Here is a 56,888-nt window from a genome sequence, read left to right on the forward strand (position 1 = left end):
ATCGCTTTTACCGGTACGCGCTTTAATGATGTTTTTCAGTGCGTCACGATCGGCGGCCTGCAGGGTATCTGAGTGACGATCCATCACGCCTTTTACCCAGTTGGTCAGATCGGTATCTGCCGTCTGCGGATGGTTCGCGGTGTTGTTAGCCTGGTTTTCCGCATTCTGCGCTTCGTTATTTGCATCCTGCTTTAAGTTCTCTGGCTGTAATTCCGGCTTACCCGTCTGACGTAAAGTGGTCTCCAGTTCGTTCTGCAGGCTGTCTAAATTAATATTATTTTCCTGCAGCTTTTCTTTTGCCATTTGGGTCACTGAAGGCGCAGCGGCGGAAATACCGTTACCCAACGCCTGGAAGCCTGAACCCAGAATATTCATCGCGCCACCTAATACACTGGTCGCCAGCGCAATAGCCAGGTAAATAGTGAAAATTGTGCTAAGGCCAAACATCAGTAAACCGTGCAGTGCACCTTCACGCTGTGCCAGTCGACCGGCAACATAACTCCCTGCCGCCATCGCAACCAGCATTTCAATGGCCGTCCAGACCAGCGCGCCAGTTCCAAGGCCGTCCAGCGGGTTCTGTTCTTTCATCGGATCAATGGTGGTCGCACCAATGGCTGTGCCCAGCAGCGTCAGAATGATATGAACGATTAATGCACAAATAACACCGGCAAACACCGCGCTCCATGAAATACGTTTCAGCGGTAGTCCTGCAGGCCCGGTCGCCAGCGTTTCGGTGTAGCCATTATTAATACGGGTATCAGCCATGAAATATACTCCTCGCAATAAAAAGCTGTTCTGATCTTTTATCATCCCGACGGCGGAATGCCGTTTTGGTAATAACAGCGTAGACAGGGAATAGTCATTTCTCCACTAAACTACCCAGAGAAAAAAATAAAGAGATGAATTCAGAGATAATTAGCGAGGTAAGGATAACAGCGGGAATTTAATTCCCGCTGCGTTTTCAGTCAGAAAGGTCGAATTCCGCCGCCCGGCGTCAGCTGCGCTGACTGCCATAATGCGATGCCCGCCACGATCAAAATCATGCTACCGGTTAAGGCCAGCGCCGGGATGAGTAATCGCGCCATGCCTGCGGCGTTGCGTGGCTGTGCCAGCCGCTGCGCCACAGAGCGTGCCTGCTGCACCAGCAGGCCAATTGCCGAGATGGTCAGGGCGGTGCCCAGCGCCATTACCGCAGCGGAAAGAATGCCCCAGCCATACACGCCAATCACTTTGGCAAACAGCAGCATCATGATCGCGCCGGAACAGGGACGTAATCCCATCGACACGACCACCAGAAACTGCGTTTTCGCGCTGATATGGCCGCTCATCTGCTGCGGCGTCGGAAGGTGCGCGTGTCCGCATCCGCACTGTTCATCATGCTGATGGTGAGGCTGGAAGGCGCGAAATATCGGGGCTGGCCGTGGACGGAATGCCAGCCACAGCGAACGCAACGCCCGGTAACCAATCATCACACCCAATCCGATCACCAGCAGATAACTGCCCTTTTCCAGCCAGAAACTGCTGAGATGCAGCTGGCGCGACGAGGTGTTCAGCACCACCAGCATGACCGTGACCAGCGCAATCGCTACCGAGCCCTGCAGCAGTGAGGCGAGCAGCGTCAGCCTGATACTGGTTTTAACGCGGCTCGGATGGGTCGCCAGAAAAGTGGCGATCACTACTTTGCCGTGGCCGGGTCCAAGCGCGTGCAGCACGCCATAAAGCAAACTGAATATGACCAGCGAGAGGCCCGCCTGATGGGGCTGATCCGCCACCTGTTGCAAGAGCTGGGTCATCTGCCGGTGCAGATCTTTCTGCCACAACACGCTTTGCAGCAGAATCTGCGACCAGTAAAACCAGACCAGTAATCCGCCGCCGATGAGAAGCCCCGCCAGCAGCCACAGAGGCCAGAGCCGGGAAGCCCGAAGGGGGGTGGCGATTACTGACATGTCAGTACCACCGTCTGCGCGAACTGGCGACCTAAATCCATCTCTTCTGCAGGCGCATCGGCTTTATCCAGTGACAGCGCATACTGCTTCAGAGAGTCGCTGGGCTTTGGCGTGTTGAGCGTAAATTTGCAGCGTGCCTGCAGCCCCGGCGGCAGGGTTAACGCGCCGGGATTGTCATAGAACATATCGACGAAGTAAGTAGGATCGAAGGTCAGGATCTCAAAGCGCTGGCCGGTCAGCTTCGGGGGTTCCGCCAGCGGCAGAACAAATTCCAGCACCGCTTTGTGGCCGCTACGCGACAGATTGTATTCCGTTGGCAGATTCAAAAACTTTACCCGCTGTTGGTTGTGCCAGATTTCGGAAAAGTAGTGCTGACCCAGGACATTCGCCATCACCCCCGCCGCCAGTTTTTTCCATACCACGCTGCCCGGCTTCGCCTCGCCCGCGTCATAAAGCAGATCGGCGGAGGTTATCTCATCCATGGTCCAGATCATCTTCAATCCGGTAAAGGTGTCGCCCTGCGCCACCAGTTCGGTTTTCATGTCGATGAAGCTGTGAGGATGTGCCAGCAGCGCCGGACTTAGGACCATCAGTAAGGCAAAGAGTGCGCGTTTCATAATGTTATAAAGTAACGTTCCTGATGAAAAGAATCTATAAGTAACAAAATTTTGTGACCCGCCTTAAACCTCCGGCAAATAAACCGCGTAAACCGCGCAGGCGCTGACCGGGTTGACTACGCTTAGCTCAAAATAGCCTGCTGGAAATCTGATTGATGAGTTCTGCTACCCCTTTGGCACCACTCTTCACCCGTTCACAGCGTCAGTGCCATCTTTTGTTGTTGCTGTTTCTGCCTGCACCCGCGCTTACGCTTGAAAAAATCTGCCAGCTGAATGGCGTCGATCCTGCCGTTGCCCGACAGGATATCGCGGATGTGGGCCTTGAGATACAGCGATATCACCAGCTGGAATTGCATCAGATGGTGGATGGCAGCTTTCGTCTTCATGGAACAGAGTTGGATCGTCGCCTTTGTTTGCTGCACAACCTGCGACGCAGTTTGCGTTTATCGCAGGACTTTGTCTGCGAGCATTTTGCCGCGCCTCTGCGTCAGCGCCTGAAGGCGATCAAAATTGAGAAAGCGCTGTGGGATGAGACCAATTTACAGGCACTGATTCAGCACTGCAGCCTGTGTCTGAAACGTGATTTCAGCGACCGTGACCGGCTTTTTCTGCAGATATTCATGAAGTATGGATTGTGCCAGCGTCAGCCGGTGCTGTTCAGTGAAGCGCAGTCTCTGTGGCTGCAGCAGAAGCCTGAGCGGCAGGCCGCCGGGGATGTGATTCATCACTGGCGCAAGCGCTGCCATCTTGCTCCGCACGTCAGTGAAACCGACTTCTGGACACTGCTCTTCAGCCAGATCCATACACCGGTTGTGGACGCTATCGCACATCCTGCCGGGCAGCAGCTGATGAATGCGACTCAGCAACTGATCAATGACTTTGAAGCCTGTGCCGGTGTCACTTTTGCTGACCGCGACGAACTGCTGCGCCAGCTCTATCCGCATCTGGCACAGGCGCTCGATCGCACGCACTTTAATATCGGTATCGACAATAGCGTCGCACTGGATGTCAGCCGGCTCTACCCTCGTCTGCTGCGTACCACTCAGCAGGCCCTGACGGCCTTTGAGCAGCATTACCAGGTAACCTTTACGCCGGAAGAGGTGAGTTTAATCACCATTATTTTTGGTGCCTGGCTGATGCAGGAGAGTGCGTTGCAGGAGAAGCAGGTCCTGATACTGACCGGCGGCGACGCCGATCTGGAGCAGAATGTGGAGCAGCAGATCCGTGAGATCACGCTGCTGCCCATCAATATTTCCTACCTGGATGTGAAGCTGTTTCAGAAGGAGGGTGCGCCCCGGGACACAGACATTATCATCTCGCCCTACCCGACTTCGCTGCCTCTGTTCTCTCCGCCGCTGGTACATGCAGAGCTGCCGCTGACGTTACACCATCAGCAGCGCATTCGTTATTTACTGGAGTCGTAGCCGGGACGCAGAAACAGCGCAGGCAGTGCGACCAGCGCCATCACCCAGAAGAGATGCCCCTGCAGATGCGCGAACAGCACGCCGCAGATCATGGTCATGACCGCAATCCCACCGCCCATTGCCAGCGCGGAATAGAGCGACTGCAGCCGGATCACTTCCGCCCCCTGCCGCGCCGCGATAAAGCGCATCGCTGCCAGATGACAGACGGTGAAACTGCCACAGTGGAGAATTTGCGCCACAATCAGCAGCGGCAGCGCGGTGCTGGCACCCAGCAGGCTCCAGCGGATTAACGCGCAGATGCCTGAAAGCAGCAGCAGGTCACGCGCACGCCAGCGGCGGAACAGGCGGTTGCTCAGGGCAAACACAATAATCTCCGCTACCACGCCCAGCGACCAGAGGTAGCCCACCGTCGAGGCGGAATAGCCGCTCTCCTGCCACCAGATAGCACTGAAGCCGTAATAGGCCGCGTGCGCGCCCTGCAGTAGCGTGACGCAGAGCATAAATCGCCATACTGCATTTTCACGCAGTAACGATCGCCATTCCTGCCAGCCGCCGCCCGCAGCCCCCTGCCGCTCATGACCCTGTGGCTGGGTGGCGGGTTTCAGCATCATGCCAGCAAGCATGGCGATGACACCGACGGAAAGCAGCAGCAGAATGGCCTGTGAGGAATAAGCGCTTACCAGCATGCCGGTTAACGCCGAGCTGATCACAAAGGCCAGCGAGCCCCACAATCTCACCGGTCCGTATGCCAGCCCAATCTGCTGCGTCCAGGTTGCCGCCAGGGCATCGCTGAGGGGCACCAGCGGCGAGAAAAAGAGATTAAAGCCGATCATCACGGTCAGCAGCCACATCCACTGCTCACCCACCCAGAAACCGGCTGCAAACAGAGAGGTCATCAGCGCCAGCAGACGTAGCGCCGTAATTAACCGGCCAGGATTTTTAACCTGTGAGGCGATAAGCAGACTACCGACGAAGCGTGCGACCATACCACAGCCGAGCAGCAGGCCAATCTTTTCAGCATCCAGGCCGGTGCCTTTCAGCCACACCCCCCAGAATGGCAGATAGATGCCGTAACAGAAGAAGTAAGTGAAGTAGCCCAGTCCGAGCCATCTGGCGGAGCCGATTGCCATATTCCCTCCAGCAGGTGTGCTGCCGCGCAGCATGAGTGGGCGCTACTCTGGCAGAGCGCCGCGGGACAGGCAATAAAAAAGGATGGCAGAAGCCATCCTTTTTAGTCTGTATCACAACAGGTTAACGATTAAGCGTAAACCGGCAGACGGCTGCAGATTTCCAGCACTTTGTTTTTGGTGCGCTCAATGGTCGCTTCGTCATTGATGTTATCCAGCACATCGGCGATCCAGCCCGCCAGCTCACGCACGTCTGCTTCTTTGAAGCCACGACGCGTAACCGCTGGCGTACCGATACGGATACCGGACGTCACAAACGGGCTTTTCGGATCGTTCGGCACGCTGTTCTTGTTAACCGTGATGTTGGCACGGCCCAGCGCCGCATCCGCTTCTTTACCGGTCAGGTTTTTGCTCACCAGATCGATAAGGAACAGATGGTTATGGGTGCCACCAGAAACGATGTCATAGCCACGCTCAATCAGTACTTCTACCATCGCTTTGGCATTTTTGGCCACCTGCTGCTGGTAGGTTTTGAACTCTGGCTCCATCGCCTCTTTAAAGGCAACCGCTTTGCCCGCGATAACGTGCATCAGTGGACCGCCCTGACCGCCAGGGAAGACAGCAGAGTTCAGTTTCTTATAGAAATCTTCATCGCCGTTTTTCGCCAGAATGATGCCACCACGCGGACCTGCCAGCGTTTTGTGGGTGGTGGAGGTTACGATGTGCGCATGCGGAATCGGGCTTGGATAGACTTCTGCGGCAACCAGACCGGCAACGTGTGCCATATCCACAAACAGCCAGGCTCCCACGCTATCCGCGATTTCGCGCATTTTCGCCCAGTCACAGACGCCGGAATAGGCGGAGAAGCCGCCGACGATCATTTTTGGCTGATGGGTTTTCGCCAGTTCAGCCAGTTCGTCGTAGTCGATTTTACCGGTCTCATCGATACCGTAAGCCACCACGTTATAGAGTTTGCCTGAAAGGTTAACCGGTGAACCATGAGTCAGGTGTCCACCGTGCGCCAGGTTCATCCCGAGGATGGTATCGCCCGGCTGCAGCAGCGCGGTGTAAACCGCAAAGTTAGCCTGTGAACCTGAGTGTGGCTGCACGTTAGCGTAATCGGCACCAAACAGCGCTTTTGCGCGGTCAATCGCCAGCTGCTCAACGATATCAACGTACTCGCAGCCGCCGTAGTAGCGTTTGCCCGGATAGCCTTCAGCGTATTTATTGGTGAGCTGAGAACCCTGCGCCTGCATAACACGCGGGCTGGTGTAGTTTTCAGAAGCAATCAGTTCAATGTGCTCTTCCTGACGCACTGTCTCCTGCTCCATCGCCTGCCACAACTCGGCATCGTAATCGGCAATGTTCATATCACGCTTTAACATCCGGATCTCCTGACTCAGCTAACTTTCTGACGGTATTTACCCCCCTTCAGGGGCGAAGGCCCACAGTGTAAACCGTTTTAACAGGTGAAGGTAGGGTGAACCGCCTCTTTTTACGCAAACGATTGGCTGGCTACTGGCACGGCATTTTTACACCTTTTTCCCCGGCTCAGCCGCCACAATTTTTCTCTCCGATATGGCCGTGAGTTTCTGTGATGCACTAAAAAGTTGCCACTCTGGCAACCAGAAAGTTCATCGCGTTATTTACACAGCAGACGAAGCGGCTATAAGATGCATTTAAAATACATCTTTAAATGAGAGGCCATTTTTATGCTTGATGCACACACCATCGCCACCGTTAAATCGACGCTGCCTGCCATTGCAGCCTGCGGTCCAAAGCTCACCGCACATTTCTATGACCGGATGCTGTCGCACCACCCGGAACTTAAAAACGTCTTCAATATGAACAACCAGCGCAATGGCGATCAGCGGGAAGCGCTGTTCAACGCCATCTGCGCCTATGGCGCGAATCTGGAGAATCTGGCCGTGCTGCTGCCTGCCGTGGAAAAGATTGCCCAGAAACATACCAGCCTGAATATTCAGCCTGCGCAGTACGCCATCGTGGGTGAAAACCTGCTGGCAACCATCAAAGCGCTGCTGGATCCAGGCGAAGAGGCGCTGGCGGCATGGGGCCGGGCCTACGGCGTTCTGGCGGATGTCTTTATCAATCGGGAAGAGGAAATTTATCAGGCAACAGAGCAGCAAACCGGTGGCTGGCGCGGCACGCGTGCGTTTCGCATCAGCGCGATTGAACAGCAGAGCGATGTGATTAAAAGCTTTACCTTTACGCCGGTGGATGGCGGCCCGATAGCAGCGTTTAAGCCGGGTCAGTATCTGACAGTTCACCTGCAGCCCGCCAGTTTCGACCATCACCAGATTCGTCAGTACTCGCTGACGCATCTCAGCAACGGCAAAGATTATCGCATTGCGGTGAAGCGTGAAGCGCAGGGCACCGTCTCCGGCTGGCTGCATCAGAATGGCAGGGTGGGTGATACGCTAATGCTCGCCGCACCGCACGGCGACTTTTTCCTTGAGGTCGATCCTGTCACGCCGGTGGCGCTGATTTCTGCTGGCGTAGGTCAGACGCCGATGCTGGCGATGCTGCATGCACTGGCAGCAAGCCAGCACCGCGCGCCGGTCAGCTGGCTGCACGCTGCAGAGAATGGCAAACAGCATGCCTTTGGGCGTGAAGTTTGTGACACGGGCAGGCAGCTCGCCGATTTTGTCAGTCAGGTCTGGTATCGCGATCCCGCCGCTGACGATGCCGGTCGCTATGACGCGCAGGGTCTGATGGATATCAGCGTCATGTCCGCACGTCTTGCCTCATCCGCAACCCACTTCTGCCTGTGTGGCCCCCTGCCCTTTATGCAGCATGTGGTCGCGCAACTGCGTGATGCTGGCGTGGCTGACGCACGCATTCATTACGAACTTTTTGGCCCGCACAAAGGGATGTAATTGCGTCATCTGTGGGCGCAGATGACGGGCCGCTCTGAATCTGACAGCAGCTCAACGCGAAGGAAACAGGGTCAGAAGAGGAAAGTGTCCCGCGCCACGACGGCGCGGGACGGAGGAATTATGGATGGCGGGTGTTGCGTCTTTCCAATCTGACCCTGTTCCCTGAGCAGGCCGGATCTCACACCGGTTTCCGGCATAAAAAAAGCCCGCAGCGCGGGCTTTTTATGCGGATGACGCGCTGATAAAAAGAGTATCAGATCGCTTCTTCATCCTCTTCGCCCGTACGGATGCGCACCACACGCGCCACGTCGAAGACAAAGATCTTACCGTCACCGATTTTGCCGGTCTGTGCCGTACGCATAATGGTCTCAACGCAGGTATCAACGATATCGTCGCCGACGACCATTTCGATTTTGACCTTAGGCAGAAAGTCGACCATATACTCTGCGCCGCGGTACAGCTCGGTGTGCCCTTTCTGGCGACCGAAGCCCTTCACTTCACTCACGGTCATCCCGGTGATGCCCACTTCCGCTAAGGCTTCACGAACATCATCGAGTTTGAATGGTTTGATAATTGCATCAATCTTTTTCATGTCAGACCCTTTTTCACTCCCTCTGTGGTCAGAGGATTTATTCAGTATAAATGTTGCTGGCGCTGTCGGGCGGTAATATCCGGGTTTCTTCAGGTTGCCGCAAGTGCTGTCAGATCATGCCGACCGCACCCCTGTTGCTTCGGGCCTGAGCAGTCAGCCTGCCGGTCTTACTTCGCAGCCCCCGCTACTCTTTAAAATCACTGGCGTCCAGTTCATGACGAGACAGCAGCTTATAGAACTCCGTGCGGTTGCGCCCGGCCAGACGTGCGGCGTTGGTCACGTTGCCTTTGGTCATCTGTAACAGCTTACGCAGATAGTTCAGTTCAAACTGGTTGCGCGCCTCCGCAAAGGTCGGCAACGCGCTGTTTTCACCGCTTAACGCCTGCTCCACCAGCGCATCGCTGATGACCGGCGATGAACTCAGCGCCACGCACTGCTCAATCACGTTAACCAGCTGACGCACATTGCCCGGCCAGCTGGCGGCCATCAGACGCTTCATCGCATCGACGGAAAAGCTGCGAATCTGCGGTTTGTGCCGTTCTGCCGCCTGGCGCAGCAGATGATTGGCAAGGAGCGGGATATCTTCGGTGCGCTGATGCAGCGCCGGAATTTTCAGGTTAACCACATTCAGACGATAGAAGAGATCCTCGCGGAATTCCTTTTTCTCCATCGCTTTTGGCAGGTCGCGATGGGTCGCTGAAATGATGCGCACGTCGATCTCAATATCATGATCGCTGCCCAGCGGCCTGACCTTTCGCTCCTGCAGCACCCGCAATAATTTCACCTGCAGCGGTTGCGGCATATCGCCAATCTCGTCCAGGAACAGCGTTCCGCCGCCTGCGGTTTTAAACAAACCGTCGCGGGCACTCACTGCGCCGGTAAAGGCCCCTTTAGCATGCCCGAACAGCTCGGATTCCAGCAGCTGCTCCGGCAGTGCGCCGCAGTTAATGGCAACAAACGGCTTGCCGTTGCGCGGGCTGGCGGCGTGAATCGCCTGTGCCAGCATCTCTTTACCGGTGCCGCTCTGACCGTTAATCAGCACGCTGACGTCCGACTGCGCCACCATGTGCGCCTGCTCAAGCAGCCGTAACATCACCGGACTGCGGGTAACGATCGCTTCGCGCCAGCGGTCATCGCTGACCGGTGCCTGCTGTGCCAGCGCCTCATCGATCGCTTTGTAGAGCGCATCCTTATCTACCGGTTTAGTCAGAAAGCTGAACACGCCCTGCTGCGTGGCAGAAACCGCGTCCGGAATGGAGCCGTGCGCCGTGAGGATAATCACCGGCAGACCCGTGTGGCGTTTCTGAATTTCGCCAAACAGCGCCAGACCGTCCATCTCATCCATTCGCAGATCGCTGATCACCAGCTCGATTTTTTCTTTCTGCAACAGACGCAACGCTTCCGGTCCGCTCGCTGCGGTGGTGACCTGATACCCTTCGCTGCGAAGACGCATGCCCAGCAGCTTCAGCAGGCTGGGATCGTCATCCACCAGCAGCAGTTTTGCCGCTTGTCTGACCATTATTGCTCCTCATCCTGCGGCAGCGCCGTGCCGTGTCCGTTGTCAGAAACATCCGGGGCTTTGCGTGATGAAAGCTGGCGCTCAATGTCTGTCAGCCGCTCCAGCTTATGCTGCGTGTCGCTGAGCTGCTGCTGCTGTTTCACCATTTGCTGGCGTATCGCCTCCAGTTGCGTATCGCTGCTCTGCTGCAGATGAGCATAACGGGTGCGCGCTTCACTGAGGTCGAGCTGTGCGGTCTGATTGCTGCGCCACAGCTGAATCAGCGGGCGCACAGACTGCGGGAAGTCGCTGCTGTAGCGATCAAGCGTTTCCACATAGCGACGACGCTCAACAGGCGTGACGTTGCCGTTGGACATCAGAACGCCCTGTTTAAAGGCGCGCGACCAGTTCTCAGCTGGCCAGCGATGAGCTTCGGCCCGGGCCTCAGCAGGCGAAAGACGCTCAGCACAGTCGATGGCCCGCATCCAGTAAAGGGTATTGCCCAGCGCCGCACTGTTTTCTATCGGCCACAGGTCATTGCAGCGGGTCGCCAGGTAATCCGCAATTCTGTCCTCGGGTTCCGCCACCTGATGGCCTGACGGCAGCGCGGAGGTGGCCGGGGAGGTCGTACATCCGCTGAGGAGCAGCGTAGTCAGCGTGCTCAGCAGCAAAGTCGGTAAATATTTCATCGGTCAGACTTTCCCGGCTGTGGTGTTCAGTTCAATTCGAAAACAGACGTCAGCCTGCTCACAGGAGACCAGCGTCAGGTCGCCGTGCATCCGGCGCAGGCAATCTTTGGCAATACTCAGCCCCAGCCCGCTGCCTTTCACCGGCCCTTTACGCTGCTGGCTGCCCTGGAAAAACGGTTCGAAAATCATGGACTGCTCTTCCGGCGGGATAGGCGTTCCGCTATTCGCCACCTCAATCCAGACCCGATCGTCCTGCTGCTCGCTGCGAAGCCAGATGGTACCGGATTCGCTGCCGTAGTTCACGGCGTTCGAATAGAGGTTATCGATCACCCGCATCAGTAGCATCGGTTCCGCAAGGCAGTGGCTGATCTTAAGGTCGACGACCGTCTGCATCAGTTTGGCGCGTGCTGAAAGCGCATGGGCATTAACGACGCCCTCGACAATCTCCGCCACGCTGACCGGCACCAGCGCGATTGGGCCATCCGCCAGTTTCCGATTGTAATCAAGCAGCTGTTCAATCAGCCGCTGAAGATGACGGCTGCTGCTGTCGAGTATGGTAACCACCTCTTTTTGATCGGCATTCAGCGACCCAGCAACCTCGTCTGCCAGCAGGTCGGTGCCTTCGCGCAGGCTGGCCAGCGGCGTTTTCAGTTCGTGAGAGAGATGGCGCAGAAATTCATGACGCTGCGACTCCAGCCACGCGAGCCGCTCGCTGAGCCAGACGATGCGCTGTCCCAGCGAGCGTAACTCACGCGGACCGCGAAATGTCACACTGTTACCCAGGGCACGCCCTTCGCCAAGCCGGTTGATCATCCGTTCAATGCGCTTAACCGGACCGATAATCATGCCGGTAAACAGCGTCATCAGTGCCAGGCTGATGATAAACAGAATTAATGCCTGCCAGCCGAAAAACTGGCCGCGATCGGCGATTTCGCGCTGAAGCTGTAAACCGCGCGAAAACACCACCTCACGCGTGTCCTGCACCATCTGCGCGTTAGTCGCAGAAAAGCGATCCAGTGCCTCTGCGGCAACCGGCACCGGATTACCATTGTCACATTTCAATGGCGTCAGCAGCGGCAGCGTCGCCTGTAAGGTCTGGAATACGGGCAGTTCGGGAAGACTGGCGCTGTGTGAGCTCAGCATCTGGCTGTAGCGGGTATGCTGAGTCTGATAGAGACGCGCCAGCGAGGCATCATCCAGCACGCAGTACTGGCGATAGCTACGCTCCAGCTCAACCGCCGTTCGCGCCATCGCCTCACTTCTGCGCACATCGGTAAACGTATTGCGGTTGGTGTCCGCAGCCTGTTCGCTTAACGCAGAGAGACTTTCCCATGCCTGCCAGGCCAGTACCAGCAAGGGCAGCAGCACCAGCACAAACGCCATCAGCACCAGCTGACGCAGAGAACGGGGGAATAAACGCCATTTTTTCACGCAGCCGCTTCCTTAAGATTCGCTGTCTGGATGCTAACGGACTCTGTCTGCGGAAGGAAGGGGAAGAAAAGAAAACGGCAGGCTCACTGGCCTGCCGCTGACACGACGCGTGATGCATCGCGTAAAAATGGGTGGAGCCTTACTCAACGTTACGTCCGGTGTTTGATAACGCAAGCGATTATCGGTCAGGTGGACGGCAGGCTCCGTTTGGTGCGTCATTCGGGCTTTATGAGCTCTTATCCGCTAAGCGGGGCAATCATAAACAGGTGAATGAGCAGCTGCGTGATTATAGCAAGTTCCATGCCAGAAAATAAATCATTATATTTTTCAGCAGATTGAACAGACCGGCCCGCTGACTGGCGCGAAAAATCTGACAAAAACCAGGGCAGAGTGTCTCCGCAAGGCGACAATAAATTCATCCTGATGCGCAGACATTTAAAATCAATGAGATAAATGTCGCCATACAGCGACAGTGCCACAGACCGGTTGTCGTCGTTTGCCAACAGCGGCGCAAAAAAGAACAGGAGGCACGCTGGCCTCCTGTTCATTTCAGTGGATTACATTAACCCAGCTGTCTGCGCGCATTGCGGAAAATACGCATCCACGGGCTGTCTTCACCCCACTCAGCCGGATGCCAGGAGTTGCTCACGGTGCGGAACACGCGCTCCGGGTGCGGCATCATGATGGTGACACGACCACTTTCGTTGGTCACGGCGGTGATGCCGTTAGGTGAACCATTCGGGTTAGCCGGATAGGTTTCTGTGACCTTGCCAAAGTTATCGACAAAGCGCAGTGCCACCAGCCCTTTCGACTCCAGCGCCGCCAGGTGTGTCGCATCACGGACTTCCACAAAGCCTTCACCGTGCGAAACGGCGATAGGCATATGCGAACCGGCCATCCCGTCCAGCAGCAGTGACGGACTGGCGGCGACTTCGACCAGGCTGAAGCGCGCTTCAAAGCGCTCAGACTGGTTACGCACAAAGCGCGGCCAGAGATCGCTGCCCGGAATCAGTTCACGCAGATTGGACATCATCTGGCAACCGTTGCAGACGCCCAGCGCCAGGGTTTGCGGACGATGGAAGAAGGTTTCGAACTCGTCACGCACGCGCGGGTTGAACAGAATCGATTTCGCCCAGCCCTCACCGGCACCCAGCACATCGCCATAAGAGAAGCCGCCACAGGCGACCAGCGCCTGGAACTCGTCCAGACCACGACGTCCGGCCAGCAGATCGCTCATGTGAACATCAATCGCGGTGAAGCCAGCCCGATCAAAGGCGGCGGCCATTTCCACGTGCGAGTTAACGCCCTGCTCACGCAGCACCGCAACCCTTGGACGTGCGCCAGTGGCGATCATCGGGGCTGCGACATCTTCCTGCGGGTTAAAGGTCAGGTGTACATTCAGGCCAGGATCGCCGTCGTTCTTCTTCGCTTCATGTTCCTGATCGGCACACGCCGGGTTGTCGCGCAGACGCTGCATCTGCCAGGTCGTTTCCGCCCACCAGGTACGCAGCGTGTTGCGACTTTCGCTATAAACCGCACTCTCACCGGCACGGATGACAAAGCGATCGCCCGGCTGCGCACTGCCCAGCAGATGCGTCGAAGCGGCCAGGCCGTGATCGGCCAGGATCTGCTCAACCACGGCGCGATCGGCGGCGTTAATCTGGATCACTGCACCCAGCTCTTCGGTAAACAGGGCGGCCAGTGCATCATCGCCCAGCGTGGCGATGTCAACGTCGATACCGCAGTGACCGGCAAAGGCCATCTCAGCCAGCGTCACCAGCAGACCGCCGTCGGAGCGGTCGTGGTAGGCCAGCAGTTTCTGCTCAGCCACCAGCGCCTGAATCGCATTGAAGAAGCCCGCCAGCTGGGTGGCATCACGCACGTCGGCAGGTTTGTCGCCAAGCTGACGGTAAACCTGCGACAGCGCGGTTGCGCCCAGCGTATTTGCGCCGTTGCCCAGGTCGATCAGCAGCAGCAGGTTATCCAGATCCGCCTGCAGCTGTGGCGTGACCGTGCGACGCACATCTTCGACGCGGGCAAATGCGGTAATCACCAGCGACAGCGGTGAGGTCATCTCGCGCTGTTCGGTGCCTTCCTGCCAGCGGGTTTTCATCGACATCGAGTCTTTGCCGACCGGGATGGTAATCCCCAGCGCCGGGCACAGCTCCTCACCGACCGCTTTCACCGCCGCATATAAACCGGCATCTTCACCCGGATGACCGGCTGCGGACATCCAGTTTGCGGAGAGCTTCACACGCTTCAGCGAACCAATCTGCGTTGCCGCCAGGTTGGTCAGTGCCTCACCCACGGCCAGACGACCGGACGCCGCGAAGTCCAGCAGCGCAACCGGTGAACGTTCGCCCAGGGCAAAGGCTTCGCCGTGGTAGCTGTCAAGGCTGGCGGTGGTCACCGCACAGTTGGCTACCGGGATCTGCCACGGTCCTACCATCTGATCGCGCGCCACCATACCGGTCACGCTGCGGTCACCGATGGTAATCAGGAAGGTTTTTTCCGCCACGGCAGGCAGATGCAGGACGCGATTCACTGCATCGACCAGCGTAATGCCATCACGCTGCAGTTCAGTGCCCTGCACCTGCTGCGTAACCACATCCCGCGTCATCTTCGGCGTTTTGCCCAGCAGCACGTCAAGCGGCATGTCGATAGGCTTGTTAGCGAAATGGCTGTCTTCCAGGCTCAGATGCAGCTCTTCGGTCGCTTCACCAATTACCGCAAACGGTGCGCGTTCGCGCTGGCAGATCGCCTCAAACTGCGCCAGTTGATCGGGGGCGACGGCCATCACATAACGTTCCTGTGATTCGTTGCACCAGACCTCCAGCGGGCTCATGCCAGGCTCATCACTTAAGATGTCACGCAGGTTGAACCGGCCGCCACGACCGCCGTCGCTGACCAGCTCTGGCATCGCATTAGAAAGGCCACCTGCGCCCACGTCGTGGATAAACAGAATCGGGTTCTCATCCCCCAGTTGCCAGCAGCGGTCGATTACTTCCTGGCAACGGCGTTCCATCTCCGGGTTGTCACGCTGAACGGAGGCGAAGTCGAGATCGGCATCAGACTGACCCGAGGCCATTGAGGATGCCGCACCGCCGCCCAGGCCGATGTTCATGGCCGGTCCACCCAGCACCACCAGCTTAGCACCCACGGTAATTTCGCCTTTCTGTACGTGATCGGCCCGGATGTTACCGATGCCGCCCGCCAGCATAATCGGCTTGTGATAGCCGCGCAGTTCGGTGCCGTTGTGGCTGGTGACCTGCTCTTCATAGGTACGGAAGTAGCCATTCAGTGCCGGACGACCAAATTCATTGTTAAACGCCGCGCCGCCCAGTGGACCGTCGGTCATGATCTCCAGCGCGCTGACGATGCGTGCCGGTTTGCCGAAATCTTCTTCCCACGGCTGTTCAAAGCCAGGGATACGCAGGTTAGAGACGGAGAAACCGACCAGGCCCGCTTTTGGCTTGGAGCCGCGTCCGGTTGCGCCTTCATCACGGATTTCACCACCGGAACCGGTGGCCGCACCTGGCCACGGTGAGATGGCCGTTGGGTGGTTGTGGGTTTCCACCTTCATCAGGATGTGCGCGGCTTCCTGGTGCCAGCGGTATTCGCTCTCGCCGGCATCGGCAAAGAAGCGACCCACTTCTGATCCTTCCATTACAGCGGCGTTATCTTTGTAAGCAGACAGCACGAAGTCCGGCGTCTGCTCCATGGTGTTTTTGATCATCTTAAACAGCGATTTTGGCTGTTTCTCGCCGTCGATAATCCAGTCGGCGTTGAAGATCTTGTGACGACAGTGCTCAGAGTTCGCCTGCGCAAACATATAGAGCTCAATGTCGTTAGGATTGCGGCCCAGCGCGGTAAATGCCGCCACCAGGTAGTCGATTTCATCGTCCGCCAGTGCCAGACCCAGCGCGGTATTTGCCTGAACCAGTGCCTGACGGCCCTCACCCAGCAGATCGACACTCTTCACCGGCTGCGGCGTGTGGTGCGCAAACAGCTGCTCAGCCTGCGCCAGATCGCTGAATACCGTTTCCATCATCCGATCGTGCAGCAGCGTGCCCAGCGTTTGCCACTGTGCTTCCGTCAGCTGCGGAGCCTGCACATAAAAGGCCAGACCGCGTTCCAGGCGACGTACCTGCGGCAGACCGCAGTTGTGGGCTATGTCAGTGGCTTTGGATGACCAGGGTGAAATTGTGCCGGGACGTGGCGTTACCAGCAGCAGACGACCCTGTGGGGCATGTTCAGCGAGAGAGGGACCATACTTCAGCAGGCGTTGCAGGCGGCTCTGTTCGTCAGTGGTTAAGGGCGTACTGACATCAGCAAAATGGATGTACTCAGCGTAAATATCACTCACCGGCAGATGAGCGTCCTGAAAGCGGGTCAGCAGTTTGTTTACACGAAATGCCGACAGGGCGGGCGAACCACGCAGAATTTCCATTAATAAGTCTCTCGTCAGGGCGCCGGGCGACGCTTGATTGGGCGCAACAGGGAAAACGGGGCGTATTATAGAGAAAGCGACCTCGCGACGAAACCGTTTGCGCACAATTTTTGGCGACCCGGATTTGCCTGAATTTTGCGCAAAAGCTGCTATAAAAGTTGCTCAGTGTGATTTTGTTGCGCAAAATGCCCCTCGCTCTGGGAGTTCAAAGAAGATAAATACTGCCTTTAAAAGACAGAGGCCTTAGAGCCAGCGAGAGATAACTATTTGAAACGCCTAAAATTTAATTATCTGTTTATCGGTCTGGTTGCCGTGCTGTTAGCGTTAGCGCTGTGGCCATCCATTCCCTGGTATGGGGGTGGGCAGGACAGGATTTCACAGATTAAATCACGGGGAGTGCTGCGGGTCAGTACCATCAGCTCTCCCCTGACTTACTACACAGTTAACCAGTTACCGGCCGGTATGGATTATGAGCTGGCAAAACGCTTCGCCGATTATCTGGGCGTCAAACTTAAGGTGACGGTTCGTCCTAACCTGAGCGATCTGTTTGATGACCTGGATGAGGGCAAAGCCGATTTGCTGGCCGCTGGCCTGAACTACAACAATGAACGCCTGACGCGCTATCGGACCGGGCCAGGCTACTACAACGTTTCGCAGCAGCTGGTCTATCGCGTGGATAAGCCGCGCCCTAAAAACCTCGGTGACTTAAAGGGGCGGCTGACGGTTGCGTCAGGATCGGCCTATCTGTCAACGCTGAAGAACGCACGTTCAAATCAGTTCCCCGATCTGGACTGGGCGATCTCCACTGATCAAAGTCCTAAAGCCCTGCTGGAAGCGGTGGCCGACGGCAAGCTCGACTACACCATTGGTGACTCGGTGACCATCGCCCTGTTGCAGCGCATCTATCCGCAGCTGGCGGTGGCGTTCGATGTTACTGATGAAGAGCCGGTAACCTGGTATGTGCGACACAGCGGTGACGACAGCCTGAATGCGGCGATGCTCGACTTCTTTAATGGTATGGGTGAAGAAGGGGCGATGGCGCGGCTGGAGGAGAAGTATCTCGGTCACGTCGGCACCTTTGATTATGTGGATACCCGCACTTTCCTGCGCGCCATCGACAGTACGCTGCCCGACATCAGGCCGCTGTTTGAGAAGTACGCCACCAGCATTGACTGGCGGCTGCTGGCGGCCATCTCCTATCAGGAGTCGCACTGGAATCCGCAGGCTACCTCCCCGACCGGCGTGCGCGGCATGATGATGCTGACGCGTAACACCGCTGAAAGCCTGGATGTGGGCGACCGCACCGATCCCGAACAAAGCATTCGCGGCGGCAGTCAGTATCTGCAGGATATGATGGCGAAGGTACCGCAGACCATCCCGGAAGATGAGCGCATCTGGTTTGCGCTGGCGGCTTATAACATGGGTTATGCCCATATGCTCGACGTGCGTAAGCTGACGGCACGCCAGGGCGGTAATCCTGACAGCTGGGCGGATGTGAAGCTGCGTCTGCCGATGCTGAGCCAGAAACGCTATTACGCCCAGACGACCTACGGCTATGCGCGCGGACATGAGGCTTATAATTACGTGGAGAACATCCGCAAGTATCAGATAAGCCTGGTAGGCTATCTGCAGGAGCAGGAGAAGCGCCTGGCACGTCAGGCGGCGGAAGCAGCAGCCGGGGCGGAACTGGCCAAAGGCTATCCGGTGGTCGAACCGAAGATCGCCATGAACTAACCCTGGCGTTGCGCCTGACGCAGCGCTTTTTTCTGCTCGCGACGCAGACGGAAGAAGTCGCTCAGCATGGCGGCACACTCTTCAGCCAGCACGCCGCTGTGCAGTTCAACCTGATGATTCATGCCTGGATGGCCCAGCACATCCAGCAGCGATCCCGCCGCCCCACTCTTACTGTCATGCGCACCATAGACCAGCCGGGTAATGCGGCTGTGAACCATAGCACCGGCACACATCACGCACGGCTCCAGCGTGACGTAGAGCGTGGTATCCAGCAGGCGGTAATTTTCCAGCACTTTGCCGCCCTGCCGCAGAGCCATGATCTCGGCGTGCGCCGTCGGGTCATGCTGGCCAATGGGCCGGTTCCAGCCTTCACCAATCACCCGGTCACCCTGAACCAGCACCGCACCCACCGGCACTTCGTCCTGCTCCCAGGCACGGCGCGCCAGGCTAAGCGCATGGCGCATCCAGTATTCGTCTTGTTGTTTCACGCTGACCACTCCGGGCGACTGAAAAGCGGCGCATTATAGCGATCTCTGTGAGCGTGTCGACGCTTATTCCAGCTGTTGCAGTTCACCCGCCGGGGTCACACGCCAGCGATGCTGACAGAAGAACAGCAGCGGGTTGTCCTGTTTGCTGTCGCTGTAACCACTGTAGAGCTGTAACGGCGTGCCAATTTTCTCCTCCAGCTGTGCCACTTTCTCATGGCCGAGGCAGCGCATCGCCAGTACCCGTCCCCCCCAGCCACGCTGCATCTGACTGGCAATCAGTTTTACGCGTGGCAGAAACGCGGAGTCGTAATAGACCTGCTCCACCAGTGACTGTGGCGATCCGGTGATGAGCCAGACGTCCGCATCATCACTGCCAAGGTAGTCCGTCAGGCGCTGCTGCACCACCGGAAAGGCGGTTACGCGCAGGCGAAACCACTGCGAAAATTCCGCTTCGAGCCGCAGCAATGTCTGCTCAGAGCGGCCAAAGGTAATTGACCAGAGCAGCAGGCTCATGGGCCAGCGTGCCGCCCGGCCTTTAAAGAGCAGGCCGATACCCACCACCGGCAGTAAGGGCACCACCAGCAGCAGATTGAGCGGGCGGCGACGCAGCAGATAGCGCATGAATGTGCCGAACATGTCCTGCTGATGCAAAGTGCCATCCAGGTCAAAAAATACGATGCGACGTTGTGTTCCCCTGGTCAAACAACTCTCCTTTACGGCTGATTCTGAGATGATAAAGAGTAGTGTAGCCATCATCAGGCGGTACGGCGATGGCGGTCATTTTTAATTCCGATGACTACAATGCCCGATGAATAGTTTATTCTTCACTGATTATCCCTGAATTATGAGGATTGGGCATGAGTTCATTGCTGCGCATTCGCCAGCTTTATCCACGTCTGGCATTGAACGAGCGCCGGCTGGCAGATTTTTTACTGTCGCAACCCGATCGGGCACGCCATCTGAGTTCACAGAAACTGGCAGAAGAGTCCGGCGTCAGCCAGTCGAGCGTGGTGAAATTTGCTCAGAAGCTGGGATACAAAGGTTTTCCGGCGCTGAAGCTCGCCCTGAGTGAGTCACTGGCAGACAAGGATGCCATTACCGTGCATAACCATATTCTCAGCGACGACCCGCTTAAAATGGTGGGCGAGAAGCTGCTGACAGAGAAGCTCTCGGCGATTCGCGCCACGCTGGATATTAATAGCGAAGAGAAGCTCAACGACGTGTTACAGCTGCTGAAAAATGCCCGGCGCATTTTACTGGTCGGCATCGGCGCATCGGGTCTGGTGGCAAAGGACTTCTCCTGGAAGCTGATGAAAATTGGCATTAATGCCGTGGCGGAACAGGACATGCACGCCCTGCTGGCCAGCGTCCAGGCGATGGGGCCGGGCGATGTGCTGCTCGCCATCTCGTACACCGGGGAGCGGCGTGAGATCAATCTGGCGGCGCAGGAAGCCGTTCAGGTGGGTGCCGATGTGGTGGCGTTTACCGGCTTTACGCCGAACACCCTGCAGCAGAGCGCCAGCTACTGTCTGTATACCGTTGCGGAAGAGCAGAGTACCCGCAGCGCCGCCATCTCTTCAACCACAGCCCAGCTGGCACTGACCGATCTGCTGTTTATGGCGCTGGTACAAAACGATCCGGAACGTGCGTCCAGCCATATTCGTCACAGCGAAGCGCTGGTGAAAAAGCTGGTCTGATCAGCAACAGCGCGTATAATACCCGCGCTTTTTCTGTTGTTATCAGGTGGGAAAAATGGCGCTGTTGATTACGTCCAGATGCATTAACTGCGATATGTGTGAACCGGAGTGCCCCAATCAGGCCATTTCACTGGGCGATGCCATCTATGAGATTGATGTCAGTCGCTGTACGGAATGCGTCGGGCATTATGAAGCGCCCACCTGTCAGCGGGTCTGCCCCATCGACAACACTATCATCACTGACCCACAGCACACCGAATCACGCGATGCGCTGTGGGATAAGTTCGTGCTGCTGCACGGCTAGCTTTCAATGATCACCGTGGCGCAGGCGTAATGACGTTCGTCGGCCAGCGTCACGTGAACGTGGTTAACGCCCAGCTTCTCTGCCACGTCAGCCGCCTGCTGAAAGAAGCGTAACCCCGGTTTTCCCAGCGCATCGTTGTAAACTTCAAACTGATTAAACGCCAGACCACCGCGAATGCCGGTGCCAAAGGCTTTTGCTGCCGCCTCTTTGACCGCAAACCGCTTAGCGAGAAAGCGCACCGGCTGGTTATGCGCCTGATACTGCTGCCATTCGGCCTCACTCAGAACACGACGCGCCAGGCGGTCGCCGGAGCGCGCTAACACCCCGGCGATGCGTTCAATCTCAACGATGTCACTGCCCAGTCCCAGAATAGCCATCAGCGGCGGGCTTCACGCAGCAGTTGCTTCATCTCTTTAACCGCATCCGGTAAGCCACTCATTACTGCACGCCCGATAATGGCATGGCCGATGTTCAGCTCATGCATTTCCGGCAGCGCCGCAATGGGGAGAACGTTGTGGTAGGTGAGACCGTGACCGGCGTTGACCTTCAGCCCCAGGCTGGCAGCAAAGGTCGCGGCATGACGAATGCGGGCCAGCTCCGCATCACGTGCCCTTCCCTCCGGCGCTTCGGCATAAGCCCCGGTGTGAATTTCAATGTAAGGCGCGCCCGTGGCAACGGCCGCTTCGATCTGGCGGTGGTCAGCATCAATAAACAGTGAAACCAGAATGCCCGCGTCACTCAGCAGTCGCACCGCCGCATTCATCTTCTCCTGCTGCCCCGCCACATCCAGTCCGCCTTCCGTGGTCACTTCCTGACGCTTTTCCGGCACCAGGCAGCAGAAATGGGGCTGGATATCACAAGCGATGCCGATCATCTCATCGGTGACCGCCATCTCCAGATTCATGCGCGTCTGGATGGTGTCACGCAGTATGCGCACGTCGCGGTCCGTGATGTGACGGCGATCTTCACGCAGGTGTACGGTAATGCCGTCTGCGCCCGCCTGCTCGGCAATAAACGCCGCCTGCACCGGGTCGGGATAGTTTGTCCCACGCGCGTTACGCACCGTGGCAATGTGATCGATATTGACGCCTAACAGCAACTCAGCCATGACCATCCTCACTTCTTTTCCATCGTGATGTTGAGTGTACCGCGCAAATATAAACTGCCGGTACGACCCGCGCTATTCATCTGCCTGTTCAGGCTTTTTCTTAGGGATAAACTGGCGGAACAGCTCCTGACTTTTCAGCGGCTTGCCGCCAAGATAGGGCTTCAGCGCCATGCGGGTAAACCGCTTAGCAGCCCGCAGGGTGTCGGCATCGGGGAACTCGCGTTCACACAGGGCGTGCAACTGGCGACCGGTAAAGCTGCGCTGGTTGACCACCAGACTGGCGATAAAGCCGCGCTCTTCGCGATAGCTGTACGTCATGTCGTCGCTGACCGGCTCGCCGCTGCCCGCGCAATGCCGGAAATCGACGCCGTAACCCAGGTGACCGAGCAGCGCCAGTTCAAAACGGCGCAGTGCCGGTTCCGGCTTACCGTGCGTTGAGGCTAATGCCTGAAGGCAATTGAGATAATCGAAGAAGAGTTCCTGGAAGGGAGATTCCGGCTGCAGGACGCGAGAAACCAGCTCATTGACATAGAGACCGCAGTAGAGCGTCATGCCGCTGAGCGGTAAGGCCAGCGACACCGCTTCGGCATTGCGCAGGGTTTTAACTTCCCCGCGCCCGCTCCAGCGAACCAGCAAGGGAGTAAAAGGCTGTAACGCGCCTTTCAGCTGCGAGCGCCGTGAGCGTGCGCCCTTAGCCAGCACCCGCACCCGCCCTTCGTTTTCGCTGAACAGGTCGAGCAGCAGACTGGTTTCGCTGAAGGGACGACTATGCAGCACAAAGGCGCGTTGCCAGCCTTCCATTGAATCAGAGATCGTCTGTATAACCCAGGCTGCGCAGCGCTCGTTCGTCATCTGCCCAGCCGGATTTCACTTTCACCCACAGTTCGAGATGCACTTTCGCTTCGAACATCTCTTCCATGTCCCTGCGCGCTTCTGTTCCGATGACTTTGATTTTGGCCCCTTTGTTGCCAATCACCATTTTCTTCTGCCCTTCGCGCTCAACCAGAATCAGACCATGAATGTCATAACCGCCGCGTTCGTTAGTCACGAAGCGTTCGATCTCCACCGTCACTGAATAAGGCAGTTCCGCCCCCAGGAAACGCATCAGTTTTTCACGGATCATCTCTGAGGCCATGAAACGCTGTGAGCGGTCGGTGATGTAATCTTCCGGGAAGTGATGATCGGCCTGCGGCAGATGCTTGCGGGTGATCGCCGCAATGGTGTCGACGTTTTTGCCGCTCTCCGCTGAGATTGGCACGATATCGAGGAAGTTCATCTGCTGGCTCAGGAACTGCAGGTGCGGCAGCAGGATGGTTTTATCCTGGATGTTATCGACTTTATTGACAGCCAGCACAACCGGCACTTTGTTGTCGCGCAGTTTGTTTAACACCATCTCATCATCTGGCGTCCAGCGCGTGCCTTCAACCACGAAGATCACCAGCTCTACGTCGCCAATGGAACTGCTGGCTGCGCGGTTCATCAGACGGTTAATGGCGCGCTTCTCTTCCATGTGCAGACCGGGGGTATCGACGTAAATCGCCTGATAGTCGCCCTCAGTATGAATGCCCATGATGCGGTGGCGCGTGGTTTGCGGCTTACGCGAGGTGATCGACACCTTCTGCCCCAGCAACTGGTTCAGTAAGGTGGATTTACCGACGTTTGGTCGGCCAACAATCGCGACAAAGCCGCAATAAGTAACGTTTTCGCTCATTCGAGTCCTGAATTGTTCAGCGCCTGGTGCGGCGCTGAAAGAGTGCTATTTGAGTCATGTGTCATTCAGCGTCTTCTGACGCCGGGATAGCCCTGTCAAAGGGGTATTGATTCGGTGCCGGTTCCGGCCCTGTTACCCCGACAGACCTATTCGAGACCTAATTTTATCAGTGCCTGTTCAGCCGCTGCCTGCTCCGCTTTACGACGGCTGGAGCCGACGCCGACGACCGGCTCGGCCATGCCACTCACCTGACAGTGAATGGTGAATTCCTGATCGTGGGCTTCGCCACGCACCTGCACGACCAGATAACTTGGCAGTGGCAGATGACGTCCCTGCAGATACTCCTGCAGGCGCGTTTTTGGATCTTTCTGTTTATCGCCAGGACTGATTTCGTCCAGGCGGGTCTGATACCAGTCGAGGATCAGCTGCTCTACCCGCCCGATGCTGCTGTCGAGGAAGATACCGCCAATCAGCGCTTCTACCGTGTCCGCCAGAATCGATTCGCGACGGAAACCGCCGCTTTTCAGCTCACCCGGACCTAAGCGCAGACACTCGCCAAGATCAAATTCGCGTGCCATTTCAGCCAGTGTATTACCACGCACCAGCGTGGCACGCATGCGGCTCATGTCACCTTCATCGACCCGCGGGAAGCGGTGATAAAGAGCATTCGCAATCACATAGCTAAGAATAGAATCGCCCAGAAATTCCAGGCGCTCGTTGTGCTTACTGCTGGCGCTGCGGTGAGTCAGGGCCTGCTGTAACAGTTCCGAATGAGTAAAAGTGTAGCCCAGTTTGCGCTGAAGCTTGTTAATCAGGATGGGGTTCATGCGATTCCAGTTCTTTGTTGCGTCTGTGACTCTGCATACCAAACGGGGCTGGCAATCCAACACGTTCCGTTTGGTGTGCAGTGGCCTCCCTGAGGAGGCCACCCGATTTGCCTGTTGATCAGACAACCTTATTAGTGGATTCCGCCGATGCGACTGAATCGCACGCCGGTCGGCCACTGACCTTCTTGTTTCTCAAAGCTCATCCAGATAGCGACCGCTTTACCGACCAGATTACGCTCCGGGACAAAGCCCCAGTAGCGGCTGTCGGCGCTGTTATCACGGTTATCGCCCATCATGAAGTATTGCCCCTTCGGCACCACCCAGCTCGCCTGTGGCTGACCCGGCTGCTGATAATACATGCCTGCCTGACTCTGCGCTTCGTTAACCAGCAGAATGTCATGCGTCACGTTACCAATCGTCTCTTTACGGGTTCCCAGACGCAGACCGCCGCGCAGGGTGTCGCCCTGCGGCACCTGATAAAAACCGTTGCCGGTTTCGTTACCATCAAAGCCGCTAAACGTCTGAATAAAGTTGCTTGGCTCAACGTCGGTATACGTCACCGCTAACGCTGTGTCACAGGCTTTATCATCGGCACAGGTCGGCTTCACCGTCAGCGTTTTGCTGTAAGGATCATAGATGACTTTGTCGCCAGGCAGGCCAATAACGCGCTTAATGTAGTCAAGGCTCGGATCTTTCGGGTATTTAAATACCGCAATGTCGCCGCGCTTCGGCTGACCGGTTGGGATCAGCGTCGTCTGGGTGATCGGATCTTTGATGCCGTAAGCGAATTTCTCCACCAGGATAAAGTCGCCAATCAGCAGCGTTGGCATCATCGAGCCAGAGGGAATCTGGAACGGTTCGTAAATAAACGAACGCACGATGAACACCACGGCCAGCACCGGGAATACGGATGCGGTCGTTTCAACCCAGCCCGGCTGTGAAGAGACCTTCGCCAGCGTTTTGCTGTCAAGTGCGTTGCCGGTCTGAGCCTGCGCCGCAGCCTGTTTCGCACGGCGTTCAGGTGCCCATTTAAAACGATCAATTACCCAGACGATGCCAGTAACCAGCGTCGCTATCGCCAGAATCAGGGCGAACATATTAGCCATTGGAAATCCTTATTTGCTGTCCTTACCGACATGCAGAATGGCGAGGAACGCTTCCTGTGGCAGCTCAACGTTACCAACCTGCTTCATACGCTTCTTACCATCTTTCTGTTTCTGCAACAGTTTCTTCTTACGGCTGACGTCGCCGCCATAGCACTTGGCAAGAACGTTTTTACGCAGCTGTTTAACGGTTGAGCGCGCAATAATGTGGTTGCCGATGGCGGCCTGAATCGCAATATCGAACTGCTGACGCGGGATGAGATCTTTCATTTTCTCAACCAGATCGCGTCCGCGATAAGGCGCGTTGTCGCGGTGCGTGATCAGCGCCAGCGCATCCACACGCTCAGAGTTAATCAGTACGTCAACGCGCACCATGTCTGATGGCTGGAAACGTTTAAAGTTGTAATCCAGCGAGGCATAACCGCGTGAGGTGGATTTCAGACGGTCAAAGAAGTCCAGGACCACTTCAGCCATCGGAATTTCATACGTCAGTGCAACCTGATTGCCGTGGTAAACCATGTTCGTCTGCACGCCACGCTTCTCAATACAGAGCGTGATGACGTTGCCCAGGTACTCCTGCGGCAGCAGCATATGACATTCTGCAATCGGCTCACGCAGCTCTTCGATATTGTTCAGCGGCGGCAGCTTGGATGGGCTGTCGACGTGAACAATGTCGCCGCCGGTGGTCACGACCTCATACACTACCGTCGGAGCGGTCGTGATCAGATCGAGATCGTATTCACGCTCCAGACGCTCCTGAATAATCTCCATGTGCAGCAGACCGAGGAAGCCACAGCGGAAACCAAAGCCCAGCGCCGTGGAGCTTTCTGGCTCATAGAATAGCGAGGCATCGTTCAGGCTCAGCTTACCGAGCGCATCACGGAATGCTTCATAGTCGTCAGAGCTGATAGGGAACAGACCGGCGTAAACCTGCGGCTTCACTTTTTTGAAGCCTGGCAGCGCCTTGTCTGCCGGGTTACGTGCGGTGGTCAGGGTATCGCCTACCGGTGCGCCGAGGATATCTTTAATGGCGCAGACCAGCCAGCCAACTTCACCGCAGTTCAGCTCATTACGATCAACACGTTTCGGCGTAAAGATACCCAGGCGGTCAGCGTTATACACCTGGCCGGTACTGAGAACTTTGATCTTGTCACCTTTGCGCATGGTGCCGTTTTTTACACGCACCAGCGAGACGACGCCCAGGTAGTTATCAAACCAGGAGTCGATAATCAGCGCCTGCAGCGGACCTTCCGGGTCGCCTTCTGGCGGCGGAATATCACGCACCAGACGTTCCAGCACGTCGGGTACGCCAACGCCGGTTTTCGCGGAGCAGCGCACCGCATCCGCAGCATCAATGCCGACGATATCTTCAATTTCCTGCGCAGCGCGATCGGGATCGGCGGCTGGCAGGTCAATTTTGTTCAGAACCGGCACTACTTCCAGATCCATCTCCATCGCGGTGTAGCAGTTCGCCAGTGTCTGCGCTTCAACGCCCTGACCTGCATCCACCACCAGCAATGCGCCTTCGCAGGCAGCCAGTGAGCGGGAAACTTCATAAGAGAAGTCTACGTGGCCCGGCGTATCAATGAAATTGAGCTGGTAAGTTTCGCCGTCTTTCGCGTGGTAATCGAGTGTGACGCTCTGTGCTTTGATAGTAATGCCACGCTCGCGCTCCAGATCCATCGAGTCAAGAACCTGTGCAGCCATTTCACGGTCAGAAAGGCCACCGCAGATCTGAATAAGGCGGTCAGAGAGCGTCGATTTACCGTGGTCGATATGAGCGATGATGGAGAAATTTCTTATGTGCTTCATTTATAGGGATATCTTCGCTTAAAATTCAGTTGAAAATCTGAGCACAGACACATTCAGGAAGATCGCTCTTTACCCACAATCCTGTCAGCCTCATTAATGACGACGCATATTACACTGTTAACGCCGCGCATAAAAGAATGGAACGTGGTGGAAGCGAAACAGATATCTGCGCAAGGCAGAGCGGACAAAGGCCGCGGGATGCGCGGCCTGGACGTACGTTACGCTTCGCTTTCAACACGCAGCGCATCGGGAGGTAAAGCGATGTTGAGAATGACCGGCTGAAAGGCGTCGCGATCGCCAAATTTCATTGAAACGCCTTTGGCGACAATAAAACCGCCAATGCCACCCAGCAGTGCGCCACAGGCGGCGGCCAGATCGCTGCTGAACAGCGCCTGAAACAGACCGGCAACCACGAACAGACCAAACAGCGGCGTCATATAGACCAGCAGCGCTGAACCCAGCAGGCTGCTCTCTTTGATGCCTAACTCAATGCGCTGTCCCGGCTGCAGCGGCTTGCTGCTGGCGATCTGCATCACGTGAGCATTCTTCGGACCGAGTTTATTCAGCATATGGCTGCCGCAACCTTTACGGGCCTGGCAACTGTTGCAGGAGGTTTTTGCTTCGGTATGCAGTGTGGCAATGCCATCCTGCCATGCCACCACGGTGGCCCATTCTCTCATCATTTTTGTGACCCCAGGTCGATGCTGTCCGCAATACGTTTTGCGGTTGAGGGCGGTAATTCGCCGATCACCGCAATTTCGTTATTATTGCGCACAACGGTCTGGACCGTACGACGTCCGGTGCGCAATGTCTGCGTTGTGCTGCTTTTATCGGCTGGCGTCACGTTGATTGCGAAACTAAACAGACCATCGCTGTAGAGCTTCGACTCAATATTTTTGTTCAGTCCCGGCAGCGTGCGGCGATTCTGAGACACCAGCGACATGCCAGCGGGTATCCAGCCAGGCTGCCAGGCGACGGTAACGGCGTCCCCTTTCGGAACGGAAAGCGACGGTGGCAGATTCGCTTTCTCCAGCCCCTGCATCAGATTGCGCACGCCATCATCTACCGCAAAGCTGATAACGCGGAACTGCTCCAGCGTTTCGCCGTCACGATCGAGCAGGTCGATACGCAGCGGCAGCTTAGTGTCCACATCCAGCCAGACCACATAGCTGTAACGGGTGCCATCGCGTGAAACGATGCGCAAGACATCACACATCTGATCGGCAATGCGCGAGCGACCCACGGTAATAAAATCGTAGGCGGTGGCGAGTTTGGTGAAGTCAGCAAAAATCACCGATGGCAACGCATCGATAATGTGATTGCCGGGAAGCGAAAAGGGATCAAGGCCAGGCTCGAAGTAGCTGATATCGTTACCGCGCTGAATGACTTCCCGGCGGGGTCCGTCCATCTGCAACAGCTGTGCGAATATCCGGTTATCGACCACCGCGTGCCGATAACGCAGCGATTCAATACCGATGCGCGAGACGTTGATATAGGCGAATTCGTAGTTGAGGTTCTGACTTGCCTGCTCCATCTGCTGCAATAGCGCCCCGGACGCAGTAGTTTGCGCCGGGGTGGCAGATGACCATAACAGGCTGCCTGTCAGCAGGCTAACAGCATACCAAAACGGCTTCATTACTGCTGCTGCTGTCCTAATGACTGGTTTCCGGGAACATTAACCTGCGCCTGTTTTGGCGCATCGGTTTCAAATTGCAGCTGATCAGCGTGCAGACGACGTTGCAGTTCATAGTCCTGAAGCATCGCGTTCACGCGACGACGCTGGTCCTGAACCTGCTGATTTGAGCTGTTCGTGTCAAACGCATCAGACGGCACGCCCAGGCTCACCGGTGAGGCTTTACCCATCATCGGCAGCGTATTGAACACCGGAGAGTCAGACGTCTGCGTGGCACTGCCCTCTGGCTGATTGTAGTGCTGAACACCCACGATCACGGCCAGTGACACACAGGCAGCCACACCGACCTGAGTCAGTTGCGCAGCCCACGGGCGCGCTTTTTTCCAGAATGGCATTTTTTCCCAGCGGGAAGGCTCTGGCTGAGCTTCAGGGATCAGCGTAGTGACCTTACGCAGCGGCTCTTTTTCGATAGCAGCAGCGACGCGCGCAGAGATATCAAAATGCAGGACGTCGCCTGTATCACCGCGCATGGTATCGCGAATAAGATGATAGCTCGCCCAGCTTTTCTGTAGTTCTGCGTCCTTAGACAAGGCGGAAAACAGCTCGTTATCTAAGGTCTCACCATCCATTAAAGCGGAAAGTTTTTCTTTCTGCATGCCTATGTACCCTTCCAGTAGCCGTTATCACTAACGTTGGATAAGCGGTTGAACTTTGTTATCAATGGCCTCTCGCGCACGAAAGATACGTGATCGAACAGTGCCTACCGGGCAATCCATAATGACGGCGATCTCTTCATAACTCAGACCGTCCAGTTCCCTGAGGGTGATTGCCATACGCAAGTCCTCGGGTAGCGCCTCGATGGTACGAAAGACAATTTGTTTCAATTCATCAGACAACATTAAGTTCTCAGGGTTCGATATTTCTTTTAATGCACCCGCACTTTCGAAATTTTCTGCGTCAATTGCATCCACATCACTGGATGGCGGACGACGCCCCTGAGCAACCAGATAATTTTTCGCTGTGTTTACCGCGATGCGGTACAGCCAGGTATAAAACGCGCTATCGCCCCGGAAAGAGTCCAGTGCGCGATACGCTTTAATAAAGGATTCCTGTACTACATCAGGCACATCCCCCGAGGGAACGTAGCGTGAAACCAAACTCGCCACTTTATGCTGGTAACGAATCACCAGTAAGTTGAACGCTTTTTGATCTCCCTTCTGTACCCGCTCGACAAGGACCTGATCCGTTAACTGCTCGCTCATCCGAGGTAATGTCTCCCCAAATTTTTCATATGCAAAAAGTAACTGCCAGCACATCTCATGTTTCTGAGCAAGCATGCGCTTAGAGTTGTGATGTGGGGCGAAGTTCACTTCCCGCCGTAATTTTTACCGCTCCGATGGACATTACACAGGTTGTTCGTTTTCGTTCAGTGTAAGGAGCGTAAATCGCAGGCAGAGTAACCTATGACAACAGCTTTTTCATCATTAAATCCTTAAGGTTTAATCGGTTTGTTATAAAAAACCACGCCTTAAACAGCTTCATTTTAACCCACTGATTATAGGTAAGTTTAGAGAATCCCCGGCCAGACACGCACGCCTGATGTTTAAAATACTTCACAGAACCCCCCTTTGCGCTTATGCTCAGCGCTGGTCTTGTTTAGTAAATTAAACATTATGATGAATGCGAACCCGGATTATCAGTGTGATGTATTGATTGTGGGCAGCGGTGCGGCGGGCCTGTCACTGGCGTTACGGCTGGCAAAACAGTATCAGGTGACCGTTCTCAGTAAAGCGCAGATTAATGAAGGGTCGACCCTTTATGCGCAGGGCGGTATTGCTGCGGTATTTGATGAGACTGACAGCATCGAGTCACACATTGAAGATACCCTGATTGCCGGAGCGGGATTATGTGACCGTGAAGCCGTCTCGTTTATTGCCAGCAATGCCCGGCATTGCGTGCAGTGGCTCATTGATAACGGTGTCGCCTTTGATCTCGATCCGCAGGCGGCTGGTGACATGCGCTATCACCTGACTCGCGAAGGCGGCCACAGTCATCGCCGAATCCTGCACAGCGCTGATGCCACTGGTCATGCGGTAGAAACAACGCTGGTGAGCCAGGCGCTCAGCCATCCCAACATCCGGGTTCTGGAACGCACTAACGCGGTCGATCTGATTCTTTCCGATAAAATCGGCCTGCCAGGCCCACGCCGGGTAGTAGGTGCGTGGATCTGGAACCGCAATCGTGAACAGGTTGAAACCTGTCGGGCGCGGGCCGTAGTGGTAGCAACAGGCGGTGCCGCCAAAGTCTATCAATATACCACGAACCCCGACATCGCCTCCGGTGACGGCATAGCTATGGCGTGGCGCGCCGGCTGCCGGGTTGCTAATCTCGAATTTAACCAGTTCCATCCGACCTGCCTCTTTCATCCGCAGGCGCAGAATTTTCTGTTAACCGAAGCGTTACGCGGAGAAGGTGCCTGGCTACTACGTCCCGATGGCAGCCGTTTCATGCCCGATTTCGATGAGCGCGCCGAGCTTGCGCCGCGCGATATCGTAGCCCGGGCGATCGACCATGAGATGAAGCGGCTGGGTGTCGACTGTATGTATCTGGATATCAGCCACCAGCCTGAAGAATTTGTGCGCGCACACTTCCCGATGATCTACGAGAAGTTGCTGACCTTTGGCTTTGATCTGACCCGGGAGCCGATCCCGATCGTGCCTGCGGCGCACTATACCTGCGGCGGCGTCGTCGTCGATCAGCATGGTCAGACCGACGTCAGTGGCCTTTATGCCATTGGTGAGGTGAGTTATACCGGCCTGCATGGCGCGAATCGCATGGCGTCTAATTCGCTGCTGGAGTGTCTGGTCTATGGCTGGTCGGCAGCAGAAGCGCTGATTCGTACCCTGCCCGACATCGAAGCTGTCGCTTCGCTGCCCGCATGGGATGAGAGCCAGGTTGATGACGCCGACGAGCGTGTGGTGATCCAGCACAACTGGCACGAGCTGCGTCTTTTTATGTGGGATTACATGGGAATCGTCCGCACCACCCGACGGCTGGAACGGGCATTGCGCCGCATCAGTCTGCTTCAGCAGGAAATAGATGAGTATTACCGTCATTTCCGCCTCTCCAACAACCTGCTGGAGCTGCGGAATCTGGTGCAGGTCGCTGACCTGATGGTGCGCTGTGCGCTGGAGCGAAAAGAGAGTCGCGGCCTGCACTATATCCGTGATTATCCGGACTTACTGCCAGAAGCGCGGCCAACCATTCTGACACCGCCGGGTTACATGAAGAGATAAAAGTCCTGCGTCAGACTACACCACTCAGCGGAATAGCGGGTGTCTGGCGCACGGATAGCGAGACGCTCCAGCAGCGTTTCACCGGCCTCTGGCGACAGGCCCAGCACGACCCGGTGCGGCGGACGATGCGCATATTCCGCCACGTCCAGCCGGAAACGCAGATGCCAGCCATCAGCCTGCGCCAGGGAGATAAACGCCTCGCCAATAGCGACAGGCAGCACCACGCAGAACATCCCCTCTTCTTCAATCAGTGCGGCTGCACAGCGTAACAGCGTCGGATGATCGAGCGAAGCCGTCGCGCGTGCGTTGTCCCGCGCCGTGGTAGAGCAGGCTACGCCAGGCGCAAAATAAGGAGGATTACTGACGATCAGGGAGTAACGTTTATCGCACGGTTCAGCCCAGCTGGCGATATCCTGCTGATGAACCTGAATACGTTCAGGCCACGGTGACAGCTGGACATTTTCCTGCGCCTGCTGTGCGGCTTCAGGTTCTGACTCAACCGCATCGATCGTGACCTGAGACGGCGTGCGCTGCGCCAGCATCAGCGCGATTAACCCACTGCCGCTGCCAATATCCAGAATGCGTCTAACCCCGGCGACCGGTGCCCAGGCACCAAGCAGAATGGCATCCGTACCCACTTTCATTGCACAGCGATCGTGGGCGACAAAAAATTGTTTAAAGGTAAATCCGTTCTTGTTTAACTGAGGCCGTTCACGCGGCTTATCCTGCATCATTGTTCACTACCATCGTTTTTTCCTGCCGCACGGCAGCGCATGAGTGTAACGTGGCGACAGTGGGAATTCACGCGGCAGAGACCCCCAGGCGCAGCGGAAACGGATTAACAGATGAAGATTCAGTCTGATCTGTCTATAATCAGCGCCCCAAACTGAGGTAGACCATGACAGTAACCACATTTTCCGAACTCGAACTCGACGAAAGCCTGCTACAAGCGTTGCAGGAAAAAGGCTTTACGCGCCCGACCGTTATCCAGGCTGCTGCAATTCCGCCCGCGCTGGAGGGCCGTGACGTTCTGGGTTCGGCACCTACAGGAACCGGGAAAACCGCCGCGTATCTGTTACCGGCGCTGCAGCACCTGCTTGATTTTCCGCGCAAGAAATCCGGGCCGCCACGCATCCTGATTGTGACCCCGACCCGCGAACTGGCAATGCAGGTCGCCGATCATGCGCGTGAGCTGGCGAAACATACCCATCTGGATATCGCCACGATCACCGGCGGTGTGGCTTACATGAACCACGCCGAAGTGTTCAGTGAAAACCAGGACATCGTGGTCGCGACCACGGGCCGTTTGCTGCAGTACATCAAAGAAGAGAACTTTGACTGCCGCGCCGTAGAAACCCTGGTGCTGGATGAAGCGGACCGCATGCTCGACATGGGCTTTGCTCAGGATATCGAAACCATCGCGGCTGAAACGCGCTGGCGCAAGCAAACCCTGCTGTTCTCCGCCACGCTGGAAGGCGATAACATCCGCGACTTCGCCGAGCGTCTGCTGAACGACCCGGTTGAGCTGGAAGCGGATCCAAGCCGTCGTGAACGCAAAAAGATCCAGCAGTGGTACTACCGCGCTGATGATCTGGAGCACAAGACCAAATTACTGATCCATCTGCTGAAGCAGCCGGATGTGACGCACAGCATCGTGTTCGTGCGTAAACGTGAACGTCTGCATGAGCTGGTGAGCTGGTTGCATGAAGCGGGGATTCGTAGCAGCTATCTTGAAGGCGAAATGGTGCAGGCCAAGCGTAATGAAGCGATTAAACGTCTGAGTGAAGGACGCGTTAACGTGCTGGTTGCCACCGATATCGCCGCGCGTGGCATTGATGTTGAAGATGTGAGTCACGTCTTCAACTATGACATGCCGCGCACCGCCGATACTTATCTGCACCGCATCGGCCGTACCGGTCGTGCGGGCCGTAAAGGCATCGCTATCTCACTGGTTGAAGCGCACGATTTCGTCCTGCTGGGCAAAATCACCCGTTATGTGAATGAGCCGATCAAAGCACGCGTTATTGATGAACTGCGTCCTGAAACCCGTGCGCCAGGTCCTAAAACAACGGGTAAACCGTCGAAAAAAGTGCTTGCGAAGCGTGCAGAGAAAAAAGCCAGTGAAAAAGAAAAACCGCGCGTGAAAAAACGCCATCGTGATGCCAAAAATGTTGGCAAACGCCGTAAGGCAAGCGGCAGTACGCCAGCGAACGATAATGCGGAATAAAACATCACACGCATAAAAAAATCGCCTCACAGGAGGCGATTTTTTTTATCTGATAACCCGTAACGGCGCTTTCAGCGTGTATTTCCTGCCAGAGCGCTTTCTTCGCAACACGCAACATTGTGTGACGTGCAGTTATCGGCCTATCTCATTCATCTTACTGATAAAAATTGCTGTGTGCGCTTTGCACTAATTTTCAGCACCTGATAACTCAGGCCGCTTAAAGACTTTCGGTAAAGGTACGGGCAATCACATCGCGCTGCTGTTCAGGCGTCAGTGAGTTAAAACGCACGGCATAACCCGAAACACGAATGGTCAGCTGCGGATAGTTTTCAGGATGTTTAACCGCATCTTCCAGTGTTTCGCGACGCAGCACATTGACGTTGAGATGCTGTCCACCTTCAACGCGCACCTGAGGTTTGATTTCAACCGGTACTTCACGCCAGGCGAATTCGCCCAGTTCGCTGATAGCAACGACCTGATCTTCTTCATAGCCCGCTTTTGCACACAGGCAACGCGCCTGAGCTTTCTCTTCATCCAGCAGCCAGAAGGAGTTCAGTAATTGTGAATTGTTAGTTTGAGTGATCTGGATACCAGTGATCATGATTGCGTCTCCCGGATAATACGTGAATAAATCAAATTTGAGGCCCCGGTATACCATCGTTCATTCACAGCAGCCTTGACCTGTATCAATATTAACCAGCCACTCAGCGCGATTTTCAGCTAACCCGTTGATCCTGAAGTGCCTCAGCCTTAAAAATAATGTGTAATTTTCAAATTATTTTTGCCTTCAGGTCAGCGGCAGGAACAGCTAAGCTTACGTCACTAACGTTAAGGGAGTTAAACATGGCTGAAAAGCTGACCTGGCACGATGTGCTGGCTGAAGAGAAAGAGAAACCCTATTTTATTGAGACGCTGAAACAGGTCGCCGATCAGCGCGCCGCAGGTGTCACGGTTTATCCGCCGCAGAAAGATGTGTTCAACGCTTTTCGCCTGACAGAGCTGGGTGACGTCAACGTTGTCATCCTGGGTCAGGATCCCTATCACGGCCCTCATCAGGCGCACGGACTGGCCTTCTCGGTGCTGCCCGGCGTTCAGGTCCCCCCGTCACTGCAGAATATTTATAAAGAGCTGGCACAGGATATACCGGGTTTCCGCAAGCCCGATCACGGCTTTCTGGAGAGCTGGGCCAAACAGGGTGTGATGTTGCTGAACACCGTGTTAACGGTTGAGGCGGGCAAAGCCCATTCCCATGCACGCTTCGGCTGGGAGACGTTTACGGACAACGTGATTGCGGCGATTAACCAGCACTGTGAAGGGGTAATTTTTCTGCTGTGGGGCTCCCATGCGCAGAAGAAAGGCAGCATTATTGATCGTAAACGCCATCATGTGCTGCAGGCACCGCATCCCTCGCCGCTTTCTGCGCACCGGGGTTTTTTCGGCAGCAAGCATTTTTCAACGACCAATGAATTGCTGAGCGCCGCCGGTAAAAAGCCGGTGGACTGGACGCCGGTCTTACCGGAATAGCGCCAGAAAGCACACGGCCGCGTCAGTGCGCGGCCGTGTAACAGGATTCAGGTATTGAATCAGTTTTTAGCTTTAGCTACCGCAACCATCGCCGGACGCAGCAGGCGACCATTGAGGGTGTAACCACGCTGCATCACCAGCATGACATGGTTAGGCTCGAACTCTTCAGACTCCATCATCGACATGGCCTGATGGACTTCCGGGTTGAACGGCACGCCGGTTTCACCGACCACTTCAACACCGAATTTACGTACGGCACCGAGCAGGCCTTTCAGGGTCAGTTCAATCCCTTCGATCATGGATGCCAGCTGTGGGTCCTCTTTATTGGCCACTTCCAGCGCACGTTCCAGGCTGTCGATCACCGGCAGCAGTTCGTTGGCAAATTTCTCCAGCGCAAATTTGTGCGCCTTTTCAACGTCCATCTCGGCACGGCGACGAATGTTTTCTACTTCAGCCTGCGCACGCAGCTGAGCATCGCGCACACCGGTCTGCGACTGCGCTAATTCAGCTTCGAGCTGAGCGATACGCTCATCACGCGGATCCACCTCTGCTGCTGTCTCCGCTTCCTGAGGTTGCTGCTGATCCTGCTGAATTTCGTCTGAGACTTGCTCGTTTGGGGTGTTCTGTTCTTTACTACTCATGAATTTCTCCGCGTTTTGCACATTCATTTCGCTGGTTGGCTTATTATGGGGATTGGTATGACGGATTCAAGGGAACCTATCACATTGCCTTGCCGTTTTGGCTTATAAGGAACACCGACCAGATGAACAAACACTTTAACTGTATTGGTATAGTGGGTCATCCGCGCCATCCCACCGCGTTAACCACGCATGAGATGCTCTGGCGCTGGCTGACAGCCAAAGGTTATCAAGTGATCGTTGAGAAGCAGATTGCGCAGGAGCTGTCGCTTCATGACGTGCAGACCGGCACGCTGGCGGAGATTGGTCAGCAGGCTGATTTAGCGGTTGTGGTGGGCGGTGACGGTAATATGCTCGGCGCAGCGCGGGTACTGGCGCGTTACGATATCAAAGTGATTGGCATTAACCGCGGTAACCTCGGGTTTCTGACCGATCTTGATCCGGATAATGCACAGCAGCAGCTGGATGAAGTGCTGCAGGGCAACTATTTCGTTGAAAGCCGCTTTCTGCTGGAAGCGCAGGTGTGCAAATCTGACTGTTCGCCGCGCATTGGCTCCGCCATTAATGAAGTGGTGCTGCACCCCGGCAAAGTCGCGCACATGATCGAGTTTGAAGTCTACATCGATGAAGTTTTCGCGTTTTCACAGCGCTCAGATGGCCTGATTATTTCCACACCGACCGGCTCTACCGCCTATTCCCTCTCTGCGGGCGGCCCGATTCTGACGCCGTCACTCGAAGCGATTGTGCTGGTGCCGATGTTCCCGCATACGCTGTCAGCGCGACCGCTGGTGATCAACAGCAGCAGTACCATCCGCTTGCGCTTTTCTTCACGCCGCAGCGATCTGGAAATCAGTTGTGACAGCCAGATTGCGCTGCCTATTCAGGAAGGTGAGGATGTCCTGATTCGCCGCAGTGCCGGTCATCTTGATTTGATCCATCCTAAAAACTACAGCTATTTCAACACGCTGAGTTCAAAGCTGGGCTGGTCAAAAAAATTGTTCTGAAAACAGGCCTCACCTCTTTACTGGATAAAAAACCAGTTTATACTGTATGAAAAACCATATGTGTTTATTCGTACAGGTGAACCTATGCTGGCCCAACTGACCATCAGTAATTTCGCTATCGTTCGTGAGCTCGACATCGATTTCCAGCGCGGCATGACGGCAATCACGGGTGAAACCGGTGCCGGTAAGTCTATTGCGATTGATGCGCTGGGATTATGTCTGGGCGGCCGTGCCGATGCTGACATGGTGCGTCAGGGTGCCAGCCGGGCCGATCTCTGCGCCCGCTTCCAGCTTAAGTCCTCCCCTTCTGCTCAGCGCTGGCTGATGGATAATCAACTCGACGACGGCAACGAGTGTCTGCTGCGCCGGGTGATCAGCGCTGACGGTCGTTCCCGGGGCTTTATCAATGGTACGGCAGTACCGCTCTCTCAGTTGCGCGATCTCGGCCAGCTGCTGATCCAGATCCACGGGCAGCATGCTCATCAGCTTCTGCTTAAACCCGACCATCAGAAACATCTGCTGGATGCCTATGCCGGTCACGACGAACTCCTGCAGCAAATGCGTGCCAGTTATCAGACCTGGCACCAGAGCTGCCGCACCCTGGCGCTGCATCAGCAGCAGGCGCAGGAGCGTGAATCACGTCGTGAACTGTTGCAGTATCAGCTGAAAGAGCTGAACGAGTTTGCGCCGCAGCCGGGCGAATATGAGCAGATCGACGAAGAGTACAAGCGTCTGGCTAATAGCGGACAGCTGCTGTCAACCAGCCAGCAGGCGCTGCAGCTGTTAGCAGACAGCGATGACAATAATCTCAACAGCCTGCTCTACACAGCGCGTGAGATGATTTCAGAACTGACCTCGCTGGATGAGAAGCTGAACGGTGTTCACAACCTGCTGGAAGAGGCGGCGATTCAGCTGAGCGAAGCCAGCGACGAGCTGCGTCATTACTGCGACAGCCTTGATCTGGATCCCAACCGCCTGTACGAACTGGAAAAGCGCATTTCGCGCCAGATCGCCCTGGCGCGTAAGCATCACGTCACGCCAGAAGGGCTGCCGGAACTGCATCAGCAGCTGCTCGCAGAAGCAGAATTGCTGTCACAGCACGAGAGCGATCAGGAGAGCCTGCAATCGCTGGTGGGTGAACACTATCAGGCCGCCCTGCAATGCGCTGAACAGCTTCATCAGCAGCGCAGCCATTTTGCAGATGAGCTGCAGCAGCTGATTACCCAGAGTATGCATCTGCTCTCAATGCCACACGGCCAGTTTAAAATCGCGCTGACCTTCAATCCTGATCAACTGACGGCAGATGGTGCAAGCCGTGTCGATTTCCAGGTGACAACTAACCCCGGTCAGCCTCTGCAACCGCTGGGAAAAGTCGCTTCGGGTGGTGAACTGTCACGTATCGCGCTGGCGATTCAGGTCATCACCGCGAAGAAAATGGAAACACCTGCAATGATTTTCGATGAAGTGGATGTCGGCATCAGCGGCCCAACCGCCGCCGTGGTCGGTAAGCTGCTGCGTCAGCTGGGCGAATCGACGCAGGTAATGTGTGTAACCCACCTGCCGCAGGTTGCCGGTTGTGGTCATCAGCACTTCTTTGTCAGCAAAGAGACTGATGGTGCGATGACTGAAACGCATATGCAGCCGCTGGACAAACGGGCGCGTCTGCAGGAACTGGCACGTCTGCTGGGTGGCAGCGAGGTCACACGCAATACCCTGGCTAACGCAAAAGAACTTTTAGCCGCTTAGCAGCGCACTTTTTTAACCTGACGGGGTCATATGCTTGCTCTGCAGAGGTTTCCATCAGCGAAAAGGTTTATTATCATCGGCACTTATGTCGCCAGAGTAATAAAGCCTGCCGCAGGCAGAGTTCAGATTTTGATGGCAATAAAATCGCCTGTTGAGGCGTTTGGCCCCGGAAAAGGAATGTATAGATGCGCTGTAAAACGCTGACTGCCGCGGCAGTGGTAATGTTGATGATGACCGCCGGATGTTCCACCTTAGAGCGCGTGGTCTACCGTCCTGATATCAATCAGGGCAACTATCTGGTTGCCAACGATGTGGCTAAGATCCATACCGGTATGACACAGCAGCAGGTGGCTTACACGCTCGGCACGCCGATGATGAAAGACCCGTTTGGCAGCAACGTCTGGTATTACGTTTTCCGTCAGGAGCCAGGTCATGAGAGCGTGAAGCAGCAGACGCTGACGCTGACCTTTGATGGCAACGGTGTGCTGACAAACATCGACAACAAGCAGAATCTGTCACAGAACAACAACTGATTGAATGGCAGACAGTCTGAAAGCTGGACAGTAAAAAGGCGCACTGAGCGCCTTTTTTATGCCTGTTATCTGCTAAGTCTGCTGAGATAACGGCCTATTTTTTACTCTCTGCCGCTCGCTCTGCGCGCTGCCTGCGTAACTCTTTAGGATCGGCAATCAGCGGACGATAGATCTCAATACGATCGCCCTCATTAAGCACGTCATCGAGCTTCACTGGCCGACTGTAGACGCCGACTTTGTTACTGGCGAGGTCAATTTCCCGACGAAGTTCCAGTAAACCTGATTTCAGGATGGCCTGTTCTACCGTACAGCCCTGCTCTACTTTTACGTAAAGCTGATACTGCTTTTCAGGTAAGGCGTAGACCACCTCGACAGAAATATCAGGCACGATAGACCTCTTTGGCGCGCTGGGTAAAAGCCTGCACCATGCTGTTAGCTAACTCTTTAAAGATACGTCCAAAGGCCATCTCTACCAGCATGTTGGTAAATTCAAACTCAAGGCTTAACTCAACCTTGCAGGCATCGTCGCCCAGCGAGACGAATGTCCAGCCGCCGGTCAGTTTGCGGAACGGTCCATCAACCAGTTGCATGTGAATGCTCTGATTGTCCGTCAGGGTGTTGCGGGTAGTAAACGTTTTGCTGATGCCCGCTTTCGAGACATCCACGGAGGCCGTCATCTGATTTTCAGAGGCATCCAGCACGCGGCTTCCGGTACAACCCGGCAGGAATTGCGGATAAGCATCCACGTCATTTACAAGTTGGTACATCTGCCCGGCACTAAACGGGACCAGCGCCGAACGACTAATCTGAGCCATAATGGTTCCTGTTCATCACGAAACCGCTGAATAATAGCATTTTCAGCGATTAAACAAAAATGTCCCCGAGTGAGGGTGTGCTAGAATATCCCGTTTCCTGCTGCCCCGCTGGACTGGGGATGCGATAACCGACTAAGTGATGTAAAATACGCCTCATTATGACAAAGAAAAAAGCACACAAACCCGGTTCGGCCACTGTTGCCATGAACAAACGCGCCCGCCACGAATACTTCATCGAAGAGGAGTATGAAGCGGGATTATCGTTACAAGGATGGGAAGTTAAGTCACTTCGTGCCGGTAAAGCTAACATCAGCGACAGCTATATTCTGCTGCGCGATGGCGAAGCCTTTCTGTTCGGTTCAACCTTTCAACCTTTAGCCGTTGCCTCCAGCCACGTGGTCTGTGACCCGACGCGCAGCCGCAAGCTGCTGCTGAAGCAACGTGAACTCGACTCTCTGTATGGCCGCGTTAACCGCGAAGGCTATACCATCGTGGCGTTGTCGCTGTACTGGAAGAATGCCTGGTGCAAACTGAAGATTGGTGTTGCGCGCGGTAAGAAAGAGCACGACAAACGCGATGACATTAAAGATCGCGAATGGAAATTAGACAAAGCACGTATCATGAAGAATTCAGCGCGCTAACCACTGGATTTTAAGCTGTTTAGTTGCTAGTATTTGAAGTTCTGGGGCTGATTCTGGACTCGACGGGATTGTGAAGCCTTAGGAGCATGCCGAGGGGCGGTTTGCCTCGTAAAAAGCCGCAAAAAAATAGTCGCAAACGACGAAAACTACGCTTTAGCAGCTTAATAACCTGCTCTTAGCCTTCTCTCCCTAGCTTCCGCTCTTAAGACGGGGATCAAGAGAAGTCAAACCCAAAAGAGATCGCGTGGATGCCCAGCCTGGGGTTGAAGCGTTAAATCCAATCAGGCTAGTCTGTTAGTGGCGTGTCTGTTCGCAGCTAACCGGCGAATGTAAAAACTGACTAAGCATGTAGTGCCGACGGTGTAGTAATTTCGGACGCGGGTTCAACTCCCGCCAGCTCCACCAAAATTCTTCAAAGATGGTTCCAGTGCCATCCGCAGAAGTCCTGAAAGCCCGCACGGCACAAGCCCTGCGGGCTTTTTTGTGTCTGAAATCTTCCGAGGCGATCCGCGTGAATCCAGAGATAATTGGTACACGTTTAGGTACACGCTATAATGTGTACCTAAAAACGTGTACCAATTATGGACGGAAACCAGTCATGGCGCGGATGACACGCCCCCTCACTAACAACGAAATCCTCAAAGCTAAACCTCAAGAAAAAGATTTTACGCTGCACGATGGCGACGGGCTTTTCATGCTCGTCAAAACCTCCGGTAAGAAGCTATGGCGTTTTCGCTACCAGCGACCAAATAGCAGCAGTCGCACAAATCTCAGCCTTGGCTCTTATCCTGCCCTAACACTCGCTGTCGCACGCCAAATGCGTGACCAATATCTTTCGATGCTTGCGCAAGGGATTGACCCGCAGAAGCAGCAAGAGGAAGTTTCTGAACAACAACAAATTGAGCTGGATAGCATTTTTTCAGTTGTTGCCGGAAGGTGGTTCCAGCTTAAAAGCAAAAGCATCACCGAGGATTATGCGAAGGATATTTGGCGATCGCTGGAGAAGGATGTCTTCCCTGCTATCGGTGAAATTTCTGTTCAGGCACTCAAGGCCAGAACGATTGTTGAAGCACTGGAGCCGATTAAAGCTCGCGGTGCACTTGAGACAGTTCGCCGGTTGGTGCAGCGCATCAACGAAATCATGACTTATGCAGTTAACACCGGATTAATTGATTCGAATCCTGCTTCGGGCGTTGGTATGGCTTTTGAACGACCAAAAAAACAGAACATGCCAACGTTACGACCGGAAGAACTGCCAAAGCTAATGCGCTCATTAGTAATGTCCAATCTCTCAATCACAACTCGCTGTTTAATTGAGTGGCAGCTTCTTACTCTCGTGCGGCCGTCAGAAGCCTCGGGAACACAATGGGCAGAGATCGACTTCGATTTAAGCCTTTGGGTTATTCCAGCGGAGCGCATGAAGGCCAAGCGCGAACATGTCGTTCCTTTATCAAAACAAGCTCTCGATATTCTTGAGGTTATGCGGCCTGTCAGCGGCAACCGACAATATGTTTTTCCAAGCCGTAACGATCCCAAACAACCAATGAATAGCCAAACTGCGAATGCCGCATTAAAGCGCATAGGCTATGGCGGTAAGTTGGTTGCTCATGGTCTGCGTTCCATAGCGAGTACAGCACTTAACGAAGCCAGTTTTAATCCTGATGTTATTGAGTCAGCACTTGCACATAGCGATAAAAACGAAGTGAGGAGAGCCTACAACCGTTCTACTTATCTCGAACAACGTAAAGATATGATGAGCTGGTGGGGCACATTCACTTATACAAGTTAGCCCAACATGAAATTTATAGCTTAGATTTGATTTGACACAGCTATGGCACCGAGCTAAACCTAATTTGACAGGCAGTTCTGTGCTTAGAGAAGACGTTGTTGTTCGTTAGAACAGATATCCAATAATGCTTAGTATTCATGGGTAGGTTGCTTACAAAACGCTCAGGCTTAGGTAGTGCAATCACTGCTAGCATCTAATAAGTATTTTGAGCTAGACTTCAATGGAAATATATAAATTTCTTTTTCCTAGTGGTTATCAAAAAGAATATAGACGAGATTATTATGACTATAAGTGCTGCTGTCTTTTTTAAAGAAACTCAGGGTGTAACGGATGAAATGGGGGATTTCTTTTCTTTCACTTGGGCAAGTTACGCAGGCTTGAGAGAATTATGGTGGCAAACGCGAGGGTTCAAAAGTTGTTACCCAGATATATCTGATAAGGAATTATATGAGAAATTTTTCTCAGGTCTACAATTACCTGGTCGTGTTGACTTAAAAACGTTATGTATAAGTATGGACTGGGAAGAACACGAATATAGGTTCAGCTCAAATCTAATTTTTAATGCTTGCACATTATTCGAAACCTGGATAGAACGAGTTTGCTCCTATACAGTACCATCAAGTCAGGATTGGTTTCCAAAAGCTTTACAATGCCCCTCCCAGCCAAGCACAACTAATCACAAAACACACATTGATTGTATAAACTATATTAAATCTAATAAATCTAATTACTTAAATGATGAAATACTACCCACCTTAATAAAAAACAAAGCAAATGCTTGGTCGCGCCTAAATTCTTTATTAATAATTTATACATACTTCAAGAGCATAAGGAATAACTTGGTGCATTCAGGAGGGATTGTTACAAAGACTATTGTTAATAAGCAAAATGCTCTCATTTCAGAGTTGTCAACTAATGGAAATCCCGTGAAAGGTACTTTTGAGATGCCTACGCAAATCTTAGGTGAAAAAATAAAATTACCAATCAAAGATTCCATAAACATCTACAGCGTTTTAAAATGTTTAATTTTTACTTATGATGCGGCACTCAGTACAACAAATTATAGTGAAGAAACGTTTAAAAAAAGACTGCGGAGTACAGTGGAAAATAGCAAGCATTCGTTATATAGAGTGCCTGTAGATATAAGAAAAAGAAACAGAGTTCTAAGGTCTATACTTTTAAGATCAAACCTCCCAACCGATATTGATTTTGATAAACTTTACTCTTTCCTTCTTTCTAATGGAATTATTTCTCGATGATAGTTATGGATAGTTATCAATAGAAAGACAAAGCTAACCAAAGTTTAAAATCTTTATACTGCTTACCGATCAACAACCGATAAACATGATACTGAGCAAAAGGTCCGCTCTTCGCTTTAAGCAGACCGTTAGATTTAATTGTATGCTGCCAGTGAAAAATGTTAGCTCAAGTTTGAGCCAATACACATGAAAGGAAACCAATTGCGCCTAGGAATCACACAAAGAGGTCAGCGCGCAATGCTATCCCCGCCACGCCTGCCCGCTTTATGTATCGCTTTTCATGCAGGTGCATGATGTGGTCAGAGCCGCGCCCGGTATGGCCTGAACGGTAGAGAACAATGCATGGTTTTGCATGCAGATCCATGCAAGCGATGCATGCATCACTCTTTACAAAGCGGCTGGCCAGAAAAAGGGCTTCATAAAGACAAAGCATAGACACAAAAAAGCCGCTGATCGTGCAGCGGCCGTAGGGGATTAATGAACCTGACGGAATGCTGAGCCGTAACGGCCCAGCGTCTGACGTTCTCTTACCGGTTCCGGTGGTGATTCCGGTAAGTTTTCTGGCTGTGGCGGTGCGGTGATCACCTTTGTGATGCTCTCATTCGTCTTGAAAGTACAGGAGCAGTCCAGGTTAGTGCACTGGTGATAACGCTCTTTCACCTGTTCGGACATATAGCGGCTCGATTTGGTATGTACCGCACTTTTGCAGTAAGGACAGTGCATCATTTCTGGCTGCCCTCCTGAAGTTTTGCACGCTGCGCACGGATTGATTCAGCCAGCTTCTGACGGCGCAGAGGGCTCGTATAAAGCTCCATATCAATACCCGTAAGCGGCGGGCGATACAGACCAATATTCTCCAGCAGCGGAGCCTCATTTAGTATGCTGTCTGGCAGAGCAGCCGCCGCCCGCGTCAGCGCTTCACCGACCAGATATGCCACGTCCTTAATACTATCCCGGTCGTCTCCGGCAAACGTCGGGGAAAGCTCTTCACGACGGAGACGCAGCTTAATGGCCCACAGCAGCGACGGACTTATGTTACGCAGGGCTGACTGCCAGTGCACATCCGCAAACCCGGTAAAAGCCTCCCGGTGCGATTCAATATACTCTTTACCACTGCCGCAGCATTTCAGCATCGCCTCCTGCTTATCCAGCGCCAGCTCTTTAAGCAGCCCGCCGAACTCATCGGCCAGTTCACGGCTGGCGATGCGCTGAGAATGTTTGGCGCGCAGCTCGTCAGTAAGGTTGCCTCGCAGGTTGCGGAAGCTCGTGCGCCAGTTACTCTCCGCTTTTTTCCCTGCCTCGATGGCCGCCTGCTGCTCTTTTTCACAGCGGGCAATATCGGCGCAGATGCCGTTATAGGCTTTCATCCTTTCGGTATGTTCAGCGCGGGCTTTCTCGAAGCGTTCCAGTGAAGCGGGTTTCTGTTCCGGAGTGGTCATGGTGGTCTCTCATCGTCTGTAAAGGATGAGGCCATTCTGTCGTGTACACCAGGACAGCGCATTTCATTGCTTTCCGCCTGTCTATGAACAGACAAGGGCTTAACTCGTGGGGGGTGGCTCCTTAACTGATGATATTTCTTATATAACTGTTCACTGGTATTCACTGAGATAAAAAAGATAGTAAATACAGTAGCTAAGCAGTGAACCCTTTAAAATTAAGTCTTCACTCAGTATTCACGCGTCTTCACGCAACCTCAGATAAGAGCTTTTTTTCTGGCGAGCCTTTTTCAGATTTTAATTCTATTAATAAAAGATTTTTAATCGCTGAAAGCTCTTAAAAGGCAAACGCTGGCAAACGTTGGCAAACAAAGGCAAACAGGAGGTAAGAGAAGTGCTTTTTGCTCATTTTTCAGCAATCATGGGGTTGTTTACTTCACCAGAAATATAACCAGAATAGGGGGTTACCTGAAGACACCACCGGAACCGGATAGCACCGGCCGGACTCATAATGAGGTAACACCATGCACGCAGTTTCATCCGTACCAGCCCCTGCCATTCCCGTAATCCGCGATGCCGTTTACCCGCGCGACCGCTTTATGCGCCTGCCGGAAGTCATTAGCACCTGCGGCCTGTCACGCTCGACCATTTACGACTTAATCAGTCGGGAGCAGTTCCCCTCACAGATTTCCCTCGGCGGTAAAAACGTCGCCTGGCTGGCGTCAGAGATTGACAGCTGGATGCAGGCCCGCATTGCATAGCGCGCCGGGGGTGCAGCATGATTATGCTGAATTTCGGTACAAAAACCTTTCCGCTCACCCGCGAAGAAGTCGCCTTTGTCGCACAAAGCCTGACGGCAGCCCTTAGCTGCAGACCAGCAACCGCACTGGCCTTTACCAGCGGAATGCACGGTCACATCTCCGTTATGAGTAAAAAAGCGAAGCCTGCCAGGCAGCGGGCGAAAAAAGAGAACCGGGAATTCCGATCAAATCCGCCGCAATCCGATCACGTCCTGACCGGTTGCTGAGGAAATAGCCCCGATGTTTAAAAAAAGGCTTTTCTCTGGCGAGCGGCCATTATACAGTTTTCGTGCTGCCGCAAAATCGGCAGCCGGGCGTAGGAACCCGTGTTACTTATTGGCGACACAACACGCGCCATGCGTGTTTTTTTACGTCGTTGCCTCAGTGCGCCATTTTTCAGCGCAGCGGTTCTTATTCCGTTGCGTCGTCAAAATAATGGTGGCTCAGGCGGGGCAGCCTTCGGGCTGGCCGGTTTCCAATAAGGCCGGTATTCCTACCCCCGTCCGGGCTACCACCCATGAGCGTAGGAACTCCGGTGGTAGCAGTAACCGCTACTTATTGGAGATTGTCCTCATGACAACGGCCCTTACTGCCGCTCACCCCGAATTCACCTTTATTTTTGCCGCCGTGCGCCGCACTGATGCCGCCGCTCGTCCCTGTATGCTGCGTACTGTAGCAGGCGATGAGCGCAGCGCCCGTGCCAGCCTCGCCCGTGATTACGTCCTGTCCTTTGCCGGTCGTCTGCCGATTAAGGCGGTGGCGGCCTGAACACCCTTTCTCAACACCTGAATAACCATGACACCTACCCCATTCCCCACGCTGACTATCTGCGTCTGCTGCACGCGCACACGGTCGGCGTGACCGTACTCGATATGTTCGACTCGGTGAACTGCCTGAGCGCGCGCGGCTGCGTCCCGGACGGCGCGGCGCTGGCCTCGGTCGTCGCCCTGCTCACCGACCAGCTCGGTAAAGTTGTTGAAACCTGTGAATCCCGCATGTTAGCCACGGAGGCCCGCCATGATGACCGCTAATCACTCCTGCCTGCCCGTTGAGGTACGCACCGCCGTTTACCGCCGCGCGCTGGCGCAGGGCTATCTGAATGCCTGCAAAAACCTCGGCATTACCGTGTCAGCCACGCTCGATGAGCTTCAGATGACCATCGCCCTTGAGCTGGAAAGCTTTTATGTGCGCCGTCACGGCCCTGATGCGGGCATGGAGATGGCCTGCACCATGCTGGGCGATATGGTCGAGCCGGACCTGCTGACCGCACCGCCGCGCCTGACGCAGCTCGGTGTCACCATGATGGATGAGCTGTTCCGCAGCCAGCTTGCGGCCGCCAGCCGCATCACGCTGCACTAAGGGAGAACATGCAGATGAAACATATCGTCTCTGACACCGTAAAGGCGGCCACCGGATTCTGGCCGCAGCTTCTGCCTGCCCTCGGTATCAGCGTGCTCGCCGGGGGGCGACACGGTGCCTGCCCGGCGTGCGGCGGTAAAGACCGCTTCCGCTTCGACAATCAGGATGGGCGCGGAACGTGGCTCTGTAACCAGTGCGGGGCCGGTGACGGCCTTAACCTGGTGGAAAAGGCGCTCAGTATCAGCGCTAAAGAGGCCGCCATGAAGGTGGCCGGAATGCTCGGCACGCTGCCGGAGTCAGCCCCGGTTAGGCATGATGAAGCCGCAGACAAAAGCCGCACGCAGGCAGACGCCGCCGCACGGGCGCAGGCGCTTATAGCCGCAGCCGTCAGCCGCACGGACAACGCCTACCTTTCAGCGAAAGGGCTGCACGGCACGCAGGCGCTCACACTTGGGGAGGCGCTGCGCTGTGGTGGTGTCAGCTTTGCCGCCGGGGATGTGCTTATCCCGCTGACCGGCGAGGACGGTACCGCCATTAACGTGCAGCTCATCAGCGCCGCAGGCGACAAGCGCACCCTGCCCGGCGGACAGGTGAAAGGCACATACTGGCTGGCCGGTGAGCCGGATGGCAAAACGCTGTGGCTCACTGAAGGATACGCGACCGGCCTGACCGTGCACCGGCTGACCGGGCAGGCGGTTTACGTGGCGCTGAGCGCCAACAACCTGCCCTCACTGGCAAAGCGGCTGCGTGAGTCATACCCCGGCGCGCTGATGATGATTGCCGCTGACCGCGACAACAACGGCACCGGCCAGTTAAAGGCAGAGGAAGCGGCGAAAGCCTGTGGCGGTACAGCCGTCCTGCCGCCGGTTGCGGGTGACTGGAACGACGTGTGGCAGATGCAGGGTGATATCGCCACGCAGGCGCAGCTCACCGGCTTCACGCAGCCGCAGCCCCTCAGCCCGTTTGAATCCGTCAGCGAGGCTGACCTGAAAGCAATGAGCGCCAGCCAGAAAGCTGAGCTGCTGGTCGCCCATTACGGAGAGGCGCTGGCCGTGCCGCCAGTCGGGGAGGAAATCTGCCGCTATGAGAACGGCGCATGGCAGGTGATGGAGGCGAAGACACTGCGCCGGGAAATCGCCGCGCTGTTTCAGAAAGTGCGCGCACCGTTCTCGGCCGCCGGTATCGGCAGCGTGCTGGACACGCTCAAGCTGATGGTGCCGCAGATGGGTGAACCGTCCCGCCGCCTGATTGGTTTCCGTAACGGTGTGTATGACACCACAACAGGCACCTTCAGCCCGCACCGCCGCGAGCACTGGCTGCGCACCGTCAGCAGTGTGGACTACACCGCCCCGCGTCCGGGTGAAAACCTTGCAGACCACGCCCCGGCCTTCTGGCGCTGGTTAACGCGGGCCGCCGGGCATAATCACGACAAGCAGGAGCGCATTCTCGCTGCGTTATTTATGGTGCTGGCAAACCGCTATGACTGGCAGATGTTTCTTGAGGTGACCGGTCCCGGCGGCAGAGGTAAAAGCGTCATGGCCTCGATTGCTACGTTGCTGGCCGGAAAAGACAACACCACGTCAGCCACTATCAATACACTGGAATCCTCCCGCGAGCGCGCCAGCGTGGTAGGTTTCTCGCTGATTATCCTGCCTGACCAGGAAAAATGGAGCGGCGACGGCGCGGGCATCAAGGCTATTACCGGCGGAGATGCGGTGGCAATCGACCCGAAATATCGTGACGCCTATTCAACGCACATCCCGGCGGTCATTCTGGCGGTGAACAACAACCCGATGCGCTTCAGCGACCGCAGCGGCGGTGTTTCGCGCCGCCGGGTTATCCTGACTTTCCCGGAAGTCATACCGGCCAAAGAGCGTGACCCGCAGTTGCTGGATAAGATCAGCACCGAGCTGGCCGTGATTGTTCGTCATCTGATGCAGCGCTTCGCGTCGCCAGATGAAGCCCGCGAGCTGTTGCAGTCACAGCAGTCATCCGGCGAAGCGCTGGAGATTAAACGCCAGGCCGATCCGCTGGTCGATTTCTGTGGCTACCTGCTGCCGCTGAGCACGCCGAATGGACTGTTTATCGGTAACGCCAACATTCGCCCGATTAACCCTAAGCGCTATCTCTATCATGCGCACTTGTCATTTATGGAATCTCGAGGGCATCAGCACCCGCTCAGCCTGACGGCTTTCGGCCAGGCGGTGCCGCAGACACTGAAAGAGTACGAACGCGTATTGCTTAAGCGCAGGACAAATAACGGTATACAGACCAATCTTACGTTACATGAGGACAGCGAGGCAGATTGGTTGCCCGCATGTAGCGCCTGATACCTCCACTCCACGTAAACCGGTTTAGGCCGGTTTTTTTATATTTGCTGTAATTATCAACGTAAGCCAAGGTCCGCTAAAAGCGAGGAGCGGAGTTTTGTTTGATGTCAAAACGAAATTTCATGGTCAAACCTCGCCAGAAAGAATTGTCTACAATCGCTATAACAAAAGTTCAGCTGACGTTGATGCCGGATCGATTAAACCTTTTATTGCAGTAGCTTTACCGAATCCAGTCGTGGGTAAGCAGCATGTTCTGGCCCAGTACCGGACGTCCGTTGCGCCAATAGGAATTTTATCTGGTATGAGAGCCAACCGAGAGAGGCGCAACATATTTTTTTGCGACAGTAACGCAGTGGTTGAAGCGTCCGGCAACCTCTGCGACTTAACGACGGGCGGGAAATTTGAGTGATTGTGATGAATCTTACAGGCACAAAAAAACCGCCTAGGTAGGGCGGTTTTTTTGGAAAGCTGGATAGGTAGGCCAGCCTTCAGGTGATGCAAGACTAAACATTAGACAGGCAAATTGTCGGATAGATTGTCGGTTACGTCAAGCGTAATAGAGGCCAGGTTCGCCACATCGCGAGGCGATTTATACAAGATACGAGTTCATCTGTGCATGGGACATGCCCAACCTTACTATAACTTAAGGCAAACTTTCGAAAACTCTGAAAATACTGTTATAAATTCCCTTGTTTGTTTTAAACCCAGCGATATAATCAGTGCGTCTAATGAATAAATTGCGTCCCAAAGAAGCTCATGCACTGGTGCATTAATCTCTAAGGAGGTTTACGTTCTTCGACGAACGAATGAGCACAAACCGTGTTAAGTCTTTGTTTTAGATGAAATATTAATGGAGAAAAAACTCTGTTCATACAACTGTCGCACGCAATCATGCTTGTAACGGTTTAATCAAAAACAACTAGGAGGACAACAATGCAACGGCATCACCACGTTCATTTGTGTAAGCCCTTCTTAGTAGGGGCTTATCACTAATTTCGCTGCCTATATTATGGTAGTAGAAATCTCTTAACTCATGCGAGTGCGTTAAGGGTTCAGTACCCCTTAATACCTTTTCGGTTTTAAGGATATTGTCACTAATCGGGCCATTTTCGCTATGCCTTTGCAAACCAGCGGTGGGGCGTAAAGGGTTAACATAGGGGCTGGAACTTAGGATTGTTAAGGCTCATATTCCGGGCCGCAAGACTAAACATTAGACAAATGCCGTAGTCTTCCTCTCTGGACCTTTCCAGCCAGATGGAGAGTTGTGCCCATCTTAGATGGAGTACAATTTATGAAGCGTTTGAAGAAAGTTAGTAAAAAGTTGGTTTCGTTGTTTTTTGTAGTATTGATTAACCACGGCCCTGCGTTAGATGGTGAAACTAAATTTGATTTTAGCGGATCTCACTTTGTGAACGTGAACGTAACAAATGTTACTTACGCGCCAACAACGTCAGAATACTTTTTGCTAGCTAAACCGACGACAGAGGAGAAGTTCCAGTAATGGGCTTCGCGTCAAGAGCGCTGTTCGGCTCTGTGTCCGCTAAATAGTATCCATCTTCTGGATGGCATAAAAAGCCCCCGCAAGGGGGCTTTTTTTGTCTGTTCACATCCTGCCATTTTTGCAACTTGTCGCCATTTCTGTTTTTGATATAGGTTCCATTTTTGGAATGAATTAATAAAAAAGTCATATCTAACTATTTCTTTTCACTTCAGATTTCTACTCATCAGCGTTTAATCGAATCTCCGATAGTAACGCTAATTACAATTGTGAGCGTCCCCTCTTGGCATAAGCGGACTATTGAAAACAGCAGCGTTTAATAACTTCACATCTAACGTAGCGCTCGAGTCGCTTTTTTTATATTGGCAAAGATGATCACCAAAAATAAACTCTAGTGTACATCCCGCCTAAAACCATCAACCACCTAACACATTGATATTAGTACACAAAATACAAAGGTGAACAGTGTGAACACTTTTCTCTAAAATCATTTTATTTTGGATCTAGCGCCGGGCATTCGTTATCCTTGTCGTGCAGCTTCGGGGACGAGATCCAATCATTGGTACACGTTTAGGTACACGAGCTAAAACTGAATTGTGAGAAAACAATTAATTTCATTTACTTGCGTGACCTATTCAGACTCCGCCAGCCCAAAATTCTTCAAAGATGGTTCCAGAGCCATCCGATGAAGTCCTAGAAGCCCGCACGGCGCAAGCCCTGCGGGCTTTTTTGTGTCTTGAATTTGTCCCGCGAAGTCTGAAGAGAACTAATTAAATCCGAACCTTTTAGGCCTATGGATAGGCCCAACGAAAAGCTCTATTTTTTCGTTGGGCCTAAACGCATGGAGACTACCCATGGCAAGAAAAACCTAGCCGTTAACTGATACTGAAACCAAAGCAGCTAAACCTAAAGATGCCGACTACCAGTTGTATAATGGTGACGGGCTTACTCTATTAATCAAGTCCAGTGGTAGTAAGCTCTGGCTGTTCCGCTACTACCGACCTCTGACTAAAAAGCGAACCAAACAGAGTTTCGGTGCCAACCCTGGTGTCTCACTATCTGATGCGCGTAAACTCAGAGCCGAATCTCGAGTTTTACTGGCGAAAGACATTGATCCGCAGAAATATCAGAAAGAACAGGTCAGGCCTCTCCGCTCCCACTCCACCCGCCACGAGTGGAGGAAAACGATGCATGCAGCATTTCAATCACACGACAGGAAAATACAGCTGCAGGACAAAAAAACACGGCATGCGTTCAGGTCTCCCCGTTAAAGCACTTCCCCCCTCCCTTCATCCCCATAAAGCGCCAAAGTAAGCCATTCCCGCGCTTTCACTGCACCAAAATAGTGCTTTCGCCGTGGAAATATCACGGCTTTGCACCGTTTCGCTTTTTCTGGCCCTGGCACACTTTATGCTTGATAGATTGACAGCCTGTAATGTCTTCGAGGTGACGATGCTGAATATTAATCTGTCCGCTTCACCCTTTTTTGATGAGATGCTCCTGGCTGAAGGTGAACACCGTGCCCATTACGCCGCCTACTGGCAATGGCTGCAACAGGCGGATCACCATGCTGTACAGCGCAAGCGGGAAGAAGCCGCCCTTCTGTTTCACCGGGTGGGTATTACGTTCAACGTCTACGATGACGATAACGGTGCCGAACGGTTGATTCCGTTCGACAGCGTGCCACGCATTATCCCGGCCGCTGAGTGGGCGATGCTCGATCGCGGCATCCGGCAGCGTGTGCAGGCGCTCAACGCCTTCCTCTACGATATCTACCACAAGCAACATATTCTGAAGGCGGGCATCATTCCGGCAGAGCAGGTTCTGGCTAACGATCAGTATCAGCCCTGCATGCAGGGCGTTGATCTCCATCGTGATATCTATGCGCATATCGTCGGCGTCGACATGGTGCGCAACAGTGATGGGGAATACTACGTCCTGGAAGATAACCTGCGCACGCCGTCCGGCGTCTCCTATATGCTGGAAAACCGCAAAATGATGATGCGGCTCTATCCGGAACTGTTCGCACAGCAACGCATTGCCCCCGTGGAGCGCTATCCGTCGCATCTGCTACAAACGCTTCGTGAAAGCTCGCCAGTCAACGATCCTACCGTCGTGGTATTAACCCCCGGACGCTTCAACAGCGCTTACTTCGAGCATAGTTTCCTGGCCCAGCAAATGGGCGTTGAGCTGGTCGAAAGCGCCGACCTGTTCGTTAAGGATGGCATGCTGTTCATGCGCACGACCGCCGGGCCATGCAGAATCCATGTGATCTATCGTCGGGTTGACGATGCCTTCCTCGATCCGCTGGCGTTTCGTCCGGACTCCATGCTCGGCGTGCCGGGGCTGCTGTCGGTTTACCGGGCGGGCAATGTTGTCCTGGCCAATGCCATCGGGACCGGCGTGGCCGATGACAAATCGATCTACCCCTATGTCCCGGATATGGTGCGCTTTTATCTGCAGGAAGAACCGATCCTCAACAACGTGCCCACCTGGCAGTGCCGGCACAAAAACGAGCTGTCGTATGTGCTGGCAAACCTCGAAAAAATGGTTGTAAAAGAGGTTCACGGCGCTGGCGGTTACGGCATGCTGATTGGCCCCGCCGCGAGCAAAGAACAGCTCGCCAGTTTCCGGGCGCTGCTGCTGGCGCGTCCGCAGAATTACATCGCGCAAAACACGCTGGCGTTGTCCACCTGTCCTACTTTCGTCAACGAGGGCCTGGCACCACGCCATATCGATCTGCGCCCCTTTGCGTTGAGTGGCGCAGAGATACGACTGGTGCCCGGCGGCCTGACCCGGGTGGCGTTAACGGAAGGATCGCTGGTGGTGAACTCGTCGCAGGGCGGCGGAACCAAGGACACCTGGGTACTGGAGGATGATCTATGCTGAGCCGAACAGCCAGTGAACTCTATTGGATGGCCCGCTATCTGGAGCGGGCAGAAAATATCGCCCGGGTTCTGGACGTCACCAACAAGCTGTCGATGATGCCCATCCGCAACGGGGGCGATCAGGATCTGCAGGTGCCGCTCAACCTGACCGGCACCAGCCAGCTGTATGCAGAAACCTGCCCGACGCTGACGATGCCCAATCTGGTCAGTTTTTTCGCTCTGGACAACCGGAATCACAGCAGCATTTTCAGCTGCCTGCAGATGGGCTGGAACAACGCTCATGCGGTGCGCGGTAGCCTGTCATCGGAAGTCTGGGAATGCATCAATGCCACCTGGATTGAGATGAAAGCAATACGCCGCCGGGGCATAGGTTCAGACGGTGCCGACGCCTTCTTTGACTGGGTGAAAGAGCGCTCTCATCTGTTTCGCGGAGCCATGTTCGGCACCCTGCTCCGCAGCGATGCTATGCGCTTTATCCGTCTGGGGACGCTGCTGGAACGGGCGGATGGCACCGCCCGTCTGCTGGAAGTAAAAAACAGGCTGATGGACATTGATGACGATCCGGTTCGCGAATATTACCGCATGGACACCCTGCTGCAGGCGGTAAGCGCACGCGAAGCCTACCACAGTATTTACAAGCAGCCCCTGAGCCGGGAGACCATCGCCGAACTGATGATCCTGCGCAACGAACTGCCGCGTTCGCTGCTGGCCTGTATCAACGATATGGTACAGCAGCTGGAGCAGATTGGCGGCCGCGCCAACCAGCCACGCCGCCTGGCGCACATCCTGCACGCCGAGCTGCGCTTCAGTTCCATGAAAGACCTGAGCAGAATCGGCCTGAACCCCTGGCTGGAAAGCTTTCTCGCCCAGGTAAACGATATCGCCGAAAGTATCCATCACACTTATCTGGAGGCGCAATGAAACTTCGCATTGAGCACAACACGCACTACCGCTACGCCCAGGCGGTGCAACGGAGTATCCAGTACCTGCGGCTGACGCCACAGGAGTCGCCTCATCAACGCATCCTGTCCTGGCAACTGACGTTGCCGGATAAGGCGGTCTGCACCACGGATCCCTTTGGCAACATCATGCATGTGCTGACCCTCGATGAACCGCATGAGTCAATCACCATTCAGGCACACGGCGTGGTGGAGATTGAAGACAAGGTTGACCATGAGGCTCAGGGACATCTGTCGCCGCTGGTTTTCCTGCGCCACAGTCCACTGACCCAGCCGGATGCGGCCATTCAGGCTTTTGCCCTGCGTTATCATCAGCCTCAGGCGATTCTGAATGCCCTGGAAAACCTGATGGGTGAACTGCTGCTGAAGATGCCTTACCGCCCGGGGTCCACCCTTGTCACTGACAGTGCCGCAGAGGCTTTCGCCGCCAGTAGCGGAGTGTGCCAGGATCATACGCATGTCTTTCTGAGCTGCTGCCGCAGCCTGAATATACCGGCACGCTACGTCAGCGGTTACCTGCACAGTAAAGATTCTTCTCATGTTGCGACCCATGCCTGGGCCGAAGTCTGGGTGGATGAGCGCTGGCACTGTTTTGACGTCACCAACAATACCCGTATACCTGATCAACATCTTAAGCTGGCCGTCGGCATTGATTATCTGGATGCCTGCCCGGTGCGCGGTTTACGGATTGGCGGCGGCTACGAAGATATGAGCGCTATCGCCGCCGTACAAATGATGTAAATCGCGCTGTCACCCCTTGCTGAGGGTTAAAACTTCGTGCACGCTGACGTCTGCTGGCGTGCAACTCTTTTTTTGGGGAATGTGGTATGACCTATTGTGTGGCCATGCGCCTGTCATCCGGGCTGGTCTTTGCATCCGATTCACGAACCAACGCCGGTGTGGACCATATTTCCACCTTCCGTAAACTGCATGTGTTTCATCAGGACGGCGATCGGACACTGGTGCTTCAGACGGCCGGTAATCTGGCGACCACCCAAAGCATTATCAGCCTGCTGCGGCACCGCAGTAAGAATGCCGATTGTCCTAATCTGCTGAAT

Annotated in this window: 57 protein-coding genes, 1 other RNA gene and 1 pseudogene (2 of these 59 running past the window's edge); 28 read left to right on the forward strand and 31 right to left on the reverse strand. The window is 54.6% G+C overall.

Translation table 11 applies throughout. From position 1 onward, the window contains the following. The 3 genes from N5J69_RS05415 to N5J69_RS05425 all read right to left on the reverse strand — a co-directional run. Nucleotides 1-765 carry the 5' portion of a TIGR04086 family membrane protein gene (locus N5J69_RS05415; protein ID WP_279768586.1) on the reverse strand. It extends 249 nt beyond the left edge of the window, so 765 of the gene's 1,014 nt are visible here — the first part of the coding sequence; it begins with the start codon at nt 763-765; its stop codon lies beyond the left edge, outside the window. 200 nt (nt 766-965) lie between these two features. Continuing rightward, nucleotides 966-1,946, reverse strand: coding sequence for a nickel/cobalt transporter (locus tag N5J69_RS05420; protein WP_279768587.1), 981 nt, complete (start codon nt 1,944-1,946; stop codon nt 966-968). Next, a complete protein-coding gene (locus N5J69_RS05425) occupies nt 1,937-2,563 on the reverse strand; it encodes a DUF1007 family protein (RefSeq protein WP_279768588.1) in 627 nt (208 codons plus the stop codon). Before N5J69_RS05425 ends, N5J69_RS05420 begins: the two co-directional genes overlap by 10 nt. 155 nt (nt 2,564-2,718) lie before the next feature. Between N5J69_RS05425 and csiE the strand changes: the two genes are divergently transcribed. After that, the gene (gene csiE / locus N5J69_RS05430) at nt 2,719-3,987 is read left to right on the forward strand and encodes a stationary phase inducible protein CsiE (RefSeq protein WP_279768589.1); all 1,269 of its coding nucleotides are present in this window, start codon (nt 2,719-2,721) and stop codon (nt 3,985-3,987) included. Here the strand turns inward: csiE and N5J69_RS05435 are convergent. Both N5J69_RS05435 and glyA read right to left on the reverse strand, forming a co-directional pair. Beyond that, on the reverse strand, nt 3,969-5,117 hold the full coding sequence (locus tag N5J69_RS05435; protein WP_279768590.1) for a 3-phenylpropionate MFS transporter: 1,149 nt from the start codon (nt 5,115-5,117) through the stop codon (nt 3,969-3,971). The two genes, csiE and N5J69_RS05435, sit on opposite strands and share 19 nt — an antisense overlap. A gap of 128 nt (nt 5,118-5,245) precedes the next feature. Continuing rightward, complete coding sequence (glyA, locus tag N5J69_RS05440) at nt 5,246-6,499, reverse strand: serine hydroxymethyltransferase (protein WP_279768591.1); 1,254 nt, start codon at nt 6,497-6,499, stop codon at nt 5,246-5,248. A 327-nt stretch (nt 6,500-6,826) separates the two neighbouring features. On the opposite strand from glyA, the gene hmpA reads away from it, so the two are divergent. Further along, nucleotides 6,827-8,011, forward strand: coding sequence for an NO-inducible flavohemoprotein (gene hmpA, locus N5J69_RS05445; RefSeq protein WP_279768592.1), 1,185 nt, complete (start codon nt 6,827-6,829; stop codon nt 8,009-8,011). 253 nt (nt 8,012-8,264) lie between these two features. On the opposite strand, the gene glnB is transcribed toward hmpA, so the two are convergent. The 6 genes from glnB to purL form a co-directional block, all read right to left on the reverse strand. Beyond that, nucleotides 8,265-8,603 (reverse strand): nitrogen regulatory protein P-II, encoded by a 339-nt coding sequence (gene glnB, locus N5J69_RS05450; RefSeq protein ID WP_003848647.1) that lies wholly within the window; start codon nt 8,601-8,603, stop codon nt 8,265-8,267. Between the two features lie 184 nt (nt 8,604-8,787). After that, nucleotides 8,788-10,125 (reverse strand): two-component system response regulator GlrR, encoded by a 1,338-nt coding sequence (gene glrR, locus N5J69_RS05455; RefSeq protein WP_279768726.1) that lies wholly within the window; start codon nt 10,123-10,125, stop codon nt 8,788-8,790. Beyond that, complete coding sequence (gene qseG, locus N5J69_RS05460) at nt 10,122-10,790, reverse strand: two-component system QseEF-associated lipoprotein QseG (RefSeq protein ID WP_279768593.1); 669 nt, start codon at nt 10,788-10,790, stop codon at nt 10,122-10,124. Before qseG ends, glrR begins: the two co-directional genes overlap by 4 nt. Before the next feature lie 3 nt (nt 10,791-10,793). Continuing rightward, entirely contained in the window at nt 10,794-12,221 is a 1,428-nt protein-coding gene (locus tag N5J69_RS05465) for a HAMP domain-containing sensor histidine kinase (protein ID WP_279768594.1), read from the reverse strand. Between the two features lie 236 nt (nt 12,222-12,457). After that, nucleotides 12,458-12,700, reverse strand: coding sequence for a hypothetical protein (locus N5J69_RS05470; RefSeq protein ID WP_279768597.1), 243 nt, complete (start codon nt 12,698-12,700; stop codon nt 12,458-12,460). An 83-nt stretch (nt 12,701-12,783) separates the two neighbouring features. Continuing rightward, the gene (gene purL / locus N5J69_RS05475) at nt 12,784-16,671 is read right to left on the reverse strand and encodes a phosphoribosylformylglycinamidine synthase (protein ID WP_279768599.1); all 3,888 of its coding nucleotides are present in this window, start codon (nt 16,669-16,671) and stop codon (nt 12,784-12,786) included. Nucleotides 16,672-16,938: 267 nt separating this feature from the next. On the opposite strand from purL, the gene mltF reads away from it, so the two are divergent. Next, entirely contained in the window at nt 16,939-18,405 is a 1,467-nt protein-coding gene (mltF, locus tag N5J69_RS05480; protein WP_279768600.1) for a membrane-bound lytic murein transglycosylase MltF, read from the forward strand. Here the strand turns inward: mltF and tadA are convergent. Both tadA and yfhb read right to left on the reverse strand, forming a co-directional pair. Next, nucleotides 18,402-18,893, reverse strand: coding sequence for a tRNA adenosine(34) deaminase TadA (gene tadA, locus N5J69_RS05485; protein ID WP_279768601.1), 492 nt, complete (start codon nt 18,891-18,893; stop codon nt 18,402-18,404). The genes mltF and tadA overlap by 4 nt on opposite strands. 63 nt (nt 18,894-18,956) lie before the next feature. Continuing rightward, nucleotides 18,957-19,595, reverse strand: a complete 639-nt coding sequence (gene yfhb / locus N5J69_RS05490; RefSeq protein ID WP_279768603.1) for a phosphatidylglycerophosphatase C — start codon at nt 19,593-19,595, stop codon at nt 18,957-18,959. A gap of 155 nt (nt 19,596-19,750) precedes the next feature. On the opposite strand from yfhb, the gene N5J69_RS05495 reads away from it, so the two are divergent. Beyond that, nucleotides 19,751-20,590, forward strand: a complete 840-nt coding sequence (locus N5J69_RS05495) for a MurR/RpiR family transcriptional regulator (protein ID WP_010257643.1) — start codon at nt 19,751-19,753, stop codon at nt 20,588-20,590. 55 nt (nt 20,591-20,645) lie between these two features. Then, on the forward strand, nt 20,646-20,894 hold the full coding sequence (locus N5J69_RS05500; protein WP_033733547.1) for a YfhL family 4Fe-4S dicluster ferredoxin: 249 nt from the start codon (nt 20,646-20,648) through the stop codon (nt 20,892-20,894). On the opposite strand, the gene acpS is transcribed toward N5J69_RS05500, so the two are convergent. The 11 genes from acpS to rpoE all read right to left on the reverse strand — a co-directional run bounded on the left by acpS (nt 20,891) and on the right by rpoE (nt 30,350). Further along, nucleotides 20,891-21,271 (reverse strand): holo-ACP synthase, encoded by a 381-nt coding sequence (gene acpS / locus N5J69_RS05505; protein ID WP_279768604.1) that lies wholly within the window; start codon nt 21,269-21,271, stop codon nt 20,891-20,893. The genes N5J69_RS05500 and acpS overlap by 4 nt on opposite strands. Next, the gene (gene pdxJ / locus N5J69_RS05510) at nt 21,271-22,002 is read right to left on the reverse strand and encodes a pyridoxine 5'-phosphate synthase (RefSeq protein ID WP_147789541.1); all 732 of its coding nucleotides are present in this window, start codon (nt 22,000-22,002) and stop codon (nt 21,271-21,273) included. The genes acpS and pdxJ overlap by 1 nt, the downstream gene beginning before the upstream one ends. Before the next feature lie 72 nt (nt 22,003-22,074). Then, a complete protein-coding gene (gene recO, locus N5J69_RS05515; protein ID WP_279768606.1) occupies nt 22,075-22,803 on the reverse strand; it encodes a DNA repair protein RecO in 729 nt (242 codons plus the stop codon). 4 nt (nt 22,804-22,807) lie between these two features. Beyond that, on the reverse strand, nt 22,808-23,713 hold the full coding sequence (gene era, locus N5J69_RS05520) for a GTPase Era (RefSeq protein ID WP_128084399.1): 906 nt from the start codon (nt 23,711-23,713) through the stop codon (nt 22,808-22,810). Between the two features lie 146 nt (nt 23,714-23,859). After that, nucleotides 23,860-24,540, reverse strand: a complete 681-nt coding sequence (gene rnc / locus N5J69_RS05525; RefSeq protein ID WP_279768608.1) for a ribonuclease III — start codon at nt 24,538-24,540, stop codon at nt 23,860-23,862. A 131-nt stretch (nt 24,541-24,671) separates the two neighbouring features. Further along, nucleotides 24,672-25,646, reverse strand: coding sequence for a signal peptidase I (lepB, locus tag N5J69_RS05530; protein WP_279768609.1), 975 nt, complete (start codon nt 25,644-25,646; stop codon nt 24,672-24,674). A 9-nt stretch (nt 25,647-25,655) separates the two neighbouring features. After that, nucleotides 25,656-27,455, reverse strand: a complete 1,800-nt coding sequence (gene lepA, locus N5J69_RS05535) for a translation elongation factor 4 (protein ID WP_279768610.1) — start codon at nt 27,453-27,455, stop codon at nt 25,656-25,658. 218 nt (nt 27,456-27,673) lie between these two features. Then, nucleotides 27,674-28,138 (reverse strand): SoxR-reducing system protein RseC, encoded by a 465-nt coding sequence (gene rseC / locus N5J69_RS05540; protein ID WP_279768612.1) that lies wholly within the window; start codon nt 28,136-28,138, stop codon nt 27,674-27,676. Next, nucleotides 28,135-29,091: a sigma-E factor regulatory protein RseB gene (gene rseB, locus N5J69_RS05545; RefSeq protein ID WP_279768613.1), complete on the reverse strand. Its 957-nt coding sequence runs from the start codon at nt 29,089-29,091 to the stop codon at nt 28,135-28,137. Before rseB ends, rseC begins: the two co-directional genes overlap by 4 nt. Further along, on the reverse strand, nt 29,091-29,744 hold the full coding sequence (gene rseA, locus N5J69_RS05550; RefSeq protein ID WP_279768614.1) for an anti-sigma-E factor RseA: 654 nt from the start codon (nt 29,742-29,744) through the stop codon (nt 29,091-29,093). The genes rseB and rseA overlap by 1 nt, the downstream gene beginning before the upstream one ends. 30 nt (nt 29,745-29,774) lie before the next feature. Then, the gene (gene rpoE / locus N5J69_RS05555; protein WP_013358764.1) at nt 29,775-30,350 is read right to left on the reverse strand and encodes an RNA polymerase sigma factor RpoE; all 576 of its coding nucleotides are present in this window, start codon (nt 30,348-30,350) and stop codon (nt 29,775-29,777) included. A gap of 414 nt (nt 30,351-30,764) precedes the next feature. On the opposite strand from rpoE, the gene nadB reads away from it, so the two are divergent. Then, nucleotides 30,765-32,384, forward strand: a complete 1,620-nt coding sequence (nadB, locus tag N5J69_RS05560) for an L-aspartate oxidase (protein ID WP_279768728.1) — start codon at nt 30,765-30,767, stop codon at nt 32,382-32,384. Here the strand turns inward: nadB and N5J69_RS05565 are convergent. Beyond that, the gene (locus N5J69_RS05565; protein WP_279768615.1) at nt 32,369-33,118 is read right to left on the reverse strand and encodes a tRNA1(Val) (adenine(37)-N6)-methyltransferase; all 750 of its coding nucleotides are present in this window, start codon (nt 33,116-33,118) and stop codon (nt 32,369-32,371) included. The two genes, nadB and N5J69_RS05565, sit on opposite strands and share 16 nt — an antisense overlap. Before the next feature lie 164 nt (nt 33,119-33,282). On the opposite strand from N5J69_RS05565, the gene srmB reads away from it, so the two are divergent. Beyond that, nucleotides 33,283-34,611 (forward strand): ATP-dependent RNA helicase SrmB, encoded by a 1,329-nt coding sequence (srmB, locus tag N5J69_RS05570; protein WP_279768617.1) that lies wholly within the window; start codon nt 33,283-33,285, stop codon nt 34,609-34,611. Nucleotides 34,612-34,828: 217 nt separating this feature from the next. Here the strand turns inward: srmB and grcA are convergent, their stop codons facing one another. Continuing rightward, nucleotides 34,829-35,212, reverse strand: a complete 384-nt coding sequence (gene grcA, locus N5J69_RS05575; RefSeq protein WP_279768619.1) for an autonomous glycyl radical cofactor GrcA — start codon at nt 35,210-35,212, stop codon at nt 34,829-34,831. Nucleotides 35,213-35,454: 242 nt separating this feature from the next. Between grcA and ung the strand changes: the two genes are divergently transcribed. Then, on the forward strand, nt 35,455-36,135 hold the full coding sequence (ung, locus tag N5J69_RS05580; protein ID WP_279768621.1) for a uracil-DNA glycosylase: 681 nt from the start codon (nt 35,455-35,457) through the stop codon (nt 36,133-36,135). A gap of 59 nt (nt 36,136-36,194) precedes the next feature. Here ung and grpE read toward each other — a convergent pair whose 3' ends face one another. Continuing rightward, nucleotides 36,195-36,776 (reverse strand): nucleotide exchange factor GrpE, encoded by a 582-nt coding sequence (gene grpE, locus N5J69_RS05585; RefSeq protein WP_279768624.1) that lies wholly within the window; start codon nt 36,774-36,776, stop codon nt 36,195-36,197. Between the two features lie 122 nt (nt 36,777-36,898). Here grpE and nadK point away from each other — a divergent pair, with 122 nt between their 5' ends. The 3 genes from nadK (at nt 36,899) to bamE (ending at nt 40,056) form a co-directional block, all read left to right on the forward strand. Then, nucleotides 36,899-37,777: an NAD(+) kinase gene (nadK, locus tag N5J69_RS05590; protein ID WP_003848582.1), complete on the forward strand. Its 879-nt coding sequence runs from the start codon at nt 36,899-36,901 to the stop codon at nt 37,775-37,777. An 84-nt stretch (nt 37,778-37,861) separates the two neighbouring features. Next, nucleotides 37,862-39,523 (forward strand): DNA repair protein RecN, encoded by a 1,662-nt coding sequence (gene recN, locus N5J69_RS05595; protein ID WP_279768627.1) that lies wholly within the window; start codon nt 37,862-37,864, stop codon nt 39,521-39,523. Nucleotides 39,524-39,708: 185 nt separating this feature from the next. After that, nucleotides 39,709-40,056 (forward strand): outer membrane protein assembly factor BamE, encoded by a 348-nt coding sequence (gene bamE, locus N5J69_RS05600; protein WP_279768629.1) that lies wholly within the window; start codon nt 39,709-39,711, stop codon nt 40,054-40,056. Nucleotides 40,057-40,150: 94 nt separating this feature from the next. Here bamE and N5J69_RS05605 read toward each other — a convergent pair whose 3' ends face one another. Then, nucleotides 40,151-40,444, reverse strand: coding sequence for an RnfH family protein (locus N5J69_RS05605; RefSeq protein ID WP_279768631.1), 294 nt, complete (start codon nt 40,442-40,444; stop codon nt 40,151-40,153). Beyond that, nucleotides 40,437-40,871 (reverse strand): type II toxin-antitoxin system RatA family toxin, encoded by a 435-nt coding sequence (locus N5J69_RS05610; protein ID WP_033761455.1) that lies wholly within the window; start codon nt 40,869-40,871, stop codon nt 40,437-40,439. The genes N5J69_RS05605 and N5J69_RS05610 overlap by 8 nt, the downstream gene beginning before the upstream one ends. 158 nt (nt 40,872-41,029) lie before the next feature. Between N5J69_RS05610 and smpB the strand changes: the two genes are divergently transcribed. The 4 genes from smpB to N5J69_RS05630 all read left to right on the forward strand — a co-directional run bounded on the left by smpB (nt 41,030) and on the right by N5J69_RS05630 (nt 44,560). Beyond that, nucleotides 41,030-41,512, forward strand: a complete 483-nt coding sequence (gene smpB, locus N5J69_RS05615) for an SsrA-binding protein SmpB (RefSeq protein WP_033733561.1) — start codon at nt 41,030-41,032, stop codon at nt 41,510-41,512. Nucleotides 41,513-41,555: 43 nt separating this feature from the next. After that, nucleotides 41,556-41,917: a transfer-messenger RNA gene (gene ssrA, locus N5J69_RS05620) on the forward strand. Nucleotides 41,918-42,110: 193 nt separating this feature from the next. After that, a complete protein-coding gene (locus N5J69_RS05625) occupies nt 42,111-43,301 on the forward strand; it encodes an integrase domain-containing protein (RefSeq protein WP_279768632.1) in 1,191 nt (396 codons plus the stop codon). Between the two features lie 281 nt (nt 43,302-43,582). After that, nucleotides 43,583-44,560 (forward strand): hypothetical protein, encoded by a 978-nt coding sequence (locus N5J69_RS05630; protein ID WP_163657837.1) that lies wholly within the window; start codon nt 43,583-43,585, stop codon nt 44,558-44,560. Nucleotides 44,561-45,034: 474 nt separating this feature from the next. On the opposite strand, the gene N5J69_RS05635 is transcribed toward N5J69_RS05630, so the two are convergent. Together N5J69_RS05635 and N5J69_RS05640 are read right to left on the reverse strand one after the other, a co-directional pair. Beyond that, entirely contained in the window at nt 45,035-45,286 is a 252-nt protein-coding gene (locus tag N5J69_RS05635; protein ID WP_279768634.1) for an ogr/Delta-like zinc finger family protein, read from the reverse strand. Next, entirely contained in the window at nt 45,283-45,999 is a 717-nt protein-coding gene (locus N5J69_RS05640; protein ID WP_279768635.1) for a hypothetical protein, read from the reverse strand. The genes N5J69_RS05635 and N5J69_RS05640 overlap by 4 nt, the downstream gene beginning before the upstream one ends. Nucleotides 46,000-46,520: 521 nt before the next feature. On the opposite strand from N5J69_RS05640, the gene N5J69_RS05645 reads away from it, so the two are divergent. From N5J69_RS05645 to N5J69_RS05705, 13 genes and pseudogenes are all read left to right on the forward strand, one after another. Next, complete coding sequence (locus N5J69_RS05645) at nt 46,521-46,757, forward strand: AlpA family transcriptional regulator (protein ID WP_279768636.1); 237 nt, start codon at nt 46,521-46,523, stop codon at nt 46,755-46,757. 17 nt (nt 46,758-46,774) lie between these two features. Then, complete coding sequence (locus N5J69_RS05650) at nt 46,775-47,023, forward strand: hypothetical protein (protein ID WP_279768637.1); 249 nt, start codon at nt 46,775-46,777, stop codon at nt 47,021-47,023. Nucleotides 47,024-47,036: 13 nt separating this feature from the next. Then, a complete protein-coding gene (locus tag N5J69_RS05655) occupies nt 47,037-47,564 on the forward strand; it encodes a host cell division inhibitor Icd-like protein (protein WP_279768638.1) in 528 nt (175 codons plus the stop codon). Further along, nucleotides 47,561-47,827, forward strand: coding sequence for a hypothetical protein (locus tag N5J69_RS05660; protein ID WP_019106103.1), 267 nt, complete (start codon nt 47,561-47,563; stop codon nt 47,825-47,827). The genes N5J69_RS05655 and N5J69_RS05660 overlap by 4 nt, the downstream gene beginning before the upstream one ends. Next, the gene (locus N5J69_RS05665; protein WP_058957590.1) at nt 47,814-48,155 is read left to right on the forward strand and encodes a DUF5375 family protein; all 342 of its coding nucleotides are present in this window, start codon (nt 47,814-47,816) and stop codon (nt 48,153-48,155) included. Before N5J69_RS05660 ends, N5J69_RS05665 begins: the two co-directional genes overlap by 14 nt. Nucleotides 48,156-48,169: 14 nt before the next feature. Then, nucleotides 48,170-50,485: a primase-helicase zinc-binding domain-containing protein gene (locus N5J69_RS05670; protein ID WP_279768730.1), complete on the forward strand. Its 2,316-nt coding sequence runs from the start codon at nt 48,170-48,172 to the stop codon at nt 50,483-50,485. A 97-nt stretch (nt 50,486-50,582) separates the two neighbouring features. Then, a complete protein-coding gene (locus N5J69_RS05675) occupies nt 50,583-50,894 on the forward strand; it encodes a hypothetical protein (RefSeq protein WP_279768641.1) in 312 nt (103 codons plus the stop codon). An 882-nt stretch (nt 50,895-51,776) separates the two neighbouring features. Next, on the forward strand, nt 51,777-51,986 hold the full coding sequence (locus N5J69_RS05680) for a hypothetical protein (RefSeq protein ID WP_279768643.1): 210 nt from the start codon (nt 51,777-51,779) through the stop codon (nt 51,984-51,986). 851 nt (nt 51,987-52,837) lie between these two features. Beyond that, nucleotides 52,838-53,128, forward strand: a pseudogene (locus N5J69_RS05685) (integrase arm-type DNA-binding domain-containing protein); the annotation flags it as partial. A gap of 307 nt (nt 53,129-53,435) precedes the next feature. Continuing rightward, on the forward strand, nt 53,436-54,872 hold the full coding sequence (locus N5J69_RS05690) for a circularly permuted type 2 ATP-grasp protein (protein WP_279768645.1): 1,437 nt from the start codon (nt 53,436-53,438) through the stop codon (nt 54,870-54,872). Then, a complete protein-coding gene (locus tag N5J69_RS05695) occupies nt 54,866-55,792 on the forward strand; it encodes an alpha-E domain-containing protein (RefSeq protein WP_279768646.1) in 927 nt (308 codons plus the stop codon). Before N5J69_RS05690 ends, N5J69_RS05695 begins: the two co-directional genes overlap by 7 nt. Continuing rightward, on the forward strand, nt 55,789-56,571 hold the full coding sequence (locus N5J69_RS05700) for a transglutaminase family protein (protein WP_279768648.1): 783 nt from the start codon (nt 55,789-55,791) through the stop codon (nt 56,569-56,571). Before N5J69_RS05695 ends, N5J69_RS05700 begins: the two co-directional genes overlap by 4 nt. An 86-nt stretch (nt 56,572-56,657) precedes the next feature. Beyond that, nucleotides 56,658-56,888, forward strand: partial view of a proteasome-type protease gene (locus tag N5J69_RS05705; RefSeq protein WP_279768650.1) — the 5' end (the start) only. The gene runs 498 nt beyond the window's last position; only the first 231 of its 729 coding nucleotides appear in the window; the start codon lies at nt 56,658-56,660; the stop codon falls past the right edge of the window.

Source organism: Pantoea sp. GD03673 (assembly GCF_029844725.1).
In the GTDB taxonomy this organism is placed as follows: domain Bacteria; phylum Pseudomonadota; class Gammaproteobacteria; order Enterobacterales; family Enterobacteriaceae; genus Pantoea.

What these genes read in the sequence shown, in the direction of transcription:
- N5J69_RS05420 (WP_279768587.1), bottom strand. Translation starts at nt 1,946, where the DNA reads ATGTCAGTAATCGCCACCCCCCTTCGGGCTTCCCGGCTCTGGCCTCTG.
- N5J69_RS05425 (WP_279768588.1), bottom strand. Translation starts at nt 2,563, where the DNA reads ATGAAACGCGCACTCTTTGCCTTACTGATGGTCCTAAGTCCGGCGCTG.
- csiE (WP_279768589.1), top strand. Translation starts at nt 2,719, where the DNA reads ATGAGTTCTGCTACCCCTTTGGCACCACTCTTCACCCGTTCACAGCGT.
- N5J69_RS05435 (WP_279768590.1), bottom strand. Translation starts at nt 5,117, where the DNA reads ATGGCAATCGGCTCCGCCAGATGGCTCGGACTGGGCTACTTCACTTAC.
- glyA (WP_279768591.1), bottom strand. Translation starts at nt 6,499, where the DNA reads ATGTTAAAGCGTGATATGAACATTGCCGATTACGATGCCGAGTTGTGG.
- hmpA (WP_279768592.1), top strand. Translation starts at nt 6,827, where the DNA reads ATGCTTGATGCACACACCATCGCCACCGTTAAATCGACGCTGCCTGCC.
- glnB (WP_003848647.1), bottom strand. Translation starts at nt 8,603, where the DNA reads ATGAAAAAGATTGATGCAATTATCAAACCATTCAAACTCGATGATGTT.
- qseG (WP_279768593.1), bottom strand. Translation starts at nt 10,790, where the DNA reads ATGAAATATTTACCGACTTTGCTGCTGAGCACGCTGACTACGCTGCTC.
- purL (WP_279768599.1), bottom strand. Translation starts at nt 16,671, where the DNA reads ATGGAAATTCTGCGTGGTTCGCCCGCCCTGTCGGCATTTCGTGTAAAC.
- N5J69_RS05495 (WP_010257643.1), top strand. Translation starts at nt 19,751, where the DNA reads ATGAGTTCATTGCTGCGCATTCGCCAGCTTTATCCACGTCTGGCATTG.
- N5J69_RS05500 (WP_033733547.1), top strand. Translation starts at nt 20,646, where the DNA reads ATGGCGCTGTTGATTACGTCCAGATGCATTAACTGCGATATGTGTGAA.
- acpS (WP_279768604.1), bottom strand. Translation starts at nt 21,271, where the DNA reads ATGGCTATTCTGGGACTGGGCAGTGACATCGTTGAGATTGAACGCATC.
- pdxJ (WP_147789541.1), bottom strand. Translation starts at nt 22,002, where the DNA reads ATGGCTGAGTTGCTGTTAGGCGTCAATATCGATCACATTGCCACGGTG.
- recO (WP_279768606.1), bottom strand. Translation starts at nt 22,803, where the DNA reads ATGGAAGGCTGGCAACGCGCCTTTGTGCTGCATAGTCGTCCCTTCAGC.
- era (WP_128084399.1), bottom strand. Translation starts at nt 23,713, where the DNA reads ATGAGCGAAAACGTTACTTATTGCGGCTTTGTCGCGATTGTTGGCCGA.
- rnc (WP_279768608.1), bottom strand. Translation starts at nt 24,540, where the DNA reads ATGAACCCCATCCTGATTAACAAGCTTCAGCGCAAACTGGGCTACACT.
- lepB (WP_279768609.1), bottom strand. Translation starts at nt 25,646, where the DNA reads ATGGCTAATATGTTCGCCCTGATTCTGGCGATAGCGACGCTGGTTACT.
- lepA (WP_279768610.1), bottom strand. Translation starts at nt 27,455, where the DNA reads ATGAAGCACATAAGAAATTTCTCCATCATCGCTCATATCGACCACGGT.
- rseC (WP_279768612.1), bottom strand. Translation starts at nt 28,138, where the DNA reads ATGATGAGAGAATGGGCCACCGTGGTGGCATGGCAGGATGGCATTGCC.
- rseB (WP_279768613.1), bottom strand. Translation starts at nt 29,091, where the DNA reads ATGAAGCCGTTTTGGTATGCTGTTAGCCTGCTGACAGGCAGCCTGTTA.
- rseA (WP_279768614.1), bottom strand. Translation starts at nt 29,744, where the DNA reads ATGCAGAAAGAAAAACTTTCCGCTTTAATGGATGGTGAGACCTTAGAT.
- rpoE (WP_013358764.1), bottom strand. Translation starts at nt 30,350, where the DNA reads ATGAGCGAGCAGTTAACGGATCAGGTCCTTGTCGAGCGGGTACAGAAG.
- nadB (WP_279768728.1), top strand. Translation starts at nt 30,765, where the DNA reads ATGAATGCGAACCCGGATTATCAGTGTGATGTATTGATTGTGGGCAGC.
- N5J69_RS05565 (WP_279768615.1), bottom strand. Translation starts at nt 33,118, where the DNA reads ATGATGCAGGATAAGCCGCGTGAACGGCCTCAGTTAAACAAGAACGGA.
- srmB (WP_279768617.1), top strand. Translation starts at nt 33,283, where the DNA reads ATGACAGTAACCACATTTTCCGAACTCGAACTCGACGAAAGCCTGCTA.
- grcA (WP_279768619.1), bottom strand. Translation starts at nt 35,212, where the DNA reads ATGATCACTGGTATCCAGATCACTCAAACTAACAATTCACAATTACTG.
- ung (WP_279768621.1), top strand. Translation starts at nt 35,455, where the DNA reads ATGGCTGAAAAGCTGACCTGGCACGATGTGCTGGCTGAAGAGAAAGAG.
- grpE (WP_279768624.1), bottom strand. Translation starts at nt 36,776, where the DNA reads ATGAGTAGTAAAGAACAGAACACCCCAAACGAGCAAGTCTCAGACGAA.
- nadK (WP_003848582.1), top strand. Translation starts at nt 36,899, where the DNA reads ATGAACAAACACTTTAACTGTATTGGTATAGTGGGTCATCCGCGCCAT.
- recN (WP_279768627.1), top strand. Translation starts at nt 37,862, where the DNA reads ATGCTGGCCCAACTGACCATCAGTAATTTCGCTATCGTTCGTGAGCTC.
- bamE (WP_279768629.1), top strand. Translation starts at nt 39,709, where the DNA reads ATGCGCTGTAAAACGCTGACTGCCGCGGCAGTGGTAATGTTGATGATG.
- N5J69_RS05610 (WP_033761455.1), bottom strand. Translation starts at nt 40,871, where the DNA reads ATGGCTCAGATTAGTCGTTCGGCGCTGGTCCCGTTTAGTGCCGGGCAG.
- smpB (WP_033733561.1), top strand. Translation starts at nt 41,030, where the DNA reads ATGACAAAGAAAAAAGCACACAAACCCGGTTCGGCCACTGTTGCCATG.
- N5J69_RS05625 (WP_279768632.1), top strand. Translation starts at nt 42,111, where the DNA reads ATGGCGCGGATGACACGCCCCCTCACTAACAACGAAATCCTCAAAGCT.
- N5J69_RS05630 (WP_163657837.1), top strand. Translation starts at nt 43,583, where the DNA reads ATGACTATAAGTGCTGCTGTCTTTTTTAAAGAAACTCAGGGTGTAACG.
- N5J69_RS05635 (WP_279768634.1), bottom strand. Translation starts at nt 45,286, where the DNA reads ATGATGCACTGTCCTTACTGCAAAAGTGCGGTACATACCAAATCGAGC.
- N5J69_RS05640 (WP_279768635.1), bottom strand. Translation starts at nt 45,999, where the DNA reads ATGACCACTCCGGAACAGAAACCCGCTTCACTGGAACGCTTCGAGAAA.
- N5J69_RS05645 (WP_279768636.1), top strand. Translation starts at nt 46,521, where the DNA reads ATGCACGCAGTTTCATCCGTACCAGCCCCTGCCATTCCCGTAATCCGC.
- N5J69_RS05650 (WP_279768637.1), top strand. Translation starts at nt 46,775, where the DNA reads ATGATTATGCTGAATTTCGGTACAAAAACCTTTCCGCTCACCCGCGAA.
- N5J69_RS05655 (WP_279768638.1), top strand. Translation starts at nt 47,037, where the DNA reads ATGTTTAAAAAAAGGCTTTTCTCTGGCGAGCGGCCATTATACAGTTTT.
- N5J69_RS05665 (WP_058957590.1), top strand. Translation starts at nt 47,814, where the DNA reads ATGATGACCGCTAATCACTCCTGCCTGCCCGTTGAGGTACGCACCGCC.
- N5J69_RS05670 (WP_279768730.1), top strand. Translation starts at nt 48,170, where the DNA reads ATGAAACATATCGTCTCTGACACCGTAAAGGCGGCCACCGGATTCTGG.
- N5J69_RS05680 (WP_279768643.1), top strand. Translation starts at nt 51,777, where the DNA reads ATGAAGCGTTTGAAGAAAGTTAGTAAAAAGTTGGTTTCGTTGTTTTTT.
- N5J69_RS05690 (WP_279768645.1), top strand. Translation starts at nt 53,436, where the DNA reads ATGCTGAATATTAATCTGTCCGCTTCACCCTTTTTTGATGAGATGCTC.
- N5J69_RS05695 (WP_279768646.1), top strand. Translation starts at nt 54,866, where the DNA reads ATGCTGAGCCGAACAGCCAGTGAACTCTATTGGATGGCCCGCTATCTG.
- N5J69_RS05700 (WP_279768648.1), top strand. Translation starts at nt 55,789, where the DNA reads ATGAAACTTCGCATTGAGCACAACACGCACTACCGCTACGCCCAGGCG.